The organism is Novosphingobium taihuense, assembly GCF_007830315.1.
Lineage (GTDB): Bacteria > Pseudomonadota > Alphaproteobacteria > Sphingomonadales > Sphingomonadaceae > Novosphingobium > Novosphingobium taihuense.
The window spans coordinates 1-55,859 of record NZ_VLKJ01000006.1 but is presented as its reverse complement, the minus strand read 5'-3'; the positions used below and the strand labels follow the sequence as shown (position 1 = coordinate 55,859).

Genomic DNA, 55,859 nt, shown 5'->3' with positions numbered 1-55,859 from the left:
CGGCCTGCTCGGCCGGGACTTTCCGCTGCCCATGGCGCGCGGCAGCGTGACCATCCGGGTGGACGATGCCGGAAACTGTTTCAACCTCAACTCGCTGGTCGAATCCGACGAGCAAGGCACGCTCCGCCTGCGTCTCGTCGGCCTGAACCAGATGCGCAGCCTGATGAAGGGTCTTGCGATCCCGGAGGCGGAGGCTGCGATCATCAGCGATTCGGTCGCCGACTGGATCGATACCGACAACACGCCTGCGCCCAACGGTGCCGAAGACGACAGCTATCAGGGACGGCCTGCGCCTTATCGCACTGCAGGCCGCCTGATCGGCGACGTCAGCGAGATTCGCGCCGTCCGGGGCATGACGCCGCAGTTCTATGAACGGCTGCGGCCCTGGCTTTGCGCATTGCCGGGCGCGGACCTCTCACCAATAAACGTCAACACGCTGCGGCCCGATCAGGCGCTTCTGCTGACGATGATCGCACCCACCGCGATTCCGGCGGACCGGGCGAGAGGCCTGCTGGCTGCTCGTCCCGCACTCGGCTGGGCCAGCGCGGACGATGCCTTGCGCGGCATTGGCGGGGAAGGGGCAGCGGGCCTGCCGCTCAACCAACTGCAGGTGCGCAGCCGATGGTTTGCGCTCACCCAGTCGGTCACCGTCGATTCGATCACGCTGGACGAGCAGGCGCTGATCGATGTCGGCAACGATCCACCACGTGTGGCCTTCCGCACCTGGGGTGACCGCTATAGCCGGTGATTTGCGGACAAGTCGTGTCGAGGCAAAATTTCCGCTTCCCTTTCCCGCGCCTTTCTGCAAAGGGGCCTGCCCGCGCAGGATGTTCTTGCGCAGCAATGTGGCGACCGTAGCTCAGCTGGTTAGAGCGCCGGTTTGTGGTACCGGAGGTCGGGGGTTCGAACCCCCTCGGTCGCCCCATTCTCTCCTGACAATTCAGACAATTCGCTGTCCCCGGTCTCGCTCCGGGGCATAGCCTTTTGGTGTCGGTCGCAGCCATTGCGCTTGCCCCTTCGCGCGCCAAGTGGCAGAGCACTGCTGGACCGGCGGCGGGGGTCGCCGGGAGAAGGATAAGATTGCCCCGCGCCCATGCACGGTTTTGCCAATCCCGCCCGTTTTCTGCGCCTTGCCCGCTGGATGATGCCGCTGTTGCTGGTCTCCGGCCTGCTGCTTTCGATGGGCGCCGTGCTTTACGGCGTGCTCGTCGTCCCTCCTGATCGGCTGATGGGCGAAACGGTGCGCATCCTGTTCATCCACGTGCCCGCTGCGTGGCTCGGCATGGCCGGCTGGTCGACGATAGCTATCGCCAGCCTTGTCGAACTGGTCTGGCGTCATCCGCTGGCGGCCATCGCAGGGCGTGCTGCTGCGGTGCCCGGAGCAACCTTCACCGCAATCTGCCTTGCCACCGGCTCGATCTGGGCCCGGCCCACATGGGGCACGTGGTGGGTCTGGGACGGACGGCTGACCAGCTTCCTTATCCTCTTGTTCCTGTATTTGGGCTATATCGCGCTTTCGGGCGCTGCGCAGCGCGATATGGCAGGTGGCGGAGGCGGCAGCCGGATCACGGCGATCTTTGGCCTTGTTGGCGCAATCAACATCCCGATCATCAACCGTTCGGTGGTGTGGTGGAACAGTCTGCACCAGCCTCCCTCGATCACCATGGGCAGGTCATCGATCGACGGCACGTTCCTGTGGCCGCTGCTGATTGCGGCGATCGGCTTCAGCCTTGTCTTCGGCGGTGTTGTTCTCGCGCGCATGCGCACTCTTCTGGCCGACATTCAGGCCGAGGCGCGCCTGCGTCGCAAAGCAATGGCATAAGGCAGACATGCGCGAAGGTCTTGAACAGTGGGATTATGTGGCGGCCGCCCTGGCAATCGGCGTGATCGGCACGCTGCTGCTGGTCGGCTGGTCGCTTGCGGCCATGGTGCGTGCCGAACGTCGCCGGGATAAGGTGAGGGGCAAGTGAGCAGCAGTACTTCCGGCGGCATCAAGCCCAAGCACCAGCGTCTCGTGTTGCTGGTCATCGCGCTGGTCGCGCTGGTCGGGGCAGGGTTGCTCGCGGCCTATGCCCTGTCCAATCAGGCGAGCTACTTCTACGTGCCGAGCGATCTGGTGAAGGACCGACCGGAAGAGGGCCGCGCCATCCGGCTAGGCGGCATGGTCGAAAAAGGCTCGCTCAAGACCCGCGCTGATGGGGTTACGATCGATTTCGTGGTGGGCGATGGCAAGGCTCGCGTGCCCGTCCGCTATACCGGCATCACGCCGGACCTCTTCGTCGAAGGATCGGGCGTGGTTGCCGAGGGGCGCATGGAGGGTGAAACTTTCGTGGCCGACAATCTCCTCGCCAAGCACGACGAGAAGTACGTTCCCCGCCAGATGGGCGATATGACCGCCGCACAGGCCAAGGAAGTGGTGGCCGAAACCAAATGATCGCTGAAATTGGCCTTGCCGTCCTGTGGATGGCCGCAGCTCTTGCGCTGTTGCAGCTCTTTGCCGGCATTTCGGCGCTTCGCCCCGGCGGGAAGGTGCTTGCAGGCGTGGTTCGTCCGCTTGCGGTGATGCAGGGAGCTCTCGTCGCGGTCTCGTTTCTCGCGCTGATCGACCTGTTTCTCGAGACGGACCTGTCAGTCAAGCTGGTGGCGGCAAACAGCCATTCGATGAAGCCGTTCATCTTCAAGCTCGCGGGCACATGGGGCAATCATGAAGGCTCGATGCTGCTATGGGTGACGATTATGGCAGTCTCGGGCGGGATCGTCGCGCTCGTGGAAAAGCGCCTGCGCGAAGATACGCTGATCGCGACCCTTGCCGGGCAGGCCTTCGTCAGCCTCGGCTTCTATGCCTTCCTGCTGCTGTCCTCGAACCCGTTCGAGCGTCTGCCCGAGCCCGCTCCTGATGGCATGGGCCTCAACCCGCTGCTGCAGGACATCGGCCTCGCCTTCCATCCGCCCACGCTCTACGTCGGCTACGTCGGTCTCTCGGTCGCCTTCAGCTTCGCCATCGGCGCCTTGGTCACGCGTGATGTCGGGCCCGCCTTCGCCCGGGCAATGCGGCCATGGGTGCTGGGGGCATGGATATTCCTCACGATCGGGATCACCGCTGGGTCCTACTGGGCCTATTACACGCTCGGCTGGGGCGGCTGGTGGTTCTGGGACCCGGTCGAGAATGCCTCGCTGATGCCCTGGCTTGCGGCAACTGCCTTGCTGCATTCGGTCTCGGTGCTGGCAAGCCGAAATGCCTTGCGCGCGTGGACGGTCATGCTGGGCGTTATTGCCTTCTCGATGTCGATGGTCGGCACGTTCCTCGTCCGCTCGGGCATCCTGACCTCGGTCCACGCGTTCGCGGTCGATCCGGAGCGCGGCTCGTTCATCCTTGCGCTGCTGGCGATCTACATCGGCGGCGCTCTGGCGCTCTTCGGCATTCGAGCCTCGACGGTGACCGAGGGCGAGCGGTTCAGCCCCGTCAGCCGCGAGGCGAGTCTCGTCTTCAACAACGTGATGCTCTGCGGCATCCTCGGCATCGTCCTGCTCGGCACGCTCTATCCGCTGCTGACCGAGGCGTTCGGCGCCAAGGTTTCGGTGGGGCCGCCGTACTTCAATCCCGTCTCTGCGATCTTCGCGATCCCGATGATGATGGTGATGACCGTCGGACCGCTGCTGCGCTGGCGCAAGGACAACCCGGGGCGCATCACCGCCACGGTCGCGGTTCCGGCCTTGCTTGCTGCGCTGGCTCTGCTCGCCGTTGTCGTCTTTGCCCCTGGCATCCGCCTGCTGCCAATGCTCGGCATTGCGGTGGGTATCGCCCTTGCCGTGGCGAGCTGGTTCCCGCTTAGGGGGCGCAACCTGCGTCGCACCCCGATCAACGTGTGGGGCATGGTGATCAGCCACTTCGGCATTGCTGTGGCACTTCTTGGTGCAGCCAGCGAAAGTGCGTTTTCGACAGAACGTCTCGCCGCAATGAATGTTGGCGATGTGCAAAGCGTAGGGCCGATCGAGCTGAAGCTGCTCAGCATCGAACCCGTCGCCGGGCCGAACTGGACGGCTCTCGAGGCTACCGTTTCCGCATCCTACAAGGGAGGAGAGCCGGTCACCCTGCACCCGCAGGCGCGGACGTTCTCCTCGCCGCCCGGTGAGCGCACCGAATCCGCGCTCCACACCCGCTGGAACGGCCAGCTCTACGCGGTGCTCGGCAACGAAGGCGAAGACGGCCGCTGGCAGATGCGCTTCTGGTGGAAACCATTCGTGCCGCTGCTGTGGCTTGGTGGACTGCTCGTCGCGTTCGGCGGCCTGCTTGCGCTGCTCGGCCGCGTGGCAAAGGATATCAAGCGACTGCGGGTGTTCGACAAGCTTGCCTACCGCAAATCGCGTCTGGAGCAGCTCAAGTGAGCGAACCGGCCCCCAAACGCCCCGGTCTTGCGATCTGGCTTCCGCTTATCCTGTTCGGCGCGTTCTTTGCGCTCGTCATCTGGGGCTTGGTCCGTCCGGCGGATCGGGAAGTGGCCAGTGCATTCATCGGCAAGCCGTTGCCGTCGTTCGCACTGGAAGCAGCAGTCGAAGATCGCCCCGGCCTAGCCACTGCCGATTTCAAGGCGGGCAAGCCCAAGCTGCTGAACGTCTTTGCCAGCTGGTGCGTGCCGTGCGCGATCGAAAGTCCGCAGCTGGCCGCTCTGGCCAAGCAGGGGGTCGAGATCGACGGGGTGGCCATCCGTGACCGGCGCGAAGATGTTGCGCGCTTTCTTGCCACCAACGGCAATCCTTTCGCGCGCATCGGCAAGGATGACCTCTCGCAGGTCCAGCTCGCCATCGGCTCGTCAGGCGTGCCGGAGACTTTCGTGATCGATGGCAAGGGCGTGATCCGCTATCAGCATATCGGCGAAATCCGGGAAGAGGATATGTCGCTCATCCTCGAAAAGCTGAAGGAGGCGGAATCGTGAGCCTTCTGATCAAGCGTATTGCATTGGCCGTCCTTGTCCTCTTTGCTGCCCCGCTCGCCGCTCAGGACCTGCTCCCGCCCGCCCCATACGCCTACAAGCAACTCGAAGACCCGGCGCAGGAAGCCAAGGCGCAGGCGCTGATGGAAACGCTGCGCTGCCTTAAGTGCCAGAGCCAGGCGATTTCCGATTCCGATGCGCCGATGGCAGGCGACATGCGCCATCAGGTCCGCACCCGCATCAAGGCGGGCGAGGACCCTGAGGCCATCCGTACATGGCTCATCGAACGCTATGGCGATTACGTGAGCTATGCACCGCAAAACAAGCCGATCATGTGGCCGCTGTTCGCCGCGCCGCTGGTGATCCTCCTGCTTGCTGGCATCCTGTTGCGGGGGCGTTTCCGCAAAGCCGCCAAGTCGGAGAAGGCCGAATGACCTGGGTTATCGTCCTTCTGATCGCGGCAGCGGTGTTTGGCCTGCTCGCTTGGGTCCTGAAGATGCCGCGGGCCGGGTGGGAGCTTTCGGGCGCAGCCTTGCTGGTCGGCATCGCCGGTTATGCGTTGCAGGGTTCGCCTAGCCAACCTGGCGCGCCCAAGGCACCAGTCGAGAACAAGCGTGCCGCTGACGAGGCGCTGGTCAAGCAGCGGCAGCAGATGGGTGACCAGTTCGCCCAGGGGCAGAGCTGGCTTATCCTCGCCGACGGGCTTGCCCGGCAGGGGCAGTATGGCGCCGCCGCCGAAGTCCTGCGCAAGGGAACCCAACAGTTTCCCAAGGACGCAGATCTCTGGGTGTCACTCGGCAATGCCCTTGTGGGTCATAGCGACGGCCTTATCACACCTGCCGCGCAGTTTGCCTTTCAGAAGGCGGCCACGATTGCGCCCGACCATCCCGGCCCCCCGTTCTTCATGGGGCTCGCACTGGCGCAATCGGGTCGCCTTGCCGATGCCCGCGCGATGTGGGCGGAACTCCTGCGCCGTTCGCCTGACGATGCGCCCTATCGCGCCGATCTGGTGGAGCGAATCCAGCGGATCGACTCGATCATTGCTCAAAGCTCCGGCGCCGCTACAGCCGGAGCTCCGGTTCCGACCCCGCCGGAAGAGCCCGCGCCGTCTGGCCAAGAAGCTGAATAATTGTGAAAAATTTGGCGCGAGGAACGCCAATCCCTGCCGTTCGTTAGGGACCGGCAGATGCGTTCTCCAGCCCATTGCAGGGCCTTTGGGGCAGTGCTAAAGCGCCGCGCCGTTTCCGCCGTTCCGGCGCAAACGTTCGAGGCTTTGAGGCCGGGGGCACCGTTGCCATGAGTGATGCCGTTAGCGATGCGGAACCTACCAGCGCACCCGCGCCTGTGCATTCGGTTGCCCATCCGGCAGGCCATGCCCATGGAGGACACTCGCACGGTCCGCTGATGAAGCTCGCGGTCGGCGCGATCGGCGTCGTCTTCGGCGATATCGGTACGAGCCCGCTCTACGCCTTGCGCGATACATTCGCCGGGCACCACAAGCTCCCGCTCGACCTGCTGCACATCTACGGCATCATCAGCCTGATGTTCTGGTCGATGATGATCATCGTGACGTTCAAGTACGTCTCGGTCATAATGCGCGCGGACAATAAGGGCGAGGGCGGCAGCCTCGCACTGTTGGCGCTTATCAACCAGCACACCGATGGCAAGCGCTGGGGCAAGGGCATCATCCTGCTCGGCGTGTTTGCGACCGCGCTGTTCTACGGCGATTCCATGATCACCCCGGCGGTTTCGGTCATGGGCGCAATCGAAGGTGTCGCGGTTTACCGCCCTGACATGCATCCGTTGATCGTACCGCTCGTCGTCGGCATCCTCATCGGCCTGTTCTTCATCCAGAGCCGCGGCACCGAGAAGGTCGCAGCCTTCTTCGGCCCGATCATGCTGGTCTATTTCGGCACGATCGCCGTACTGGGTGCGCTCAGCATCGCGCAGTATCCGCAAGTGATCTCCGCTTTGAGCCCGCATCATGCCGTGACTATGTTCCTGGCCGACCCGTATCGTGGTTTTCTGGCGATGGGGGCGGCCGTGCTGGCGGTGACGGGTGCAGAGGCGCTCTATGCCGACATGGGCCATTTCGGCCGCAGCCCCATCCGCATATCGTGGCTGGCCTTCGTCCTGCCCGCGCTTGTGCTAAATTACCTCGGTCAGGCCTCGCTACTCATCCGCAACCCGGCCGCGCTCGAGAGCCCGTTCTATTACCTGGCGCCTGAGTGGTTCCAGTGGCCGCTGCTGTTCATCGCCTCTTGCGCGGCGGTCATCGCCTCGCAGGCAGTGATTTCCGGCGCGTTTTCCGTGACGCAGCAGGCCATCCAGCTTGGCTTCATCCCGCGCATGACGATCAAGCACACCTCGACCGCGGCGGGCCAGATCTACATCCCGGTGATCAACTGGGCGCTGATGATCGCGGTGATCCTGCTGGTATTGGTGTTCCAGCGCTCGTCGAACCTTACGGCCGCCTATGGCATCGCGGTGACGGGTGCGATGCTGATCGACAACTTCCTGCTCGCGGTGGTGCTGTTCAAGCTGTGGCAGTGGAAGGGGCCAGCGGCGATAGCCATGCTCGCGCTGTTCTTCGCGATCGATGGGGCCTACCTTGGCGCAAACATGACCAAGATCCCTGATGGCGGCTGGGTGCCGCTGGTCATGGGCGTGGCGATCTTCACCCTGCTCACCACGTGGTCGCGCGGTCGCGCACTGATGCGGGAGAACATGGCCGAAGGCACCATCCCGCTTGAGGTCTTTACCAAGTCCGCCCACTCCAGTGCCGCTCGCGTGTCGGGAACGGCAATCTTCATGGCCTCGACCGCAGCAGGCGTCCCCTCGGCGCTGCTGCACAACATCAAGCACAACAAGGTCCTGCACGAACGCGTGGTGATCCTGACGGTCTCGATTGAGGACGTGCCTTACGTCGATCCCGAAGAGCGCTATTCGGTGAAGGATTTCGGCAACGGCTTCTATCGCCTGACATTGCGTTTCGGCTTCCTGGAGGAGACTGACGTGCCTGCCGCGCTTCAGGGCGTGAGCATGTGCGGCGAGCCGTTCAACATGATGAAGACCAGCTTCTTCCTCTCACGCCAAACGCTCATCCCGTCGGACAAGCCGGGCATGGCGCTGTGGCGGGAAAAGCTGTTTGCGTGGATGTTGCGCAATGCCGCCAGCGCGATGGAGTTCTTCCGCCTGCCAACCAACCGCGTTGTCGAACTGGGCAGCCAATTGAAGATCTGATTGCTCGGGTACAAATTCGGTTTATCGCGCTTTTGCCTGCAGCCTCTTGGATTTCTGGCAGAAATCCATTAGCGTTCATCAATTCGGGCCAACAGGGGCGCACGAATGTCCGATAGCGCGCTGTTGCGCGAAATTCTCGATGCACAGCTGGAAACGGTTTGCCGGTTCAGGGCGGACGGGACGATCCTGTTCGTCAACCGCGCGTATGCCCGCACGCTGGAGCGCGAACCCCAGGACCTGACCGGACGTAACCTGTGGGATTTCGTTACCGGCGAAGATCAGGAGCATGTGCGCGAGATGCTGAGGCATCTTACGCCGGACCAGCCAGAACTCACCATCGAGAACAGGTTCGAAGCGGCGAACGGTACGCGCTGGATGCTCTGGCGCAACCATGCGCTCGAGTTTGACGCCACGGGAGCCTGGTCGGTCGCGCAATCCACCGGCATCGACATTACCCAACGCAAGGAACTGGAAGAACAGCTCGAACTTCTCGTCGGCGAACTCAACCATCGGGTCAAGAACACCCTGATGGTGGTACAGGCGATGGCGCATCAGACCTTCCGCGGCGCTGAATCTCCCGAACGGAAAGTCTCGACCTTCACCAACCGGCTCTCGGCCCTGTCCGGTGCTCACGATGCGTTGAGCCGGACAAATTGGGCAGGTGCGCGGCTCATCGAAATCGTCCGACAGGGTCTGCTGATCTGCGGCCCGGACGACATGCGTGTCGACATCGCCGGGCCAGACGTGCTCATGCCCGCAGGCGCCACGGTTTCGCTGGTCATGGTGCTTCACGAGCTTGCTACCAATGCCATGAAATACGGGGCGCTATCCGGCCTTTCTGGACGCGTTTCGGTGCATTGGACCGCGCAGCAGGACGGCATGATCGAGATTGATTGGGTAGAGAGCGGCGGACCTGAGGTCATACCGCCATCGCGTAAGGGCTTTGGTTCCCGTCTTTTGACAGAAGCGGTGCCACGTCAGCTCGGCGGACGTGTTAAGCTCGACTACGATTCCAAGGGATTGCGGTGCCAGATCGCGGTTCCACAGGACAGGATGGCATGATGATTGATGGCAAGCGCATTCTGGTGGTCGAAGACGAATTCATCGTCGCGGCCATGCTTTGCGATACACTGGAAGACAACGGGGCAGTGCCGCTCGGGCCTGTCGGGCGTGTCGCTGAAGGTCTGACCGTCATCGCACAAGGTGGCATTGATGCCGCAGTGCTCGATTGGAACCTTGCGGGCGAGCCGGGAACGCCGCTGGCCGAAGCGCTGGCAGAGCGTGGCATACCGTTCGTGATCGCCACCGGCTATGGCTCGGTCGAGGCGCCGTTTGCGGATCGGCCGATCCTGGGGAAGCCATACATCTCGGCCAATCTGATCGAGAAGCTTTCCGCCTTGTTCTAAGGAGGAATTGCCGGAGCGGCAGTGCCGCCCCGGCTATCGTCGCATCAGTCCTTCTTGGCTTCTGCGACGGATTCGTTGTGCAGGCTGGCCTCGGCTTCAGCCGCTTCCTGCTTGGTTTTGGCCGCAGCCTTGTCGGCCATTTCGTCAGTCTTGGCTGCGGCGTCATCCACGGCTGCTGCCGCCTTGTCGCCGAGTTCGTCGGTGGCAGCGGCGGCCTTGTCCGCCGCGTTCGCGACGTCGTTGCCTGCCGATTCTGCGGTCGTAGCTGCAGCATCCTGCGTCTTTTCAGAACAGGCCGAAAGCGTAAGCGCCGTGGCCGCAGCCGCGGCGAAAAGCGTGAATTTGCGCATGTGGTGGAAAACTCCCCTTATCGTGTTGTGCCCGCAGAGCGGGCTCAAGCGGTAACGCATGAAAGCGCTTTGTTATCCCGCGGCAGAAAATAAGCGTCTCACGGCGGGTGGGGCGAAAGAAAAAGGGCGCAGCGACAACAGACGCCACGCCCTTTCCAGGTTCGTTTGATCGCCTGGATCAGCCGAGGTTTGCGCTCACCATGCAATAGAGCATCGGCAGCGAAAGCAGCAGGTTGGTGCGGCTGGCGGCAAGCGCGCGCGGAGCGGCAGCGGCCTTCTCTTCGGCCGAGGCTTCGACGATTCCGAGGATCTTCTTCTGGGCCGGCCAGATGATGAACCACACGTTGAACGCCATGATCAGCGCCAGCCACATGCCAAGGCCGATCATGTTGACCGAACCTTCGCCCGAGAAGGTCAGTGCGGTGTGGCCGTAACCATTGACGAACGCGATCACGAGGCCGGTCACTACGGTCAGCAGCGCAGCGTAGCGGAAGAAGAAGAACACCTTCGGAGCGATGTGCCCGGTGATCGCGCCCTTCTGTTCGGCAGGGATCTTGGGCATGGTCGGAACCTGCACGAAGTTCAGGTAATAGAGCAGGCCGATCCAGAGGATGCCGAAGAACGCGTGAAGCCAGCGGAACACCGAATTGGTATCTACCGGAGCGGATGCGCCATAGCCCAGCATCACTGCAACGGCAGCGACGAGGCCGACGACAAGTACGAGATGAAGATTGCCAAAGAACTTGGCCATGATTTTTCCCCCTATGGTGCAACCGTCGTATGGCGAGGGCACGACCATGCCCCCACGGTTGCCGCGCATATTAGGCGCTGTGATGCAAATGTCACACGAAAATAGGGGTAGGCAGAGTGTTCGCGCCGGCAGGGCGTTCAATCGTGCGGCGGGTTCTGCTCGACGTCGGTTTCAGCTCCGACCGCAAGCCCGTGCTTCATCAGCATCGGTATCTGTGCGAAGGTGAACAGGAAGGACAGCGTGGTGACGCCCCAAAGCTTGGCCTGAAGCCAGATCTCGAAATTGCCGTTGGCGGTATTGAAGAAGTAGCGCAGCACCTCGTTGAGAGCGGCCAGGAACAGGAAAAAGAACGCCCAATTGCGCGAAAGCTTGAGCCAGCCCTGCTCGTCCAGCCCGTCGAACGCGGCTTCCAGCAGATAGCGCAGCATCGCCTTGCCTCGTGCTAGGCCGGCAAACAGGACAGCGGCAAACAGCAGGTAGATCGCCGTTGGCTTGACCTGGATCCAGAAAGGATCGCCAAGCAGCACGGTCAGCGTCCCGAAGCCGAGGATCAGCACCGTCGACAGCCAGAGCATCGGCGAGATCTTGCCAAGGCGAAGCTTCGAGACGATCAGCGCCACGACAGTCGCCACCATGAATGCTGCCGTGCCCTTGGTCACCGCCACCACTTCGGCAAGCCCGGCATCGCCGCCATCGCGCTTGTAATAACGATAGGCGAGGAAGAACACGAGCAGCGGACCGTAGTCCACCAGCAGGTTTACCCAGGAGGATTTTGGTTTCGTCTCGGGCTTCTTCTGGATTTCGCTCACCGGAACACTCCCGCGATGACCTTGGCGACAAGGTCGGGGTCGAAGGGTCGCAGATCGTCGATCTTTTCGCCCACGCCAATGGCATGGATCGGCAGACCATACTGCTCTGCTGCCGCGACCAGAACGCCGCCGCGCGCGGTGCCATCCAGCTTGGTCATGATAAGCCCGGTCACGCCCGCCACTTCCTTGAAGATCTCGATCTGCTGCAAGGCATTCTGTCCGTTGGTGGCATCGAGCACCAGCACAACGTCGTGCGGCGCCTCGGGGTTGAGACGACCAAGCACGCGGCGCACTTTGGCCAGTTCGTCCATCAGCTCGCGCTTGTTCTGCAGGCGACCCGCAGTGTCGACGATCAGCGTGTCAATGCCGGTGTCCGTGGCAGTCTTCACCGCATCGAACACGATGGCCGCAGGATCGCCGCCTTCGGGCCCGGTTACGATCGGAACGCCGAGCCGCTCGGCCCAGACCTTGAGCTGGCCGATGGCGGCGGCGCGGAAGGTATCACCAGCTGCCAGCATCACACCATAGTCCTGTTCCTGGAACAGGTGGGCCAGTTTTGCGATGGTCGTGGTCTTGCCCGAACCGTTGACGCCGATCACGAGGATCACCTGCGGGCGCGGGAAGGCGACGATCTCCAGCGGCTTGGCTACAGGACGAAGGATCGCGGCGATCTCTTCGGCGACAGCTTCCTTAAGGCCCTGCTCGTCAACGCCGTTCTCGAACCGTGCGCCTTTCAGCCGCTCGCGGATGCGCCCTGCGGCGCGCGGGCCGAGATCCGAAAGGATCAGCGCATCCTCGATGTCGTCAAGCTGCGCATCGGTCAGGCGCGAGGCACCGACGATGCCGCCGAGGTTCTCGGCTAGCCGCTCGGACGTCTTGCGGAAGCCCCCGAGGATTCGATCGGACCAGCTTTCGCCACTCATTCCAGTATTCCTTCAACGATCTTGGTCGGCGTCACCGTGACGAGGCTGCCCACCGGGGTGCCTTGCGGAACGCGATAGCTTGCAAAGTGTCCCGCATGGCCGGTTCCGTCGCGCTCGGCAAGGACCTGTGCCGGATGCCCGAGCAACGACGCGAACCAGCGGGCGCGTTCTTCGGCCACGGCGGCACGGACTTCGGCGGCCCGCTCCCGCACGATGACGGGATCGACCTGCGGCATTCGCGCCGCTGGCGTGCCGGGGCGGGGGGAATAGGGAAACACGTGGCCATGGACGATGCCGCACTCGCGCACGATCGAGACATTGTCTGCGTGCATCTCCGGCGTTTCGGTGGGGAACCCGGCGATGAGGTCGGCACCGATGGCGATCTCCGGCCGGAGCGCCTTCATCGCCTGCACCAGCACGATGGCCTGATCGCGCGAATGCCGCCGCTTCATCCGCTTGAGGACCATGTCACTGCCCGATTGCAGCGAAAGATGAACGTGCGGCATGATCCGGGGCTCGTTGGTGATAAGATCGAACAGCAGCGGATCGATCTCCACCCCGTCGAGCGAGGACAGGCGCAGGCGGGGCAGGGCGGGGAAGGCTTCGAGGATCGCGCCGACCAGATCGCCAAGGCGCGGCTCGCCCGGCAGGTCCGCTCCCCACGAGGTGACGTCAACGCCTGTAAGCACGACTTCGCCCACGCCCTCATGGCGCGCGATGGCATCGATCACCTCTGCTATCGGAAGTGACACGCTTTGCCCGCGACCCTGCGGGATGATGCAGAACGTGCAGGCATGATCACACCCATTCTGCACCGGTATGAAAGCGCGGGTGTGTCTGCTCGGTTCAGAACGTGAAGGCAGGACTCCGCTTCCGTGGGTTAGCCAAGCCGCAGGCTTAAGCTTGTCGGCATTGAGCACGACCGCGTCGACCTCAGCCATCGCGGCAAAGGCATCCTGCTCGATTGTCGCGGCGCATCCCGTGACAACCAGACGCGCCTCGGGATTCTCTCGCCGCAGCCGCCGTACCGCACGGCGCGATTGGCGCACGGCTTCTGCCGTCACGGCGCAGGAATTGACCACCACCGTTGGCGGGCCATCTGCGAGAAACCCGCGTATCGCCTCGCTCTCCGCAATGTTGAGGCGGCAACCCAGAGAGACGATTCCGCCGCTCATGCCGGGAAGTCGGCGTCCTCGAACGATCCTTCAAAGCTCAGCGCAGCAGGGCCGGTCATCTCGATGGTGCCGCCTTCTGGCCAGGCAATCGTCAGCGGTCCGCCGGGCAGATCGACCCGCACCTTGCGGCCGGTCAGCTTGCGGCGCATGGCCGCGACTGCCGTGGCACAGGCGCCGGTGCCGCACGCCCGCGTCAGGCCCGCACCGCGCTCCCAGACCCGCAGTTTGAGGTGATCCGGGCCGACCAAGCTGGCGACATTGACGTTCACGCGTTCGGGAAAAACCGGGTCATTCTCGATAATTGGTCCCAATCGCTCCAGCTCCACGGCATCGGCATCGGGCACGAAAAACACCGCGTGAGGGTTCCCCACATTCACGCCGACGGGATTCTCCAACTCTTCCCAGCCAACCGGCAACTCCAGGGTATCCATGGCATAACTCAGGGGGATCTCTTGCCAGTCGAAGCGGGGCGAACCCATGTCGACCGACACCCCGTCTGCGCCTGCCTCGGAGCGGATAAGCCCACCCAGCGTCTCGATGCTCTGCGTTCCGCCAAGGAGAAGTCCGACAGCCCTGCTGGCATTGCCACAGGCCTCGACTTCGCTGCCGTCATTGTTGAAGATCCGCATCCGCACATCGGCCACGTCCGAAGGTTCGAGCACGATCAACTGGTCGCAGCCGATCCCGGTGCGGCGGTCAGCCAGCGCCGCGGCGCGCCGCGTGGTCATGGGAACCGGCGCCTCGCGGGCGTCGATCACGACGAAATCGTTGCCGAGGCCGTGCATCTTGCGGAAGGGAATGCGCATGGCGCGCGACTTAGGGATTCGCGCGCATCATGGCAATGCATTGAGCCAATTCAGGCGCAGAGCGGATCAGGCCGTGGCCGAGCGGGGTGTCTCGTCCGCTGCTTCGACTTCCGGCGCCGATGGGAGCATTTCACGATCGGCCAGCAGAGCGCGCACCGCGTCAGCATCGGCAGGCTGGCCATAGAGGAAGCCCTGTCCCTTGAACGAGCCGAACTTGCGCAACTCGTCGAGAACCTCTGGCGTCTCGATTCCCTCGGCCGTTATCGGCAGGTCCATGCCTCTGCCGAGAGAGGAGATGGCCTCGATGATCGTCGCGCTGTCCTTGTTCTTGCCGAGGTTCGACACGAAGAAGCGGTCGATCTTGATCTGGTCGAAAGGCAGGGTGCGCAGCTGTGCAAGGCTCGAGTAGCCGGTGCCGAAATCGTCGAGACTGATGCGAATGCCCTGGTTCTTGAGGCTTGTGATCAGCGTGCGGACGACGCCGATGTTCTCGTGCAGGCAGGTCTCGGTAATCTCGATGTCGAGCCGGTGCGGTGGGAAATTGGCTTCGACCAGCAGCTTGAGCAGCTTCTGCGCGAACCAGGGATCGCGGAGCTGCAGCGGCGAGATGTTGACTGACAGCGTCAGTCGCGGGTCCCATTCGCGTGCATCGCGCAGGGCCTGACGGATCAGATTCTCCGAAAGTTCCGAAATCAGGCCGATCTCTTCGGCAATCGGGATGAACAGTTCGGGGCTGAGCAGGCCATGCTTCGGGCTCTTCCAGCGGGCCAGCATTTCGAAGCCTGCCAGCTCGCCGGTGTCGAGATCGATCTGCTTTTCGTAGTAGGGCACGAATTCGCCCCGAGGAATTCCCTCACGGATGCCGCGTTCAAGTTCGCTGCGGAATCGCAGTTCGCTTTCCATGTTCTGTTCGAACCAGCAATAGCGGTTCCGTCCGGCTTTCTTGGCCTGGTACATGGCGAGGTCGGCGCGGTGCAGCAGCGTCTCGGCAAGGATCGCCTGATCGCCGGGCGTGGTAGTGGCAAGGCCGATCGACGCGGTGACTTCAAGCGACATGCCGTCGACATCGACCGGGCGAGCGATCGAGGCGTTAAGCCGGATCATCAGTCGATCGATCGCTTCGGCATGGTCGGGATCATAGATCGCGGCAAAGGCGAACTCGTCTCCGCCGAGCCGCGCCATGATCGAGCGTTCTGGCAGGATCGCGCGGATACGCTCAGCGGTGTGGAGCAGTACGGCGTCTCCTGCCTGATGGCCATGAACGTCGTTCGAGCGCTTGAAGTTGTCGAGGTCCATCATCATCGCCACGACTTCGTGCCCGGTAGTCCGGGCGGTCTGGATCATGTCCTGCAAGGCGGGGCCGATGCTGCGGCGGTTCAGGCAGCCGGTCAGTGGATCCGTGTGGGCGAGCTTGTGGGCAGTCTCCTCGGCCTCGCGACGCTGGTCGACCTCGCGCGTCAGATCGACGTAGCGACGCCAGCCAAACAACAGCAACGCGATGTTGAGGATCAGAGCGGTGCCGAGCATCGGTTCCTGCGGGCGGCTGCCCGTGGCAAGTGCTTGCAGAAAATCGTGAAGCACGGACGAACCGTTGGCAACGAACAGCAGGACAGAGGCAATGATGATGCCAAGTCCGACAAAATCTTGCGTATTGCGCTGGCCGGACGGATCCGCACCTTCGCTCATAAGCGGCCCCGGACCAGTCGGTCCTGCGTTTAGCGGCGCTGTCGCCATACCCCTGCTTCGCCTTCCTCCGCGCCGCGAGCCGGTCCCTCCCGGACAAGCCCTTGGCCCTACGCAGCTAGAGGTAAGGGAACGTCCTGAAGTTTTGGTTAAGGTCGTGCTTAATCCCTTGCCGTGCTGACAGCTTGGCGGCGCCGTCCCGCATTGTATCGGGCTAAGCCGCTTGCCTTCAGGCGCAGGCGAGGCTAAGGGCCGCACCTGCAAGCGCCTTTGCGTCTTGCGGATTCGACAACGGCCCCTGTTCAGGATGCCACACGCTGGTCGGCGAGGTTTCGCCCACCGGCGTTTTTCGCGTTACGCGAAAATGGCTTTCGATCAAGGGAATGGTGATGGGAACGACGCGTGTTCGATAGTCTGTCAGACCGGCTTGGAGGCGTCTTTGACCGCCTGCGCGGCCGCGGCGCGCTGCGTGAAGAAGACGTCCTTGCGGCCATGCGCGAAGTGCGCATCGCGCTGCTCGAGGCAGACGTTGCGTTGCCTGTCGTCCGCCGTTTCATCGATTCGGTTTCCGAGCAGGCTGTCGGCCAGTCGGTCCTGAAGTCGGTCACGCCCGGCCAACAGGTCGTCAAGATTGTCAACGATGCGCTGGTCGAGATGCTTGGCGGCGGCACCGCCGAGCTTGACCTGAATGCCGCGCCCCCGGTCGTGATCATGATGGTCGGCCTGCAGGGTTCGGGCAAGACCACCAGCACTGCCAAGATCGCCAGGCTGCTGAAAGAGAAGCAGGGCAAGAAGGTCCTGATGGCCTCGCTGGACGTCAATCGTCCGGCAGCGCAGGAGCAGCTCAAGGTTCTGGGTGAACAGGCCGGCGTTGCCACGCTGCCTATCATCGCAGGCCAGATGCCGGTCGACATTGCGACGCGCGCGGTGAATGCCGCCAAGCTGCAGGCTGTCGACGTGCTCCTGCTCGACACAGCAGGCCGTCTCCACGTCGACCAGTCGCTGATGGACGAGATGAAGGCCGTGGCTGCCGTCTCGGTCCCGCGCGAAACGCTGCTTGTCGTTGACTCGCTGACGGGTCAGGACGCGGTCAACGTTGCGCAGTCGTTCTCGGGCGAGGTCGATCTGACCGGCGTCGTGCTGACCCGCATGGATGGCGATGCACGCGGCGGTGCGGCGCTGTCGATGCGCGCGGTCACCGGTAAGCCGATCAAGTTTGCGGGCACCGGGGAAAAGCTCGACGCGATCGAACCGTTCCACCCGGAACGCGTGGCGGGCCGTATCCTCGGCATGGGCGACATCGTCTCCATCGTCGAGAAGGCGGCGGCGACGATTGACGCCGAAGATGCCGAAAAACTGGCGCAGCGCATGTCGAAGGGGCAGTTCGACATGAACGACCTTCGCACCCAACTGCGTCAGATGCAGAACATGGGCGGTCTTGGCGTTCTGGCGGGCATGATGCCCGGCATGAAGAAGGCCAAGGCGGCGATGGCGCAGTCCGGCATGGACGACAAGGTGCTCCTGCGCATGGACGCGATCATCGGTTCGATGACGCCCAAGGAGCGCGAGAAGCCCGAACTGCTCAACGCCAAGCGCAAGATCCGCGTGGCCAAGGGCTCTGGCACGCAAGTGCAGGACGTCAACAAGCTTCTGAAGATGCATCAGGAAATGGCCAAGGCCATGAAGCAGATCAAGAAGATGGGCGGCCTCAAGGGGCTGGGCGCGCTGTTCGGCAAGGGTGGCCTTGGTGCCGCCATGCCGGGGCTCGACCAGCAAATGGGGCCCGGTGGTCTTGGCGGAATGGGCGGGGGCGGATTGCCCGGCCTCGGTTCCGGGGGGCTCCCCGGCAACCTTGGTGACCTGCTCAAGAAGCGCTGAATTTCCTGAAGTTTACCGATTAATACAATTTCGCTGAAAGGTTGATCAAATGTCTGTTTCTCTTCGTCTTTCGCGTGGTGGCTCGAAGAAGCGCCCGTACTACAAGGTCGTCGTCTCCAACAGCCGCGCCCCGCGCGACGGCAAGTACCTGGAGCAGGTCGGCACCTACAACCCGCTGCTGGCCAAGGACGATGAAAACCGCGTCCGTCTGGTCGAAGACCGCGTGCGCTACTGGCTCGGCGTTGGCGCTCAGCCGACCGACCGCGTTGCCCGCATGCTCGACAAGGCCGGCATCAAGGAGCGCAAGGCTACCCTGAACCCGAAGGCTGGCGTCCCCGGCAAGAAGGCGCAGGAGCGCGCCGAAGAAAAGGCCGAGAAGGCTCGTGAAGCCGCTGAAGCTGCTGCTGCTGCATCGGCTGCTCCGGCTGAAGAAGCTCCGGCTGTCGAAGCAGCTGCTGAAGAGCAGACGGAAGCCTGATCTTGCGCGACCGGCCCGTCACGCTCGCCGCCATCATCGGCGCGCATGGAGTGGCGGGCGAGGTCCGCTTGAAGCTGTTCGGTGAAGGCGCGGGCGCGTTGAAGCGCTACCGCGCCTTCAACGATTCTGCGCTGACCGTCACGGCGATGCGCGATGACGGCAAGGGCGGCGCAATTGCCCGCTTCGTCGAAGTGGCGGACCGCACGGCAGCAGAAAAGCTGCGCGGCACGGCATTGACGGTGCCCCGCTCCTCGCTCCCGCCACTGGCCGAGGGCGAATACTACCACGCCGACCTGCTGGGCCTGCCTGCAGTATCGACCGAGGGCGAGGCGCTTGGCGAATGCGTCGGCGTCGAGAACTTCGGCGCGGGCGACGTGATCGAGATCCGCAAGGCCGACGGCAAGACCTTCATGGTGCCGATGAAGCCGCAAGCGGTTCCGGAATGGACCGACGAGCGGATTGTTATTGAGGCTGCTTGGGTCGAGTAGTATATACATCGCGTATATACGGAGGCCGTGATGGCGGAAGACGACAAGGTCCGCGAAGAACGCAAGAAATTCAACATGCGGGTGTTTGGTTCTGCCCCTTGGCTGAAAACCATCGAGAAGCAGCGTCATCGCACCAAAGTGTTCAGGTCAGGCAATTCGCTGGCCGTCCGCATCCCGGCTGGTACCAAGCTTTCCGCCGGAATGGAGATGGACCTTTTGGTCGAGGATGGGCAGTTCCTGTCCTACGAGCCGATCGAGCAGCCCAAGCGGATGTTCAACATTGCCAAGGTTGCGGGCTCTGCGACGAGCCTCAAGCCGATCCGGCGCGAGGATCGGGTCTTCGAAGACCGCCCGCTGCGCAGTCGTGACCCTTCAAAGGACGAGCGGTGAAGTACCTGCTCGACAGCAACATCATCATCGCGCTGGTCATGAATCAGGATCCGGGCGTCTATGCTCGTGCTTCGCAATGCGAGGCGGGAGAGATGGTGACGTCGGCGATCTGTTACGCCGAGGTCGCCTTTGGATCGGCGAACGAAAAGCCACCTGCGACCGAGCAGCTTAGGGCGTTCGTGGAGGAAGTGCCGGTGCTGGACTTCGATTTCAAGGCGGCGCAGGCTTATGCAGAACTCCCGTTCAAGCGCGCGAGCTATGACCGGCTGATCGCGGCGCATGCACTGTCGCACGGGTTGATCGTGGTGACGGACAACGAAGCGGACTTCCGGGATGTGCCGGGGTTGGTGGTTGAGAACTGGACGGTTTGATGGAACTGTTTCTTGTCGTCCTGCTACTTCTGCCACCAGTGTTTGCGACGTGCGTTCTCGCGTTACCGGTTGCGGGAGCATGTCGGCTACTTGTTGGCGCTGGCTGGCTACGTCGGCCTTGGCAATTCATGCTCGTTTGCCCGGTGCTGATGGCTTCCTATCCAGCTTGGTCAATACGGGCAGATCAGATTCGAACCGCGGCATGCATCGCTGCAAATGGAACTCAACAGTTAGAGTGTACCGGCGAGCTTGGCGGGTTGTTCATGGATGCTCTCCGTTGGGGAGCGCTTTTCTGCAGTCTGATTGCCGGTCCGTTTTTGGGGCGCTATCTCGCTCGCCGTTGGCTAAAGCCACGAAATGAGGCTCAATGACCTTCGCCGCCACAGTTCTCACGCTCTATCCAGAAATGTTCCCCGGCCCGCTGGGCGTCAGCCTTGCCGGGCGCGCGTTGCGGGAGGGGACGTGGGCGATGGATGCGGTGCAGATTCGGGACTTTGCTATCGACAGGCACAAGACCGTCGACGACACGCCGGCAGGCGGCGGGGCGGGGATGGTGTTGCGGGTGGATGTGCTTTCCAAAGCTATCGACCATGCGCGGGAAGCGCATCCCGGCTGCCCGGTGATCGCCATGACGCCACGCGGCAAGCCGCTGACGCAGGAGCGCGTTCGGGAGCTTGCCGAGGGGCCGGGGGTGATCGTCATGTGCGGCCGGTTCGAGGGTTTTGACGAGCGGATTTTCGCGGGGAGAGAGGTCGAGGAAGTCTCGGTCGGCGACATCGTGCTTTCGGGCGGGGAATGTGCCGCGCTGATGCTGCTCGACGCTTGCATTCGGCTGCTTCCCGGCGTAATGGGCGCGGCTTCTAGCGGGCATGAGGAGTCGTTCGAGAACGGCCTCCTTGAATACCCGCACTACACCCGACCTGCTGAGTGGGAAGGGCGCACGATCCCTGAAGTGCTGCGATCGGGGGATCATGCGAAGATCGCGGCGTGGCGCAAGTCACAGTCCGAGATCGATACACGGTTACGCAGGCCGGACCTTTGGGAGCGCCACATCGGCGTTCGGGTCCAGTCTGCCTCTGGCGCGCAGCGTGAAGTGCAGGACGATTGAAAATGAACCTGATTCAGCAGCTTGAAGCTGAAGCCATCGCCGAATTCAAGGCGAAGAAGGAAATTCCGGACTTCCGCGCAGGCGACACCGTCCGCGTCGGCGTGCGCGTCGTCGAAGGCGAGCGTACCCGCGTCCAGGCCTACGAAGGCGTGTGCATCGCGCGTTCGAACCGTGGCCTCGGCTCGAACTTCACCGTTCGCAAGATCTCGTTCGGCGAAGGCGTGGAGCGCGTGTTCCCGCTCTACTCGCCCAACATCGATTCGATTACCGTGGTGCGCCGTGGTGTCGTGCGTCGTGCGAAGCTCTACTATCTTCGTGGCCGCACCGGCAAATCGGCGCGTATTGCTGAGCGTAAGGTCACCAAGGCCTGAGCAACGCCGCGACACGGCTAACGTGTTAGAAAGGCGTCCTGGCTCAGAGCCAGGGCGCCTTTTCTGCTTTCATACGCAACCATTTCGGGCCACCTAGGCGCATCGCAAACATGCCCCGCAACAATCCGGGCCAGAGGATACCGAAAACCCATGCGTCATTTTCGCCTGCTCGCCGCCTGCGCGCTTTCGACCTTCATCGCCGCGCCCGCGCTTGCCCAACAGGGATCACCGATGACCACTGCCGCGCCTGCTGATGCCCAAGCTCAAGCGACGAGTCTGACGTTCGAGCGCGTGTTCGCCAGCCCGAGCCTGAATGGTCCGGCGCCTCGCGCGGTTAAGCTTTCGCCCGATGGCCGCTACCTGACGCTGTTGCGCAACCGCGCCGACGACCGCGAGCGCTATGATCTCTGGGGCTTTGATCGCCAGACCGGCGAGTGGAAGATGCTGGTGGATTCGCTCAAGCTCTCCTCCGGTCGCCAGTTGAGCGAAGCCGAGAAGATGCAGCGCGAGCGCCAGCGCATCGGCGATCTCAAGGGCATCGTGTCGTACGAGTGGAGTGCGGACAGCAAGTCGGTGCTGGTGCCGGTGGACGGCGACCTGCTGCTCGCGGGTCTCGACGGCTCGGTGCGCAAGGTTGAGGGCACCAAGGGCGGCGAACTGACGCCGAAGCTCGGGCCCAAGGGCGAGCATATCGCTTTCGTGCGTGACCGCCGCTTGTGGGCAGGGCCCGTGACGGGTGCGGCGGCGCAGGCAATCACGCCGGAGGAGGCAAATGCCGACGTCCATTGGGGTGAGGCGGAGTTCGTTGCCCAAGAGGAAATGAACCGCTTCAACGGTTTCTGGTGGTCGCCGGATGAAAGCCGCATTGCGGTGGAGCGCTTTGACGAAAGCATGGTCGGCGTGGTCACCCGCGCGGCCATCGGTGCGGAAGGCACCAAGACCTTCGACCAGCGCTATCCGGCAGCGGGCACACCCAATGCCGAAGTCTCGCTCTATGTGATGGCGCCGGACGGATCGAGCCGGGTGCAGGTCGACCTTGGCGCGAACAAGGACATCTACCTCGCCCGTGTCGACTGGGCGCCCGATGGCAAGACGCTCTACGTCCAGCGCATGAACCGCGAGCAGACCATGCTCGACATGCTCAAGGTCGATCCCATGACCGGCAAGTCGAGCGTGCTGTTCAGCGAGAAGGCGGCGGACAAGCACTGGATCGACCTCTCGGACAGCTATCGCTTCCTTTCGGACGGCAGCCTTGTCTGGTGGTCCCAGCGTGATGGCTTCGGGCACCTCTACCGTTTCAACAAGGGCAAGTGGAGCCAGTTGACCAAGGGCGACTGGGTGGTGACCGGCCTTGTCGGCGTCGACGAGAAAGGCGGCAAGCTCTACCTCACCGGCACCAAGGACGACGTTCTGGCACAGCAGGTCTATGCGATGGATCTGAGGGCGCCGGGCAAGCTGACGCGACTGACAGAACTCGGCTGGGTCAACGGCGCGAGCATGGACAAGAGCGGGCAAACGCTGATGATCACGCGCTCGTCCGATGCGCAGCCGTCGCAGTCATATATCGCGGACACCACCGGCAAGCGGCTGGCGTGGATCGAGGAAAACAAGGTCGCTGGCTCGCACCCTTATGCACCCTACCTTGCCAGCCATCGCCCGGCGCAGTTCGGCACGATCCCGGCTGCGGACGGGACGCCGCTGCACTACATGATGATCACCCCGCCACTGGAGCCGGGCAAGAAGTATCCCGTGTTCACTTATCACTATGGCGGGCCGACTGCGCAGGTGGTGAGCAAGGGCTTCCAGGGCGCTCTGGCGCAGGCGATCGTCGACAAGGGCTACATCTACTTCGCGATCGACAATCGCGGCTCGGACACTCGTGGCGTGAAGTTCGCCTCAGCGCTCCATCACGCAATGGGCTCGGTAGAGGTCGAGGACCAGTTGGCAGGCGCCTTGTGGCTCAAGAAGCAGTCGTTCGTCGATGCCGACAAGATCAGCACGTTCGGCTGGTCCTATGGCGGCTACATGTCGATCAAGATGCTCGAGGCCAATCCGGGCGCCTATGCGGCGGGCATTGCCGTGGCACCGGTGACCAAGTGGCAGATGTACGACACGACTTATACCGAGCGTTATCTTGGCGATCCGAACAAGTTGCCGCAGGTCTATGAAAAGTCGAACGCCTTGGCCGAGACAGGCAAGATCAGCGACCCTCTGCTGATCATCCACGGCATGGCCGACGATAATGTGGTGTTCGAGAACGCCAGCGCGATCATCGCCAAGATGCAGGCCGAAGCGGTGCCGTTCGAGATGATGCTTTATCCCGGCTACACCCACCGCATCAGCGGGCCGAAGGTTAGCCAGCATTTGTACGAGACGATTTTCCGCTTTCTTGACCGTAATGGCGCAGGGAGTGGCAAGTAGCCTCACTTCATGGGCCTAAAGCCCAAAACACTTGGCTGGTCGGAACCAGCCGCTAGGGAACGGTCCGTCCGCAGTTGAGGGGCGGGCCGCAGGAAGGGAATGGAAATGGGTTACCGGGTTGTAGTGGTCGGCGCGACGGGGAATGTGGGCCGGGAGATGCTCAACATTCTGGCCGAGCGCGAGTTTCCCTGCGACGAGATCGCGGCAGTCGCCTCGCCGCGCTCGCAGGGCACCGAAATCGATTTCGGCGAGAGCGGCCGGAAGCTCAAGGTCCACAACATCGAGAACTTCGACTTCACCGGTTGGGACATGGCATTGTTTGCAGCAGGTTCCGGCCCGACGGCGATCCATGCGCCCCGTGCGGCTGCTGCGGGCTGCGTGGTGATCGACAACTCGTCGCTCTACCGCATGGACCCGGACGTGCCGCTGATCGTGCCTGAAGTGAACCCTGACGCGATCGACGGCTATACCAAGAAGAACATCATCGCGAACCCCAACTGCTCGACCGCGCAATTGGTCGTGGCGCTCAAGCCGCTTCACGATGCCGCGAAGATCAAGCGCGTCGTCGTCGCCACCTACCAGTCGGTTTCCGGCGCGGGCAAGGAAGGCATGGACGAGCTGTTCGAGCAGAGCCGCGCGATCTTCGTCGGTGATCCGAAGGAGCCGAAGAAGTTCACCAAGCAGATCGCATTCAACGTGATCCCGCACATCGACGTGTTCCTCGACGACGGTTCCACCAAGGAAGAGTGGAAGATGGTCGCCGAGACCAAGAAGATCCTCGACCCCAAGATCAAGCTGACCGCGACCTGCGTGCGCGTACCGGTGTTCGTCGGGCACTCCGAGGCCGTCAACATCGAGTTCGAGGACGAAATCAGCGCCGAGCAGGCCCAGGATATCCTGCGCGAAGCGCCCGGCGTGATGCTGATCGACAAGCGCGAAGACGGCGGATACGTGACCCCGGTCGAATGCGTGGGCGATTATGCCACCTTCGTTTCGCGCGTGCGTGAAGATCCGACCGTCGACAGCGGCCTTTCGCTGTGGTGCGTGTCTGACAACCTGCGCAAGGGTGCGGCCCTCAATGCGGTACAGATCGCCGAACTGCTCGGCCGTCGCCACCTCAAGAAAGGCTGAGCCATTTCATGACGACAGTCACCACCGAGTTCTTCCCTGGATTTGGCGACGCGCAACTGGCGCTGCACCGGCTGGGGCAGGGAAGGCCGGTGGTGCTGCTGCATGGGCTTTTTTCCTCCGCCGAGGTCAACTGGATCAAGTTCGGCACGGCAGCGCAACTGGCCGAGGCAGGGTTCGAATGCCTGATGCCGGACCTACGGGTGCATGGTCAGAGCGCCGCGCCGCACGATCCAGGCGCGTATCCGCAAGACGTGCTGGTGCGCGATCTGGAATCGCTGGTTGCGCATCTTGGACTCACGGATTTCGACCTCGTTGGATTCTCGCTCGGCTCGCGCACGTCGGCGCGTGCGGTGATTGCCGGGATGCGACCGCGCAGGCTTGTGCTCTCGGGCATGGGCCTTGAGGGCCTTGCCGGCTGGGCGCGGCGGCAGGACTTCTTCCTCGACGTGATCGACCGCTTCGGCACGATCAAGCGCGACGATCCTGCCTATTTCTCGCAACAGTTCCTCAAGACCATGGGTGTCGATCGCGTGGCGGCGCGCCTGCTGCTGGGGACGATGGCCGATACCGATCCCGCAGAGCTTGCCGCGATCACCATGCCGACGCAGGTGCTGTGCGGCGATCAGGACAACGACAACGGTTCGGCCGAACGGCTGGCCGAGGTTTTGTCCGATGCCGTGCTGACGTTCATTCCCGGCACGCACATGAGCTGCGTGACGCGTCCTGAAATGGGGCGCGAGCTTGTCGCTTTCCTGCGGGGCTGAAAAAGGCGACGAGACCCCCTTGCCGACCTCAGGCATTGGTGGCAGCTTCGCTCAATAACGAACGGGCCGACAAGAGCTCTCTCGGGATTGAGGATGCAATGATTTCAAGGAAGCTGCTTGCCGCGATGTTGGCAGGCGTTCTGGTCCCCGCTGCTGCCAATGCTGCGACGACCGTATCGGCTATAAAGCCGGATAGCGTTGCCGAAGCGCTCAAGAACCTCGGCTATACCGCAGAACTTGCCAAGGATGCCAACGGCGATCCCTTGATCAACACCGAGATCGGCGGGTGGCAGGCGGCGCTACTGTTCTACGAATGCAACGAGAAGACTCACGACGGCTGTCAGTCGCTGCAGTTCGTTGCCAATTTCACGCCGGAGAAGAAGTTTACTGCAGAAGATGCCGTGCGCTTCAACCGCAACACCCGCTTCGCCTCGGTTTCGCTGGGCAAGGAAGAGAGCGTGATGATGACGTGGGACGTGGTGACTGGGAAAGGCATCGATTTCGAGGTTTTCTCCAATGCGGTCGACATGTTCCGCAGCGCCATGGACACGCTCGGCACCGAAGTTTTCAAGTAACGGAGCCCGCCCCGGCCACCCCGGGCGCAGGGAACGCAACCTGGGCAATCCGCGAGCAGGGCTAGCTGCTTCGGGTTGCCTTTTCTTTTGAGGTTAGCGGAACGGCGGTTTGTTGCCGCCGCCGCATCAGCATCATCGGAACGGCGGTTCGTTGAACGCGCGCAGCTTGCGGCTGTGGAGTCGGGCGCCTTCGCGGCGGAGCAGGTCACAAGCGGTCGTGCCGATGGCAAGGTGCGCGGCGATGGCTTCCTCGTAGAAGCGGTTGGCCTGTCCCGGCAGCTTTATCTCGCCGTGCAGGGGCTTGTCCGATACGCACAACAGCGTCCCGTAGGGCACGCGGAAGCGATAGCCTTGGGCGGCGATCGTCGCGCTTTCCATGTCGATGCCGACTGCACGGCTGAGCGAGAGGCGGCGGGCAGAGTGGCTGTAGCGCAGTTCCCAGTTGCGGTCGTCGGTGGTGACGATGGTGCCGGTGCGCATGCGCTTCTTGAGATCTGTACCGCCTTCGCCCGAGACGAGTTCGGCTGCCTTCTGAAGCGCGACCTGCACTTCGGCGATCGCGGGAATGGGGATCTCAGGTGGCAGAACCGGATCGAGCACGTGGTCATCGCGCAGGTATGCGTGGGCGAGCACGTAGTCGCCGATCTTCTGGGTGGGACGAAGGCCGCCGCAATGGCCGATCATCAACCAGGCCTCGGGGCGGAGCACCGCGAGGTGGTCGCAGATCGTCTTGGCATTGGACGGGCCGACGCCGATGTTGACCAGCGTGATGCCCGACTTGTCCGGCGCGACGAGGTGATAGGCCGGCATCTGGTGCCGCCGCCAAGCCGTGTCCGAAAGGCGAGCACGGGCATTCTCGGTCCGTGCATCGAGGCTGAGGCCTCCGGCACCCGTCAGAGCGACGTAGCTCTCGCCATCGATCTGCATACCCGCCCAGTCGACGAACTCGTCAACATAGCGATGGTAGTTGGTGAAGAGGATATAGCGCTGGAAATCCTCGATCCGCGTGCCGGTATAGTGGGCAAGGCGGGCGAGGCTGAAGTCGGTGCGCAACCCGTCGAACAGCGAGAGCGGCAGCGGACCGTCGCCGACGTTGTATTCGCCATCGGCAATCTCGTCGCCGATATGGGCAAGATCGGTCGCGGGGAAGTGCTTGGCCAGTTCCGGCGGACTGACGCGGCCGATCTGCGCGCCGTAGGCTCCGTCGAGCACATAGGGGAAGGGTATCTCCTGCCGTGACCGGCCGACTTCGATGCGCACGTTGTAGGACGAGCGGATCAGTTCGATCTGCTCCGCCAGGTAATCGGCGAAAAGGGTGGGGCGGGTGACCGTGCAGGCATAGTCGCCACGCTGCGTCAGCCGTCCGAAGGCGCGGCCGGTCGATTCGCTGTCCGGATCGTTTTCCAGCCTGATGCGCAGTTCGGGATAGCAGTAGCTGCCATCGTGGCGCTTGTTGATCGAAGGGATGGTACCGGTGTTGGCATAGACCGCGATGTCTTCGCGTAGCTGGGCAACGGCGGTGTCATAAAGACGGGAAAGTTCGGCGAGGATCGTTTCGGTTGTAGCCATCGGAACAGATGTAGCGCGGCGGAGTGTCACTGCAAAGACGCCGCTGGTCGAACACTGCAACAAAGGAACTGGAACTTGAATGGTCGACATGTTCGCTTGATAACGCTGTCATGGCAGGTGGAGTGTTAGAGATGCGTCCTGGTTTGGTGTCGCTTGCGATTGTTTCGCTGTTGGGAGCAGGGGAGGCTGCGGCGCAGAATACGTCTGCATCGCCTTCCCCGATCATCGACGTTCACATGCATGCGATGGCCGATGCGCCGTGGGCTGTCCCCGTCTGCCCTAATCAGGCACGCTTCGAAGCCTCTGATCCCAAGAATGGTCCGGAAGCTCCGTTCGGTTGGTCAAAGGAAGAGTGTTCGCCAAAGCTCTATCCCGCGCCGAAGGGGGAGTACATGAAGGCGGTGCTGGCGGAAATGGAGCGTCTGAACGTGCGCGGTGTCGTGTTCGGCGATGTCGAGGCGGTGAAGAAGTGGCACGCAGCCGCGCCCGATCGCGTGATTCCGGGAACTGCGTTCGGCCGGATCGAAGGGACTGATGCTGCAAAACAGCTGAGGATGCTTGAAGTGGCCTTCACGAAAGACGGCTTCAAGGTGATGGGTGAGATCGGCTTGCAGTATGAGGGCGTTTCGCCGTCTGACATGCGCGTCGACCAGTACTTTGCGCTTGCCGAAAAGCTCGACATTCCAGTGGCGATTCACATGGGGACTGGCGGATCCGGTCGGGCGAATGTGGCCATGCCGACATACCGTGGATCAATGGGCAACCCGCTGCTGCTTGAGGAATTGCTGGCCAGACATCCGAAGTTGCGGGTGCAGGTGATGCACGCAGGCTATCCGATGATCGACAACATGCTCACGCTTCTGCAGGCCAACAGCCATGTTTACGTGGATGTTGCCGGCCTGATCTGGAGCTATCCGCGCAAGGAAGTGAACCGCTACATCGCAAGGCTGGTCGATGCCGGTTTTGGTGACCGCGTGATGTATGGAACCGACCAGCTCGCCTGGCCGGGGCTGATGGCCTATTCCATCGCGCTGATCCAGAACGCGGATTACCTCAGCCCGGAGCAGAAGCGAGATATCCTGTACAACAACGCAGCGCGCTTCCTTCGGCTGGATCCAGCGAAGTAGCGCGCAAAAAAGGGGGCGGCCCGGAAGGCTGCCCCCAATCCTTCATCCGAGAATGCGGGGAAGCCTCAGGCTTCCGCTTCCTCGCTGCCTTCCAGCAGCTCGGCCGGGATTTCACCCGGTTCCGCGTTCGGATCGTAGGCTTCGGTGAAGCCGCCGACTTCGTTGTCGAACATCGCGTCGATGACGTTGACGCCCTGCGACTGCAGCGCGGCTTCGTCTGCCGAACGGGCGACGTTGACCTTGACGTTCACGGTGACTTCCGGGTGCAATGCCACCTTGACGGTGTACACGCCCAGCGTCTTGATCGGGCGTTCCAGAACGACCATCGACTTGGTCACCTTGGCGCCCTGTTCGGCCAGCGCGTCCGAGATATCGCGAACCGAGACCGAGCCGTAAAGCTGGCCAGCGTTCGACGAAGCGCGGATGAGCACGACTTCCTTGCCTTCGACGTTGGCCGATTCGGCCTTTGCGTCTTCACGGCGGGCGGCGTTATCGGCTTCGATGCGGGCACGGTTGGCTTCGAAGACCTTGCGGTTGGCTTCGTTGGCGCGCAGGGCCTTCTTGTTGGGAAGAAGGAAGTTGCGGGCGTAGCCGTCCTTCACGGTGACTTCGTCACCGATCGAACCGAGCTTCTCGATGCGCTCGAGCAGGATGATCTGCATGGTTAGCGCTCCTTACTTGACGATGTAGGGCAGGAGGCCGATGTGCCGGGCGCGCTTGATCGCCTGGCTCAGCTCACGCTGCTTCTTCGCCGAAACGGCGGTGATGCGCGACGGCACGATCTTGCCACGCTCGGACATGAAGCCCTGAAGCAGGCGCACATCCTTGTAGTCGATCTTCGGCGCGTTCTTGCCCGAGAACGGGCAGCTCTTGCGGCGACGGAAAAACGGACGAGCCATGTCTTATTCCCCTTCGCGTTCGCGGCGGCGGCTGCGCTCGCGGTCGTTCTTGCGCATCATCACGGACGGACCGCCTTCATGCTCGTCAACGCGGACGGTCATGTAGCGGATCACGTCTTCGTTGATCTGCGTCTGGCGCTCGAGCTCGGCGATGGTGGCGCCGGGAGCTTCGATGTTCAGCAGGACGAAGTGTGCCTTGCGGTTCTTCTGGATCTTGTAGGCCAGCGAACGGAGGCCCCAGGTCTCGGTCTTGGTGACCTTGCCGTTGTTGCTCTCGACGATTTCGGTGGCGGCGGCGGCAAGCGCGTCAACCTGAGCCTGGCTCAGATCCTGGCGAGCCAAAAAGACATGCTCGTAAAGCGGCATGCTTTGTGCTTCCTTATCTCTCTAACCGATCGCTGGCTGATCCGCGGGATTGCGGGGCCCCTCCGGCTTTCTTGAATTTCACTGGCCAGATGCCGGTGAAGGGGCGGCGCTTAGCGATTCTGGAGCGTAATGCAAGTGCGATCTTGTATTCCGGCCCCTTGCCAAGCCTGTGTGCAGTGCGTTTAATCGCCCTCTTAAGGGAGATTTCAATGCTGGTGAAGATCGAACGCCACGGCGCGGTTGCCGTGGTCACGCTCAACCGTCCTGAAGCGATGAACGCCTTGTCGGGCGCTTTGCGCACCGAGCTTGCGCAGGTCATGCGTGATGTCGATGCCGACGATGATGTGCGCACGGTGGTGCTGACCGGTGCAGGGGAAAGGGCTTTCACGGCTGGCCTTGATCTCAAGGAATTGGGCGCCGATACCTCCAAACTCGGAGACGCCAATGCTACCGAGGCGACCCGCAATCCGGTCAAGGCAGTTGAGGAATGCCGAAAGCCGGTAATCGGCGCGATCAACGGCGTGGCCATAACCGGCGGCTTTGAACTGGCACTCGCTTGCGATGTCCTGATCGCGTCGGAGAACGCGCGCTTTGCCGATACCCACGCGCGGGTCGGGATAATGCCGGGCTGGGGCCTTTCGCAGAAGCTTTCCCGGATAATCGGCGTCTCGCGAGCCAAGGAACTGTCACTTACCGGCAATTTCATCGATGCCGCGCAAGCGCTCGCGTGGGGTCTGGTCAACCGGGTCGTGGCACCTGCGGACCTGCTCCCGACTGCCATCGCGCTTGCGCAGGACATGGCGAGCATCGAGCCGCGCATGGCCAGCGCCTACAAACAGTTGATCGACGATGGCTATGCGCTTCCCTTTGGCGAGGCGCTGGCTCTGGAAGGGCAGGTTTCGAAGGCCATGAACGGCAAGGTCGACGCTTCCGAGGTGGAAGCGCGCCGTCTGGCTGTGATCGCGCGGGGACGGTCGCAGGGATAGACGTTCAGGCGGTCATGACTGCGCTTTTTCCTGGTGCTTTGGCGTTTCTGCCCGGCGTTCCACAGAACAGGGTCGACGTCAGGTTGGTAGATCGCACTGCCAGATAGCTAGCTACGGCAAGCAACAACACCGTCGATGCACCAAGAAGCCATTGCGCCTCCGCGGGAAGTGGCAAGCTGCGAACGTGGGGCAACAGAACCATCGCCCAGACGAGATGAAACAGGTAGATTGCCAGCGCGCCGTCGACGAAGAAGGTCACTACCCGGTTTGGCCCGCGTATGCTCCACGCCAGCACCCGAAACAGCGCGAGCGACATCAGATATGCCAGCGGCAGCTCCAGCGCGCGGAGTGTGAGCGTTCCGGCAAGATCAGGGTAGATCTCCCTGCCCAAGGCAGGGCGGATCAGCGGATCGAGCGGTATGTAAGGTACCAGCAGCAGGACTATGCCCACGCCGATCCAGCGGCTTTGTAGTGCGAACAACCGCTCGCCGATGTGGCCATGCCAAGCCATTATGCCGAGCGCGAAGCTCGCGGCGTGGAACACGAACTGCTGCCACAGCAGCGTCTCGCTCGGCGCGTTCGGAATTGGCGGGACCTGCTCGGTGGCGTAGCGCACCAGTCCCCAAAGGCCAAGCAGGCCAAGGACAATAAGACCTCCCGGTCCTGACAGCAGCATTGCCCGCTGCATCCGCTCGCCCGGTTGCAGCCAGCGCACCGGCACGGCGGCGTAAGTCAGGCAGAACCCGAGCAGCACGACGAGGAACCACAGATGGTCGAGCGCCAATGGCAGGCCGAGGAAAGTTGGTGATGGCTTGCCCAGCAGGCTGTCCTGCAATTGGTATTGCAAGGCGCCCAGCGTCAGCAGGCTGGCGAGGAACGGCAGGCCGAGGCGGCGCGTCCGCTCGGCAATCCACGCACCGGTGCCCTTGCGCTGACGGATCATGCCCGCGAAATACCCGGCCAGCATGAAGAAGGCGAACATGCGGAAGACGTGCGTGATCGAGGCCCATCCGCCGATCAGCAGCGATTGCTGGAATTCGGTTGCCGCAGGATCGCTCTCGAAGATTGCCTTGGTCGCCACGTGGAACGGCAGCCCCAGCAACAGCAACAGCGCGCGGGCCGCGTCGAGGTGGTGCAGGCGTTTGGCGGACGGTGTCATCGCCCGCGCTCTAGCGACATTGCTCGACTGGTGCGAGATAGTGATTTCACCGTTTCGAGCGCAACGTGGAGGGCGACGTTAGGCCGAAAGTAACCAGCTTCGTTTAAGCGGTCACGCTGGACCTGGTGCAGCTTGCAGGACGAATGCCGGAATACGATGGCGGTAAGAGGAATCTTCAGGGGTTTGGTGCGGCAAGGTGGCGTCGGCAACAGCCACGTAACCGGAACTGCAGCGGCGCTGCCTGAAGAGACCGAATGCGATCCTGCCCTGCGCCTTGCCGTCATGGAGGAGTTCGAACACTCCGGCCTCGGCTGGCTTTGGGCGACCGACGCCGAAGGGCGATTGAGCTACATCTCTGCCAATGCCACTTCCGGCGCTTCGTCTCTCGTCGGACGGTCGTTCACAACGATCGTCGAAACTGACAGCGATGCGGCGCAGGAGCAGTCGGCCCGCACGCTGGGTTTCCAGCTATCGGCCCACAGCCGGATCGCGGACCTGATCGTCCGCCTTGCGGTCGACAAGGAGGATGGTCGCTGGTGGTCCCTTTCGGGGCAGCCCCGCCAGCGCGAGGATGGCAGCTTCGCGGGCTACACCGGCTTCGCGCGAGACGTCACACGCGAGTACACGCGCAAGCGCGACGACGAGCGTGCCGCCGAGTATGATTCGCTGACCCGCCTCTACAACCGCCACCGTATGACGCGCAGGCTCGACGCCATCCTGGCCGCCTTCCGCCCGGCGGGCCGTTGTTGTGGCTTGCTGATGCTTGATCTCGACAAGTTCAAGCATGTCAATGACACGATGGGCCATCCTGCTGGCGACGAACTCCTGCGACAGGTCTCCGAACGTCTGCGCAAGGTGACCGGCGATCGGGGTGAAATCGGGCGCCTCGGTGGGGATGAGTTCCAGATAATCCTTCCCGATCTTGATGATCGCGGACGGCTGGGAGAGATTGCCGCCAAGATCATCCAGATGCTCTCGCAGCCCTATGCCATCGGCGGCAAGCGCGCAGTGATCGGGGCGTCGGTCGGCATCGCCGTATCTCCGCACGATGGCGAGGATCGGGAGGCCATCGTCGCCTCGGCCGACCTTGCGCTCTACGCCGCAAAGAACGGGGGGCGCGGTCAGTTCCGTTTCTTTTCGGCAGACCTGAAGGACGAGGCGCAGGAGCGCACCGTGCTCAATCAGGACTTGCGCGAAGCGCTGACCCGCGACGAACTCGAACTGCACTACCAGCCCGTGGTTCGTATTGCCGACAACTACGTCGTCGGCTTTGAGGCGCTGCTGCGCTGGAATCATCCTGAGCGGGGAGCGATTCCCCCCTCGCTGTTCATTCCGATTGCCGAGGAAAGCAACCTGATCGTGCCGCTGGGCGAATGGGCCCTGCGCAAGGCGTGCGAGGATGCGGCGAAGTGGCCAGACAACGTGCGGCTGGCAGTCAATGTCTCGGCAGTGCAGTTCGCGGTGCCGGGCTTTGTCGGCTCGGTTGCCTCGGCACTCGCGGTCAGCGGGCTTGACCCGGAACGACTGGAACTTGAGCTGACCGAAACCGTGTTTATGCGCGAGAGCGAGGCGGTGGATGAGACATTTGCTGCGCTCAAGGGCCTTGGCGTTCGCCTTGCGCTCGACGATTTCGGAACAGGCTATTCGTCGCTCAGCTATTTGCGCTCGGCCCCGTTCGACAAGCTCAAGATCGATCGCAGCTTTGTCGAGACCTGTGCTGCGAAGGACCAGAACAGCGCCAAGATCATCTCCGCCATTTTCGGGCTCGCCGACGCGCTCGGCATGGAGACCACGGTCGAGGGCGTCGAGGCCTTCGACCAGTTGGACGTGGTCAAGAAACGCGGCGCGAAGCTCGTGCAGGGGCATCTCTTCGCCCGCGCCATGCCTTTGGCCGAAGTCGAAGCAAAGCTTGTAAGCGGCGATCTCAAGCTTGAGCCCAGCGGGCCAAAGCGCCATCGGCCCGAACGACGCTCGGTGTTCCGCAGGGTCATCGTGATTCACGAAGACCATCGCTACGAAGCCGTGATGCGCGATCTTTCACGGACAGGCGCGCGGATCGACGGACTTCTGGGAGTTCCAGTCGGCACCAGCCTGGTGGTCGATCTGGGCGGTGGGCAGATCGTCGTGTCGATGGTCGTGCGGTCCGAAGAGGCGGTCATCGGCGTCGAATTCGAACAGTCGCTGACCAGTGACGGGGCGGGCGGCCTATGCACCCGGCACCGCGTGCCGCCCTCAACGCTGGCTGCGGCCGCAGCGGCGGCAGAGCCAAAGGGCAAGCCCCGTTTCATTCAGGTTGCCGTGCCAGGATCGCGCGACCGGACGTAAAAAGCCTCTTCGGGACCCTTGCGCTCCGTCGGCCGTTACCGCACATCTCCCCGGCATCTGCCAATTCTCAAGGACGCTTGCCCCTCATGCCTTCCGGCCTAGTCGCCCTGCTTGACGACGTTTCCGTCATCGCCCGTGCCGCCGCTGCTTCGTTGGACGATGTCAGTGCTGCCGCAGCCAAGGCGGGGAGCAAGGCTGCGGGCGTCGTCATCGACGATGCAGCGGTAACCCCGTCCTACGTCACCGAGTTCACGCCCGACCGCGAACTGCCGGTGATTGCCCGCATCGCCAAGGGCAGCCTGTTCAACAAGCTGGTGATTTTGCTGCCCGCCGCACTCCTGCTTAGTGCATTCCTGCCCGGCGCGATAACCCCGCTGCTCATGGCGGGCGGCCTTTTCCTGTGCTTCGAGGGCGCCGAGAAGGTGATCGAGAAGCTGGGCGGTGAAAAGCACGGGCAGACACTGGAAGATCAGCCCACCGATGCCGCGGCGTTCGAGAACGAGCGCGTATCAGGAGCCGTGCGGACTGATCTCATCCTCTCGGCCGAGATCATGGCGATCGCGCTGGCGGAAGTCGCCAATCAAGGGATCGTCCAGCAGGCGCTGATCCTTGCGGTCGTGGGTATCGCGATTACCGTGGCCGTCTATGGCGCGGTGGGCTTGATCGTGAAGATGGACGACATTGGCCTGCATCTGGCCAAGAAGCCTTCCGCACTGGCTCGCAGCACCGGCGCTTTTCTTCTGCGTGCGATGCCTGTGCTGCTTGCGCTGCTGGCAACGGTCGGCACTGCTGCGATGCTCTGGGTCGGTGGCGGGATCATCCTGCACGGGCTTGAAGTTCTTGGCGTGCCAGGTCCTGCAGGCATTGCCCACGCTGCCCAGCACGCGGTCGAACATGCCACGGGGGCACTCGGCGGCGTGCTCGGCTGGCTGACTTACGCCGTGCTGTCAGCGCTCGTCGGACTGGTTCTGGGGGGCATAGTTGCCTTCGTCGTCCACATGATCGGCAAGGCACGCGGCAAGCACTGATCCCGCCGCGTCAGGCGGCGTGGCGGATCGGAGCGAGCTTTGGAACATGGCCGTCGCGATAGTGCCGGATCGCAAATTCGCTGACGAGCGTCTCGAACACCTCGTCATGCAGGCGATGCTCGAACTCGAGGCCTGAAACACGGTCGCGGCTCCATACCACGAAGGCGAGCTTGGGCTGAAGGCCCGGCAGCATCAGGTAGATCGGCTCATCCACGCGCAGCTTCTCCAGCCCTTCGATCCGCGCGCCGTAGGGATTGAGATCCTTAAGCATAACGGTTGACCGTATCGCGCCGCGCTTGCACCGCACGGGAAGCTCGATTCCGACGCGCGGTGCGCGGCGTTTGGCATCGTATTCGTCCGCATGATTATCGAGCGACATGGCAGGTCCTCCTGATGCATTAACCACACGCGTAAGAACGACCGAACTGCACCAGCATTCAGGGGCAACGAGGTTTTTCTAGAAGCGTGCGCCCTTCGCAAGCTGTCAGGCGTTCTTTGCAAGTGCCTTGTTGAAGGCGGTTGCGCTGGATCAAGTCCGCTGATGCGGCCAATGGTAATGAGTAGGTCGACTTCAGGCATCCCGGAGGAGACCTACCAATGACTTGTGCCACGCTCGCGGAACTTGCACCGCATCGAACCTATGAAACCCGCGACGGCACGCGGCTCGACGTGCGTTCGGCCTTCGCCGAGGATGAAGCAGCACTCGAAGCCTTCTTCGAGCGGGTCAGCGACGATGATCGGCGGTTCCGCTTTCTCTCCGCCGCTAGGCATGTCGGGCATGATCAACTAGTTCCACTAACCCATTGCGATCATTGGCGTACCGAAAGCTTCCTTGTGTTCGAGCATGAGACCGGAGCCTTGGTCGCCTCGGCCATGCTTGCTTGCGATGCCAGAATGGAAACGGGAGAGATCGCCGTTTCGATCGACGGCGCTTATCGCGGACGTGGCATCGGTTGGGCGATACTCGATCTGCTCGGTGAGGAAGCGCGCAAGCGTGGACTCAAGAAGGTGATCTCCATCGAGGACCGCGGCAATCACGCCGCTATCGAGCTGGAGCGAGAGCGAGGCTTCGTGCCCCACGGCATCGAGGGCGATCCGCATCTCGTTCTTCTGGAAAAGCGCTTCGACTGAGCGGCATCGGGACGGTCGGACTGACGCGACGGGCGGGGCGTAAACCCTTTTCCGTCGCGCAAGTCAGGACAATCGGTCCAGAATGTCGCGGGCAAACCTAGCGAGAGTGTCGTCCCGCGCACCCATCACCACGATGCGGTCTCCGGGACGGACGATTTCCACGATCCTGTCGGCGCAGTCGGCACGCGATGGTACATGCTCGGCAATCCCGCCGTGCTCGCGGATCATCGTCACGATCTGTTCGGACCCAACCGAGCGGTCCACCGTGCCGCCGAAATATACCGGATCGCACAGGATCGTGATGTCGCCGGGCGAGAGGCGTGTCGCCAGAACTTCGGCCAGTTCATGCCCCATCTGTCGCAGGGGGCCGTAACCGTGCGGCTGAAAGAACGCAATCACGCGCCCCGGATGGACCTTTAGCGTGGCGAGCGTTGCGGCAACTTTCTCAGGGTTATGCCCGAAATCGTCGATCACCGTCACGCCCGAGGCAGACGTGCCGACAATGTCGAACCGGCGGGCGAGGCCTGCAAACCCGGCCAGTTGCGCCACGGCCTCATCGACCGGGATTCCGGCAGCAGAGGTAGCAGCGATCGCCGCCAGCGCATTGGAAAGGTTGTGTCGTCCCGGCACCTGGAGGGTGAGCGCATGGCTCGAACCATCGCGCCGGTCGAGCATCCGTGCAGAAATGCTTGTTGGCCCTTCGCTTATGCTGCCTTCCTCAACCGAGATCTGCGCATCTGCGCCAAAGCCGAAGGTTACCGCATGGCTTGCTTGCCCGATCAGGTCCATGCTCTCGGCATCGTCGGCATTGATCACCGCGACCTTGGCCCGAGCGATGAAATTACCAAACAAGGCCCGCAGTTCCTCGAGACTCTTGTGATCGAGACTGACGTTGTTGAGCACGGCGACTTCGGGATCATAGAGCGCGATCGACCCGTCGCTTTCGTCCACCTCCGAAACGAATGCCGGGCCGTGGCCTACGCGGGCCGAGGCAAAGGGGGCATCGGGGGCGACGAAGTTCTTCATCACCGCGCCGTTCATGATCGTCGGATCGCGGCCCGCACCCGTCAGTATCCAGCCGATCATTCCTGTGACCGTGGACTTGCCGCTCGTCCCGCCCACGGCAATCCCCTGGGGCGCGGCGTTGAACAGGGCGGAGAGCAGTTGCGCACGGCTCATCCGGCTGCAGCCCAGTGCCTTGGCGCGGACCACTTCGGGCACGGTGTCCTCCACCGCGGCAGAAGCGACAAGGATCTGTTCCGCCGAGGTGATCCCCGATCCGTCCTGCGGGAACAACGCAAACCCCAGGCTTTCGAGCCAGCCGAACTTCTCCGGTGTCCGCCCCTGATCGCGGCTGCGGTCGGACCCGGCGACCTTCGCGCCCATGCCGCGCAGGATCAGCGCCAGCGGAAGCATCCCAGATCCGCCGATGCCGCAGAAAAACCATTCACGCGTGGCAAGTTCGTTCGGGTCAAGGGACGGTGGGGGTGCGGCGTCGGTCATGCCTATCCGGTATGCGCCCGCGCCGCCGGTGACAACCACCCGATTGCCGCTTTTACCGCATGGACGAAACCGGCTAGGGATGGGCCGTGACCCGACGCATCGCCATTTGCGCTCCTTCGACGCCGTTCACCCGCGATGACGCAGCTCGCGTGTCGGCCCTTGCTCAAGCGGAGTTTCCCGCGCTCGAACTTGTCTTTCACGACCAGTGCTTTGCCAGCGAAGGCCACTTTGCCGGACCAGACGCCCTGCGTCTTTCAGCGTTCGTCGAATGCGCCAACGATCCCGCCTTCGATGCCGTGTGGTTCGTGCGCGGGGGATATGGTGCCAACCGCATCACGATGGATGCGCTCCCGCTGCTGGAGGCCGCTGCCTACGACAAGCAGTACCTCGGCTATTCCGATGGCGGCACGCTGCTTTCCGCCCTTTATCGGGCGCGTATCGGTCGCTCAGTGCATGCGCCCATGCCGGTAGACCTTCGCCGCGAAGACGGCGAGGCCGCTGTGCGCCGCACGCTCGGTTGGCTCTCAGGATCGCGTGAAGGCCTCGAACCTTCGCTTTCGGACGGCAGGCCGGCGGTTGCTTTCAACCTGATGACGCTGGCCATGCTCTGCGGGACACCGCTGCTGCCCGATCTGTCAGGTCACGTCGTGATGGTCGAGGAAGTGGCGGAGTATCACTATGCAGTGGACCGCCTGCTATTCCATGTGACGAACTGCCTTGGCTCCACCGGCATGGCGGGCCTTCGTCTCGGTCGCGTCAGCCAGGTGCCCGAGAATGACCGGCCTTTTGGCTGCGAGGTCGAGGAGATGACCCGCTATTGGTGCGCCCGGACCGGCATTCCGTTCCTGGGGCCAGCCGACATCGGCCACGACATTGGCAACAAGATCGTCCCGTTCGGGCTTGCCTGAAACGGGCGGCGGCAATAGGGCGCGCGACCAATGTATCAGGGCGCGAAACAGGAGAGTTCGATGCGAGCATTCGTTTTCCCGGGGCAGGGCAGCCAGAAGGTCGGCATGGGACTGGAGCTTGCCGAGGCTAGCGCAGTCGCGCGCGAAGTGTTCGAGGAAGTCGACGATGCGCTCGGGCAGAAGCTCTTCCAGATCATGAAGGAAGGCCCCGAAGACGCTCTCACACTTACCGAAAATGCCCAGCCCGCGATCATGGCCAACGCCATCGCGGTGTTGCGCGTGCTCGAACGCGAAGGCGGCATCACGCTTGCCGAAAAGGCCGATTTCGTCGCCGGGCACAGCCTCGGCGAATACACCGCGCTCTGCGCCGCCGGAGCCTTCAGCCTTGCGGACACGGCTCGCCTGCTCAAGCTGCGCGGCCAGTCGATGCAGGCCGCCGTGCCGGTCGGCCAAGGCGCGATGTGCGCGCTGCTCGGTGCCGACATCGAAAAGGCTACCGCCCTGGCCGAAGCTGCCGCAGAAGGCGAAGTCTGCACCGTTGCCAACGACAACGATCCCACTCAGGTAGTGCTCTCGGGCCACAAGGCCGCGATCGAGCGCGCGGTTGCCATGGTCAAGGACCACGGCATCAAGCGCGGCGTGCTGCTGCCGGTCTCGGCCCCGTTCCACTGCCCGCTGATGCAGCCTGCGGCAGATGCGATGGCCGAGGCCTTCGAAAAGACGCCGCCTGCCGCCTTGCGTGTAGCCCTCTTCGCCAACGTCACCGCATCAGTCGTGACGGACCCTGCCGAAGTGAAGCGCCTCCTTGTCGAACAGGTCACGGGACGCGTCCGCTGGCGTGAAAGCGCGATCGCTATGAAGGACGCAGGCGTGGAGCAGTTCGTCGAACTGGGAGGCAAGGTCCTCGGCCCCATGATCAACCGCTCGGTCGCCGATGTCTCCGTCACCAGCGTGATCGGCATGGCCGACATCGAAGCCATTCTCAAGGAGCTCTGAGCCCATGGAAAACCGCCTTTTCGACCTCAGTGGCATGACCGCACTCGTGACCGGCGCGGCCGGTGGTATCGGTTCTTCGATTTGCCATGCGCTGGCGAAGCAGGGTGCCCGCATTGCTCTGTCCGGCACCAACCCGGCCAAGCTTCGCGCTTTCCGCGAGGAACTGAACGACACTTACGGTCACGATCACGTCGAGATCACGTGTGACCTGTCGAATACCGAGCAGGTCGAGCATCTCGTGCCCGCTGCGATGGATACGCTCGGCAAGCTCGACATCCTTGTGAACAATGCCGGCATCACGCGCGATAACCTTGCCATGCGGATGAAGGACGAGGAGTGGGACGCGGTTATCCGGGTCAACCTCGAAGCCGCGTTCCGCCTGATGCGCGCTGCCACCAAGCCGATGATGAAGGCCCGCTTCGGCCGCATCGTGACCATCACCAGCGTCGTCGGCGCAACCGGCAACCCCGGTCAGGTCAACTACGCTGCGGCCAAGGCGGGTCTGGTCGGCATGTCGAAGTCGCTGGGGCAGGAACTCGCCAGCCGCGGCGTCACGGTCAACTGCGTCGCCCCCGGCTTCATCCGTACCGCGATGACCGACGTGCTGCCCGATGGCCAGAAGGACGCGCTCAACGCCCGCATCCCGATGGGCCGGATGGGTGAGGGATCAGACATCGGCGCCGCCGTGGCTTACCTCGCCTCGAAGGAGGCCGGGTACGTCACGGGCCAGACCCTCCACGTCAACGGCGGCATGGCGATGATGTCCTGAGGGGCCTCCTGAGACCTGCCAAAGGCTGATTCTGGCGGTTTTATCCCCAACTTAGGGGACAAGGGCGGGGCCGGTGCTTGCCGAGCCCCGCCTCTGCTTTAAGACAGATGGTCCGAACCATACGCCGGGGAGCGTGATTCCCCGGTTCAGCCATATTCACGGGGGCAGGCCGTCGGCCCACTCCCCGGGGGGATCGAGACGAGAATGAAGGCGACGATCGAACGCGCGACGCTCCTGCGCTGCCTGTCCCACGTCCAGTCGGTGGTCGAACGCCGAAACACGATTCCGATCCTGTCGAACGTGCTGATCGAGGCTGCGCCCGATGGTACCGTTCGCCTGATGGCGACGGACCTTGATCTGCAGATCGTGGAATCGATGGCCGCCGTATCGGTGGAATCGGCAGGCGCGATCACCGTCTCGGCGCACCTCCTGTTCGACATCGCACGCAAGCTGCAGGACGGATCGCAGGTCAGCCTGGAAACCTCAGAAAACCGCATGATCGTCAAGGCGGGCCGCAGCCGTTTCCAGCTGCCAACTCTTCCTCGCGACGATTTCCCGGTGATCGTTGAAGGTGACCTTCCGACCAGCTTCGAAATCCCGGCGCGCACGCTGGCCGAATTGATCGACCGCACGCGCTTTGCGATCTCGACCGAAGAGACGCGCTACTACCTCAACGGCATATTCCTCCACGTCTCGGACGATGCCCAGCCGGTACTCAAGGCTGCCGCCACCGATGGTCACCGTCTGGCTCGCTTCACAATTGCGCGCCCGGATGGCGCAGAGGGCATGCCTGACGTGATCGTCCCTCGCAAATGCGTCGGCGAGTTGCGCAAGTTGCTTGAAGAAGTGCTGGATTCGGCCGTGCTGATCGATCTGTCGGCCAGCAAGGTACGCTTCACCCTGGGCGGCGAAAACGGCGTAGTGCTGACCAGCAAGCTGATTGACGGTACTTTCCCGGATTACAGCCGCGTGATCCCTACCGGAAACGACAAGTTGCTGAAGCTTGACCCGCGCTCTTTCTTCGAAGGCGTCGATCGCGTGGCGACTATTGCCACCGAGAAGACCCGTGCGGTCAAGATGGCGCTCGAGACCGACCGCGTCACGCTTTCGGTGACGAGCCCTGACAACGGCACCGCTGCTGAAGAACTGCCCGCAAACTACGCATCGGCGGGATTCGAGATCGGCTTCAACGCCAATTATCTCAAGGATATCCTCAGCCAGATCGACGGCGATACGGTCGAACTGCATCTTGCCGATGCCGGCGCGCCCACGCTGATTCGTCGCGATGAGAAGTCGCCCGCGCTCTACGTACTAATGCCGATGCGCGTCTAATTGTGTGTTACACCTGCCCGAAAGGGCAAGGTGTTGTAATCGCAGTTCAACATAGTCTATGTATGTTGCTGACCAATTGCCGAAGGTTAATTGCCGATAACCTTCCGAACAGTATTGTCCCACTGTTTCCCCTTTCGAACATGTTCACGCCCACGTGCGATTGTATCGTGACGAGGAGCAATGTTCATGGCGCACGACATCACCGATCAGGACATTTCGAAGAAGCTGAATTTCTTCAATATCGGCAGTGAGGACATAGCCCGCTTTGGTTCGCTGGGTCGCGCGATGGCGAGGCATGCGCCCGCTGCGCTTGATCAACTCTACGAACAGATTGCAAACACCCCCGAAACGGCGAAGTTCTTCGGCTCGCGCCAAACGATGCGTCACGCGCGTGACAAGCAGATCGAGCATTGGGCCGGCATGTTCGGTGGAACTGTTGATCGCAGCTATTTTGAGAGCGCTGAGCGCGTAGGCAATGTTCACGCCCGCATCGGCCTGGAACCGGGATGGTACATCGGCGCCTACGCCAGCGTGCTGGAACGCATCATCGACAAGATGTTCTCGGGGTCGGGCAGTATTCTGCGCCGCCGCAAGGTCGGGGCAGAAGTCGCTTCGATGGTGAAGATGGCATTGCTCGACATGGAGGTTGCCATCTCGGCATATTTCCGCGTCGAAGAGGCCGCCCGTGTTGCCGTGATCGACGAGGTCAGCTCGGCATTGCAAGGTATGGCAGAAGGCGATTTCGCGACGCATGCCCCCGAACTGCCCAAGGCATTCGCGGAATTGCAGCGCCACCTTGATGAAATGCGGCGTCAAGTCTCGGGCGCGCTTGGAGATGTGGCCGGAACCTCCAGCGCCGTGGACGTCGGTGCGCGCGAAATCCGCCAGGCCTCAGACGATCTTGCTCGCCGGACCGAGCAGCAGGCAGCAAGCCTCGAAGAGGCATCCGCCGCCATGACAACGCTGGCCGCTACGGTGAAGACAACCGCTGACGATGCCTCCCACATGCATGACTCCGTGCAACAGGCGCACGGTGAAGCGCTCAAGGGCGGGGCAGTCGTCAGTGAGGCCGTTCAGGCAATGAACGACATTCACCATTCTGCGCAGGAGATTGGCAAGATCATCTCGGTGATCGACGGGATTGCCTTCCAGACCAATCTTCTCGCTCTCAACGCCGGGGTCGAGGCTGCTCGCGCCGGTGATGCCGGACGTGGCTTTGCCGTCGTCGCTACAGAAGTGCGCGCGCTCGCTCAGCGCACGGCGGACGCGGCGCGCGACATCAAGCATCTGATCACGGCGAGTTCTACCCAGGTCGAACGTGGCGTCAGTCTTGTCGGCCAGACCGGCGAGACATTCGACCTGATCGTCGAGCAGGTCGGTCATGTCGCGAGGCTCGCAAGTAGCATCGCCGCCATGGCGCAGGAACAGGCAGGTAGCATCGGTCAGGTTCGCGAGACGGTGCGCGAGATGGATACCATGACGCAGCAGAACGCCGCCATGGTCGAAGAGGCGACCGCGGCTGCTCGCAGCCTTGCGGGCGAGGCTACGCGCCTGTCTTCACTGGTCGACCGCTTCCGGCTCGAAGGCGGCGCCGAGGCCAGGTCACCCGGCCTGCGCCACGCCGCCTGATCTAGCCCTTCATTCGGCGGCTTCGAGCAGTTCCGCGCGCTGCGGTCCCCGGATCAGCCCGCCCGGCGTGGCGCCTGTCCACTCGCCCTTGCGGAAAGTCACCTTGCCGCCCTTGATCGTGTAGTCATAGCCTTCCGCTTTCTGGAGCAGGCGCTTGCCGCCTGCCGGAAGATCGAAGGCCAGCCACGGCTTGAGCAGTTTCAGGTTCTCGAAGTCGATCACGTTGATGTCGGCAAGATAACCCGGCGCCAGGATGCCGCGATCATCGAGGCCGTAAAGCCGCGCCGTGTCGTGGCACTGCCGCTTCACTGCGTGCTCCAGGCTGATCCGGCCACCCCGCTTGCGCTCGCGCACCCAGTGTTCGAGCATGAAGGTCGGGCTGGCCGCGTCACAGATAGTGCCGCAGTGCGCGCCACCATCGGAAAGCGAGTTCACCGTATCGTCCGAAGCCTGCAGCGCCTCGAGGAAATCGAGATTGCCATCGGCATAGTTGAGGATCGGCAGGTAGATGAACCCCGTGCCATCGTTTTCCATCAGTTTGTCATAGGCATAGGCGTCGGGCGAGACACCCGCCGCCTTAGCGTGGGCAAGAATGCTGGCCTCGGCTTGTGGTTCGTAGTCGAACCCTTCGTCCATCACGAACTGGTTGTGCCACCCTTGCGAGATCATCATCAGCAGTCCGATGATGTCACTCTCTGGATAGACGTTGGCTTCCGACAGGACCTTTTCACGGAAGGCCGGGTCCTTGAGGTTTGCGAGCTGTTCGTCCCATGGGAGGTCGGCAATCGCCGCGTAGCTCGGGCGGAAACGGAAAGGATGGATGGTCCCCTGCCAGGCCATGATCACGCCGTTACCTCGCAGCGCGATCTGCGCGACGATGTTCGCCCCTTGCGCGTTCTGGCGGCGCATCTCCGCGATCTGTTCTTCCAGCGGCAATTCCTTGGCGATCGACTGGAGCGCGGCGTAAGTCACGGGCAGGCCGGTTTCGCGGCTCAATGCCCCCATCCAGCCAAACTCGTCCCATTCGCGCTTCATGTCCGATGCCATCTCGAACACGCCATGCCCAACACGCCCCATGGCACGGCCGATCTCGATCAGTTCCTCGGCGGTTGCCGTGGTGCCCGGCACGACTTCCCCGTCGACGGACTTGTGTATCACGGTGCGGCTCGTCGAGAAACCAAGCGCTCCGGCGCGCACGCCTTCCTCGACGATTTCGGCCATCTTGCGAATGTCCTCGTCGGTCGGAACCGCGCCCGGCTTTTCCCGATCGCCAAGAACATAGGCGCGCACGGCCCCATGTGGGACGTGCGTGCCGATATCGACCGCGCGCGGCATCTTCTCAAGCGCATCGAGATATTCGGGGAAGGTTTCCCAGTCCCAGGTCATCCCTTCGGCAAGCGCCGTGCCAGGAATATCCTCGACGCCTTCCATCAGGCCGATCAGCCAGTCGTGACGATCAGGCGCGGCAGGCGCAAAGCCGACACCACAGTTGCCCATGACCACGGTTGTCACGCCATGCCACGAAGATGGCGCCATTTCCGCGTCCCAGGTCGCCTGCCCGTCATAGTGGGTGTGAACGTCGACCCAGCCCGGCGCAACCACGCGCCCGCTCGCGTCGATCTCCTCGGCGGCATCGCCACGGATTGAGCCGACAGCAGCGATCAGTCCGTTCTTCACGGCTACGTCGCCGGTGAAGCGCGGCGCGCCGGTGCCATCGACGATCGTGCCGTTGCGGATGATGAGGTCATAGACAGCCATCGGCCTGCTCCTTCTCCCACGCAGGCCGACTCACCTAGTCAACCTGTCGCATTAATCGTTCGATTAAGTCAGAGCTTTGGCCCGGGGTCAATCGGCGGTCGCATAACCGTCAGTCGTGACCGCTGGCCCGGATCATTTCCTCGACGTCGACAAACTTTTCGCGCGGCGAATCGTCACGCGCGCGCTGCTCCTCGGCTTGCTCGATCTTCTTCCAGTCGTCGAAGCTGACGACATCGAGCTTTCGCGCTGCGGCCAACTCGTCGAAGCCTGCCCGCCCGGCCTTGCGGCCCGCATGGGGTAAGTCTTCGGCAATCATTTCCACCACGCCGAATCCGTCCGGCCGGTTGGTACCGATGGTCCCCGAAGGCCCGCGCCGCGCCCAGCCGACGCAATAGAGCCCCGGCAGAATGCGCCCCGCGTCATTGGCAAAGCGTCCGGCACGATCATCGAACGGCACGCCCTCGATAGGCGAGGTCTGGTATCCGATGCATGACACCACCAGATCCGCCGGAATTTCGTAGAACTCGCCCGTCCCCACCGCGCGCCCTGCCTCGATCCGCGTGCGCTCCACGGCAATCGCCCGCACCTTGCCTTCGCCGAGCAATCCGCGCGGCGCACCGAAGAAATCGAACTCCACTTCAAGCGGCAGGTCGGCACGGTGGCTTTCAGGTATGGCCGCGAAGGAGCGCAAGTGCGTTACCGACTTGCGGATGCCCGGCTCAAGCAGCGCGTCTTCCGCTTCCTCGGGCAGGTCGCGCGGATCGACCGACGGGGCGGTTCGGGAAAGGTGTCCAAGCTCGCCCAGTTCCTTGGGCGTCATCATGATCTGGTGCGGTCCGCGCCGGCCGAGGATCACGATCCGCCGGATCTTCGACGCCATCAGCCCTTCCAGCGCGTGGGCAACGATGTCGCTGCCGGCAAATTCGTCGCGCGTCTTGGCCAGGATCCGGGTGACGTCGAGGGCGACATTGCCCATGCCGATGACCACGGCGGTATGCCCGGAAAGATCGGGATCAAGCGCGGCAAACTCGGGGTGACCATTGTACCAGCCTACGAAGGCCGCACTGCCGAACACGTTCTTCAGGTGATCGCCAGGCACGCCGATGTCACGATCACGCGGCGCACCTGTTGCCAACACCACCGCATCGTAAAGCTCCCGCAGTTCCGCAATCGAAACATCGCTTCCGACTTTCACATTGCCTACGAAGCGCACGTTGTCCGCCAGCGCGGTCTGCTCGTAGCGGCGGGTCACCCCCTTGATCGATTGGTGATCGGGGGCAACGCCGAACCGGATAAGTCCGTAAGGTACCGGCAACATGTCAAAGATGTCGATCAGGACATCGTCGCCCCACTGCTTCTGGGCGGCCTCTGCGGTGTAGTACCCGGCCGGTCCCGAACCGACGATCGCGATATGCCGCATGGCCTCTCCTCAGCCTGATCGAGTCTTTGCGCGATGCTATCGTCTGACCGGCAAAAGGAAAGCGGCGAGAGGCAGGTGTCTTTCAGGTGTGGTGGATATCCTCGTCGAGAAAGCCGCGCAGCTTCTCGATGAACCGGTCGCGCTGAGAGAGCATGAACAGATGCCCGCCGCCCTGAAACATCTCGATCCGGCTGTGCGGAATGGCGTTGTGCAGGAAATGCGCGTTGGAAGGGGGGACCAGTTGGTCCTCCTCGTCGGCCATGACCATGACCGGCATGTTGAGGAGTGGCAGGAACGGAACGCTCGACCAGCCCGCAAAGGCCATCATCTGGTAGGAAAAACCGAGCGGCGAGGGCGCCTTGGCGGCATTGAGCGATACCTTGCCGCTGCCGCCACCATTGTAGATCGAAGCGAGATTGCGCTTGAGCGTTCTCTCGACCGTGTATTCACGCGGGTCGGCAAGGTGGGCCAGAATCGAGGGGTTGCCGGGCACCATCGTAGCGCCACCTGAAGCCGTGGCAGCCAAAACGATGCGGCCAGTGCGGGCGCGGTGCTGGAACGCGAACTGCTGGGCCAGCGCGCCACCCCAGCTGATGCCGAGAATGTCCACCTCGTCGATGCCCAGCCGGTCAAGCAGCGCTGCGGTGGTCAGCGCCATGCTCGGAATGGTGTAGGGCAGGATCGGATCGGGTGAGCTGCCGATGCCGGGCATGTCGAAGCAGATCACTTCGCGCTCGGGCAGCGCACGGGCAAGGGGTTCGAGCATCTCGAGATTCATGCCGATGCCGTTCAGCATCAGCAATGGCCGGTGTGCGCTTCGCTTGCTCTCATGCCACTGCGCAAGGTGCAGTCTGCGTCCGGCGACGCCGATCATTGCCATATCAACTGTATCCGACACTGGACCCCCACGTTCCGCCAGGGGCCTAGCACCTTCGCAGTCGCAGCAAAAGGACCTGAATGGAGAGAGCTTAACGCTTTCTCAAAGCCCGCCGTTGCACAAGGCGGGCATGTCTGCAGAAGTACCCCCCGAAACAATACTTGAAGGAGCCAAACGCGATTTTGCCCGCACCCGGCGGCGCGAGCGCGTATCCGCTCCGGCGAGCCGCGAAGCGGGGGCAAGCTTCCTGTTCGGCAGCGATCCGACGAATCGGCTGGTTGCGCCGGAATGGCCGCAGATGGCCATCCCGATGCTGCTGATCCCGATCGCGATTGCCGCCTACAATCTCGTCATTCCGCATACCCTTGCCGCACTTCTCGCCGTTCTGGGGGCGATTGCCGCCCATCTCTCTCGTCTGGCTGTCCGCGCGGAAGAGACCCGGCAGATGGAAACCGGTCAGCGCATGATCGCGATGGGCCTTGCCGTCGCGCTGCCGATGTTCCTGTTCGGCTCTGCCATGGGCGTTTGGGGCAGTTCGGGGCAGGTTAGCTGGTTCGACTGCTTGGTGGCAGTCGCCACGGTCTCGCTTCTTGCAACCGTCGTTCAGTCCGGTCGGCTTGTTGGCGTTCTTGCTTCGCAGGTTTCGATCTGGTCCGGAATAACTTGCGTCGCCAGCACCTTCGGCGGTTACTTCTCGCTTGCGATAGGCGTTGTCATTGCCATCGTCGCCTATCTGCGCCAGCGCGAGATCGACCTGCTCCTGCGCGAAAAGGTCGAGAGCGACCAACGCGCGCAAACCCGCGCGCAGGAGATTCTGGCTGATTACGAGGAGACCGGGCAGGGCTGGTTCTGGGAAACCGACCGGCGCGGCCAGTTGACCTATCTGTCCACGCCGGTTGCCGAAATCCTCGGCCGCAAGGTGTCGGACCTGATCGGACGCCCGTTCTCCGAACTGTTCAACCTGACCGAGCAATCGGGCGAGGGCGAGCGTACGCTGGCATTCCACCTTTCGGCCCGTTCCAGCTTCAGCGAACTGGCGGTCCGCGCGGCAACCTCGGACGAGGAACGCTGGTGGTCGATCACCGGCAGGCCGACTTACGATACCTTCAACAATTTCACCGGCTTCCGTGGCTCGGGCACCGATCTCACCGAAAAGCGCCGCTCGCAGGAGCACGCCTCTCGCCTCGCGCATTTCGATTCGCTGACCGGCCTGTCGAACCGCTTCCGCATGTCGCAGACGCTGGAGAAAATCCTCCTTGCCCCGCAGGTCCATCACCGGGCCTGCTCGGTCTTCCTGCTCGATCTCGACCGTTTCAAGCAGGTCAATGATACGCTTGGCCATCCGGCAGGCGATGCCCTGCTCAAGCAGGTCGCCCAGCGGCTTGAGCGCGTTGTCGGCAAGATGGGCCGTGTCGGACGTCTCGGTGGCGACGAATTCCAGGTGATCCTGCCCGGCAAGATCGAGCGTGAACAGCTCGGTCATCTGGCCCAGCGCATCATCGAGAGCCTCTCACAGCCCTATTCGATCGAGGGTAGCCGCGTGATGATCGGCGCCTCGGTCGGAATTGCAATCGTGCCCGACGATGGCGTGACCAGCGAAGCCTTGATCCGCAACGCCGACCTAGCGCTCTATGCCGCAAAGGATGGCGGGCGCGGTCGCTACCACTTTTACGCCGCCGACCTCCACAGCGATGCCGAAGAGCGTCGCCAGATGGAGGAAGACCTGCGGGATGCGGTCTCGAACGGCGGTCTCGAACTCTATTACCAGCCAGTCGTCCAGACATCGACCGAGAAGATCACCGGCTTCGAGGCGCTGCTGCGTTGGAACCACCCCGAGCATGGCTGGATCAGCCCGACCCGATTCATCCCGATTGCTGAGGACACCGGCCTCATCGCTCCCATCGGCGAATGGGCCCTGCGTACCGCCTGCCAGGACCTCTCGCGCTGGCCCGAGAACGTGCGCGTCGCGGTTAATGTCTCGCCTCTGCAGTTCGCAAATCCCTCGCTGCCTATCGTCGTCACCAATGCGCTGGCAAGTTCGCAGGTTGCCGCCGAGCGCCTTGAATTGGAAATCACCGAAAGCGTGTTCCTCAACGACGACGAGGGCACCGACCAGATGTTCAAGTCGCTCAAGGCCATCGGCGTCCGCCTCGCGCTCGACGATTTCGGAACCGGCTATTCCTCGCTTGGCTACTTGCGCTCGGCGCCGTTCGACAAGATCAAGATCGACCAGTCCTTTGTGCGTGGCGCAACCCAGCCCGGCAGCCGCAACGGCGCGATCATCGCTTCGATCGTGAGCCTTGCCGAGGCACTTGGCATGGAAACCACGGCAGAGGGCGTCGAAACGCTCGACGAACTCGATCTCGTCCGCATGCTCGGCTGCAGTCATGTGCAGGGTTACATCTACGAGCGCCCGCTATCGGCCATGAATGCGGCCGCGCGCCTGTCTACCGGACTCATGGCGATCGCCCAGGGCCCACGCTCTTCCCGAGCCGCGCGGCAGTCGATGCTCCGCAAGGTCGTGCTTGATCACGGCGGCCACCGATACAACGCCATGGTCCGCAACATCAGCCAGACCGGCGCGCTGATCGAAGGCTTGTGGAACGTGCCACCGGGCACGATCTTCCGCGTTCTGCTGGCCGACAATCACGCCGTCACCGGCACCTGCCGCTGGTCGAGCGACGATCGCATGGGCGTCGAGTTCTCGATGCCGCTGCGCCTCGATGAAGGTGGCCGCATCGCAGCTGTCGCCGGAAAACCACCGGTGACTTCAGATCCCGAAGCTGTCGTCCAGCGCAAGGTCGGCTGAGACTGATTACCCCAGTGCGGCCTGTTTCTCTTCTGCCAGGCGGTCGAGTTCGGCGCGGCTCTTCTTCTCCGCAGCCGTCTTGAGCTGGCCACAGGCCGCATCGATGTCGCGCCCGCGCGGCGTGCGCACCGGAGCGCTGATCCCTGCGTCGAACACGATCTTGGCAAAGCTCTTGATCCGCTCGGGGCTGGAGCATTCGTAAGGCGCGCCGTCCCACGGGTTGAACGGGATGAGGTTGACCTTGGCCGGCAGCTTGTACTGCTTGATCAGCCGCACCAGCTCGCGCGCATCCTCGTCGCTGTCGTTCTTGTCCTTGAGCATCACGTATTCGAACGTGATGCGCCGCGCATTCGATGCGCCGGGATAGTCGGCACAGGCCTGAAGCAGTTCGTCGATGCCGTACTTGCGGTTGATCGGCACGATCTCGTCGCGCACGTCCTTGGTCACCGCATGGAGCGAGACGGCAAGGTTCACGCCGATCTCTTCGCCCGCACGCGCCATCATCGGTACCACGCCACTGGTCGAAAGCGTGATACGGCGCTTCGACAGGGCAAGACCGTCGCCGTCCATCACCAGCTTGAGAGCATCGCGCACGTTGTCGAAGTTGTAGAGCGGTTCGCCCATGCCCATCATCACGATGTTGGTGAGCAGGCGGCCATCCGGGGTGTAGGCGCTGGCAGCATCCTCATCTTCGTCATCGAAGTCGAGCCCGGCCATCGTGCCGCCGGCTTTCGGCCACTCGCCCAGCGCATCGCGTGCCAGCATGACCTGGCCGACGATCTCGCCCGGTGTCAGGTTGCGGACCAGTCGCATCGTGCCCGTATGGCAGAACCGGCAGTTGAGCGTGCAGCCGACCTGGCTTGAAACGCACAGCGTTCCACGGTCCGCATCCGGAATGAACACCATCTCGAAGTCATGGTTGTCGGCCGTGCGCAGCAGCCATTTGCGCGTGCCATCGGTCGAAACCTGAGCCTCGACGATCTCGGGCCGTCCGATCACGAAGCGCTCCGCCAGCCATGGGCGCATTGTCTTGGCGATGTCGGTCATTCCCTCGAATTCCGTCACGCCGCGATGGTAGAGCCAGTGGAACACCTGCTTGGCGCGCAGCTTGGCAGCCTTCTGATCCAGCCCAGCCGCTTCGAATAGGCCTGCAATCTGCTTCTTGGGCAGACCGATCAGGTCGACCCGGCCATCCTCGCGCGGCGTCACCTCGCGCGGAACAGGCACGGGATCGAAATGCCCTGCGATGGGCATGTTGGCGGGCAGGGAGGGGCTGGGATCGATCTGGCTCTGCATCGCGCGCATATAGTGATTCGTCACCTCAAGAGCAAACCGGCTGCAATGAGGCCCGCGCGAACGCTTCTAGGACGGCATGGTTCCCGCTTTCCACCTTGCCTATCACTCCGAGCATCGCAATTTATGTGGCTCAAATGTCACGGTTTTCTGTTGTGTGAGGTTCAGGAAACCGGATGCAGTTCCACTCATTCAACCGGTCACTGTCGGGTCGCAAAGATAACAGAACCGGCAGGAAGTTTTCGAATGGAGTGAGACATGAAGAAGATCTGCGCAATTCTCGCCGCTGGCACCGCCATCGCCGCCGTTCCTGCGTACGCGCAGGACGCCACACCCGCCGAGGCGTTCAGCGGCTTCCACGCTGAGGCACTTGTCGGTTACGACCACAACCGCTCGGGCAGCACCGAGGACGTTGACGGCGACCGTGACCTCAAGCAGTCGATCGACGGTGTCGAGTACGGCGGCGCAATCGGTTATGATATCCCGCTCGGCACCAACCTGGTTGTCGGCGCCGAATCTGAGATTACCGACAGCAGCGCCAAGTGGGACAACAACAACAGCGAGCCCAATGTGTTCAACCTGGGTCGCGTCGAAGCTGGTCGCCAGTACTACTTCGGTGGCCGTCTTGGCTACGCGATGAGCCCGAGCACCATGGTTTACGTCAAGGGCGGCTACAGCAACGCCCGCTACAACCTTCAGGGCACCAACGGCACCACCAACTTGCGCCAGCGTCTCGACACGGACGGCTATCGCGTCGGCGCGGGTGTCGAGCAGAAGGTCGGCAGCAACGCCTTCGTGAAGCTCGAATACAAGTATGCCAACTACAGCAAGGGCGAATTCGACTTCAACGGCAACACGCCGGACTCGAGCCGCTTCAACATCGACACCGACCGTCACTCGGTGACGGCAGGCGTCGGCGTGCGCTTCTAATCGTCACCCCAGAAGCAAAAAGGGAAGGGCGGGCCGCAAGGCTCGCCCTTTCTTTGTTACCGCCCACACCCCAGCGCCGCCGCATCCATCGCCGATGCCGCGCCTTCCAGCATATAGCGATCCCGGAACGACCGCCCGTCTGCGCCCTTGGCGATCACCACCATGCTGCGCGCACTGCGCATTTGCGCGACGATCCCGGCGTTGGCGGTCTGGTCCACCGGCCAGGCATCGGCCTGCCCTGTCTGCAGCGCGAAGTTCGCTTCCGGGAACGAGACGATCACCTTCGACCCCGCCGCCAATCGCCGCGCAAGCCGCACGTGAACTGCCCCACGTATTCCCCGCGAAGGCCAATAGCCCACGGTGAAATAAGGCTGGAAGGCCTGTTCGCGCGCCGGCATCTTCTCGGCCATGGCAATCGCATAGCAACGCGGCACGCCCGGATCACGGAACGCGCCCCATTTGCCGAACACGCCCAGGCTGTCGCGCGCCATCGCCGTTCCCGAAAGCGCAAGGATCGCCAGAAGCAGCAGCTTCCTCACGGTTCATCCCTCTTCGCGCCATCAAGCAACCGGGCCGCCCGTTCCGCCTCCTGAGCGTCACGCAGCTTCTCGCCCTTGGTCCGTCCGAACTTCGCCCGGTTGGCCTGCGCCTCCACCGCACGTGCATCGCGCGCCTTGGATTTGCGAACGGTCCGAAGGTTCACGACATCGCCCATCAGGCGTGTTCGATCCCGCGTTCAGATCCGAACAGCACGGTTTCTGCGCCATTCTCGACCAGCGCGATGGAGCCTTGCATCAACGAAGGTGCAATCGGCGCGCCATGGACCGGATGAACCGGATAGCCCGCCATGATCCCGCGTAGAACCCGGCTCGAAATGCCGTGCATCACCACGATATGATCGCTGCTGGTTTCTTCCAGCCCTTCGATCCAGCGGTTCAACCGCGCTGCGATCATCGGATAGTCCTCGCCATCAGGCGCCGGGCGCAGCAAATGGTCTTCCACAACGATCGGGCCGACTTCATCCTCCACGTCGCTGTAGGACCGGCCGCACCACGAACCCATGTCGATCTCTTTCAGATCCATCGTGCGGCGCCCGGTAAACCAGTCGAGGCCCAGTTCCTCGGCGATCAGCGCCGCCGTCTGCAGCGCGCGCCCGGTGTCGGAGATATGCAGCGTCACGTGTGGCCGCTCACCCAGTTCGCGGCGCAAGGCCATGCCCATCGCCACGGCCTGTTCGAAACCCTGCCGCGTCAAAGGCGTGTGCATCGTGTTCGATTGCAGGCGCGCGGCGGCGTTATAGACCGTCTCGCCGTGACGCATGATGAAGAAGCGACCGGGTTTCATGGGCAGGGCTTTAGCCTGCTGCGTCGGGATAGGAAATGCTCATGATTTCCCACTCCTTCTCCCCCGAAGGCAGCCGGACGATGCGCAAGTCACCGACCCGCGCCCCGCGCAGGGCCTTGGCGATGGGCGCGCTCCAGCCAATCAGGTTGTTCGACGCATCCTGCTCGTCATCGCCGACCAGCGTCAGCATGCGGCGGTTGTCGTCCTCATCGGCAATCTCCACCGTCGCGCCGAACAGCACGCGCGTCCGATCCTCCTGCGCTCGAGGATCGACCACCCGCGCCGCCTTCATCCGCCGCGCCAGAAACGCCAGCTCCCGATCGATCTCCCGCATCCGCTTGCGCCCATAGAGATAATCGCCGTTCTCCGACCGATCCCCGTTCCCCGCCGCCCAGCTGACGATCTCGACAATGGCCGGACGCTCGGTGCCGAGCAAATGATCGTAACGCGCGCGCAGGGCGGCAAATCCGGCGGGGGTGATGGGGTGACCGTCAGGTTTCATGGTGCGCTTGTGAGCGATGCTGTCCACCGAAACAACAAATCCTCCCCTTTTTTCCGCAGGACAAATGGGGAGCGGGAGTGCGCGCACGGCGGTTGGTGGAGGGGCAGAAGACCGTTTGTCAATTCGATCAAGTTCGGGGCAACCCGTCGCACTCAACTGTCGATGATAAGGTGCATTGGATTGCTTGTGAACCGCTAGCATATCGAAGTTAGTTTACCTGTTGGACTGTTCGATGGAAAACCGCTAAAAAGCTTGATCAAGAGAAAATTTGAGATTTGTTTCATGATATTTTTGAAAATAATAGCGCTATCTACCGCTGTAATGATGTCGAGGTCGAGCGACATGGAGCGTTCATTGGGGCCGGCAGTCCGGGTCACCCAAATGAGCGAAGCTCAGCCCGTGTTGAATTCAGCGAAAACTAAGCCAATGCCTCTTGACCCTGAGGTTGTCGAAGCATTCAAAGTTTACTTAGATTCGGAAGACTTGAATCAACTTTCCATTTTTGTTGATTCGAGAACTAGTGTTATTGGGGGTTTCTTAGATAGGAGGACAAGAAAATTTGAGAAACAGTATAATGATTTTGGAGTTGGGGGATTAATATCAATTCGATCTAAATTCTCTGGAAACATAGATCTCCCCAGATCAAAAAACTGCAAAATTTCCGGAAAAGAAAAAATGACTATTATGTGTGTATCCAATCCAAAGGATAAGACAAAGAAGTCTGGTGTTCTCGTTTTTGGTGAGAGGCGCAGAATATATTTAGTGCAGTTCATTGATGGAGGCTTTTAACCGTACCGAGAAAGCTCGCGCTCAGAGCCTGATTCGAAATTATCCTTCGTAAATTCATGACCTTGCGATGCGGCGGGTGAAGAGCTGGATCGAGGCGATAAACAGCCATGCGGTTGCCGAGGCGATGGTTTGCTCGAAGTCCTTGGCGAGACGGCGGTTCCGATTCAGCCATGCCAGCGTCCGTTCGACGACCCAACGGCGTGGAAGGACCACGAAACCCCTTGCGGTATCGGACCGTTTGACGATCTCGAGGGTCCATCTGCCGATCCGGCTCAGCGCCTGCCGGAGTTTGTCGCCAGCATAGCCGCCATCGGCAAACACATGGCGCAGCCACGGGAAGCGCTTGATGATTTCGGTC

Annotated in this window: 58 protein-coding genes and 1 tRNA gene (1 of these 59 running past the window's edge); 36 read left to right on the top strand and 23 right to left on the bottom strand. The window is 62.6% G+C overall.

Annotated features, from left to right (window positions below):
• The 12 genes from gspK to IQ25_RS12820 all read left to right on the top strand — a co-directional run.
• Nucleotides 1-748: the 3' portion of a type II secretion system minor pseudopilin GspK gene (gspK, locus tag IQ25_RS12870; RefSeq protein ID WP_144906455.1), read on the top strand. Its footprint begins 239 nt before the window's first position; only the last 748 of its 987 coding nucleotides appear in the window; the start codon falls outside the window, past its left edge; it ends in the stop codon at nt 746-748.
• Nucleotides 749-848: 100 nt separating this feature from the next.
• Nucleotides 849-925, top strand: a tRNA-His gene (locus tag IQ25_RS12865).
• A gap of 168 nt (nt 926-1,093) precedes the next feature.
• Nucleotides 1,094-1,822 carry a heme ABC transporter permease CcmC gene (gene ccmC, locus IQ25_RS12860; protein ID WP_144906452.1) on the top strand — a complete coding sequence of 243 codons (729 nt, stop codon included), beginning with the start codon at nt 1,094-1,096 and terminating at the stop codon, nt 1,820-1,822.
• Between the two features lie 7 nt (nt 1,823-1,829).
• Nucleotides 1,830-1,970 carry a hypothetical protein gene (locus IQ25_RS21170; RefSeq protein WP_181447245.1) on the top strand — a complete coding sequence of 47 codons (141 nt, stop codon included), beginning with the start codon at nt 1,830-1,832 and terminating at the stop codon, nt 1,968-1,970.
• Nucleotides 1,967-2,434, top strand: coding sequence for a cytochrome c maturation protein CcmE (gene ccmE / locus IQ25_RS12855; RefSeq protein WP_144906450.1), 468 nt, complete (start codon nt 1,967-1,969; stop codon nt 2,432-2,434). Before IQ25_RS21170 ends, ccmE begins: the two co-directional genes overlap by 4 nt.
• Nucleotides 2,431-4,386 carry a heme lyase CcmF/NrfE family subunit gene (locus tag IQ25_RS12850; protein ID WP_144906448.1) on the top strand — a complete coding sequence of 652 codons (1,956 nt, stop codon included), beginning with the start codon at nt 2,431-2,433 and terminating at the stop codon, nt 4,384-4,386. The genes ccmE and IQ25_RS12850 overlap by 4 nt, the downstream gene beginning before the upstream one ends.
• On the top strand, nt 4,383-4,934 hold the full coding sequence (locus IQ25_RS12845) for a DsbE family thiol:disulfide interchange protein (protein ID WP_144906447.1): 552 nt from the start codon (nt 4,383-4,385) through the stop codon (nt 4,932-4,934). The genes IQ25_RS12850 and IQ25_RS12845 overlap by 4 nt, the downstream gene beginning before the upstream one ends.
• Nucleotides 4,931-5,365: a cytochrome c-type biogenesis protein gene (locus IQ25_RS12840; RefSeq protein ID WP_407070596.1), complete on the top strand. Its 435-nt coding sequence runs from the start codon at nt 4,931-4,933 to the stop codon at nt 5,363-5,365. Before IQ25_RS12845 ends, IQ25_RS12840 begins: the two co-directional genes overlap by 4 nt.
• Nucleotides 5,362-6,060 (top strand): tetratricopeptide repeat protein, encoded by a 699-nt coding sequence (locus IQ25_RS12835; RefSeq protein WP_144906443.1) that lies wholly within the window; start codon nt 5,362-5,364, stop codon nt 6,058-6,060. Before IQ25_RS12840 ends, IQ25_RS12835 begins: the two co-directional genes overlap by 4 nt.
• 167 nt (nt 6,061-6,227) lie before the next feature.
• On the top strand, nt 6,228-8,174 hold the full coding sequence (locus tag IQ25_RS12830; protein WP_181447244.1) for a potassium transporter Kup: 1,947 nt from the start codon (nt 6,228-6,230) through the stop codon (nt 8,172-8,174).
• A gap of 105 nt (nt 8,175-8,279) precedes the next feature.
• Nucleotides 8,280-9,236 (top strand): sensor histidine kinase, encoded by a 957-nt coding sequence (locus IQ25_RS12825; protein ID WP_144906441.1) that lies wholly within the window; start codon nt 8,280-8,282, stop codon nt 9,234-9,236.
• Entirely contained in the window at nt 9,236-9,580 is a 345-nt protein-coding gene (locus tag IQ25_RS12820) for a response regulator (RefSeq protein WP_220094547.1), read from the top strand. Before IQ25_RS12825 ends, IQ25_RS12820 begins: the two co-directional genes overlap by 1 nt.
• Nucleotides 9,581-9,624: 44 nt before the next feature.
• On the opposite strand, the gene IQ25_RS12815 is transcribed toward IQ25_RS12820, so the two are convergent.
• The 7 genes from IQ25_RS12815 to IQ25_RS12785 all read right to left on the bottom strand — a co-directional run bounded on the left by IQ25_RS12815 (nt 9,625) and on the right by IQ25_RS12785 (nt 16,080).
• Nucleotides 9,625-9,930 (bottom strand): hypothetical protein, encoded by a 306-nt coding sequence (locus tag IQ25_RS12815; protein ID WP_144906437.1) that lies wholly within the window; start codon nt 9,928-9,930, stop codon nt 9,625-9,627.
• A 178-nt stretch (nt 9,931-10,108) separates the two neighbouring features.
• Entirely contained in the window at nt 10,109-10,681 is a 573-nt protein-coding gene (locus IQ25_RS12810) for a urate hydroxylase PuuD (protein ID WP_144906435.1), read from the bottom strand.
• Nucleotides 10,682-10,818: 137 nt separating this feature from the next.
• Nucleotides 10,819-11,481 (bottom strand): inner membrane-spanning protein YciB, encoded by a 663-nt coding sequence (locus tag IQ25_RS12805; RefSeq protein ID WP_407070597.1) that lies wholly within the window; start codon nt 11,479-11,481, stop codon nt 10,819-10,821.
• Between the two features lie 5 nt (nt 11,482-11,486).
• Entirely contained in the window at nt 11,487-12,413 is a 927-nt protein-coding gene (gene ftsY / locus IQ25_RS12800; protein ID WP_144906430.1) for a signal recognition particle-docking protein FtsY, read from the bottom strand.
• The gene (locus IQ25_RS12795; protein WP_144906428.1) at nt 12,410-13,588 is read right to left on the bottom strand and encodes a MiaB/RimO family radical SAM methylthiotransferase; all 1,179 of its coding nucleotides are present in this window, start codon (nt 13,586-13,588) and stop codon (nt 12,410-12,412) included. The genes ftsY and IQ25_RS12795 overlap by 4 nt, the downstream gene beginning before the upstream one ends.
• Nucleotides 13,585-14,394 carry a diaminopimelate epimerase gene (gene dapF / locus IQ25_RS12790; protein ID WP_144906426.1) on the bottom strand — a complete coding sequence of 270 codons (810 nt, stop codon included), beginning with the start codon at nt 14,392-14,394 and terminating at the stop codon, nt 13,585-13,587. The genes IQ25_RS12795 and dapF overlap by 4 nt, the downstream gene beginning before the upstream one ends.
• Nucleotides 14,395-14,460: 66 nt before the next feature.
• Nucleotides 14,461-16,080, bottom strand: a complete 1,620-nt coding sequence (locus IQ25_RS12785) for a putative bifunctional diguanylate cyclase/phosphodiesterase (protein ID WP_246415776.1) — start codon at nt 16,078-16,080, stop codon at nt 14,461-14,463.
• Nucleotides 16,081-16,479: 399 nt separating this feature from the next.
• Between IQ25_RS12785 and ffh the strand changes: the two genes are divergently transcribed.
• The 11 genes from ffh to IQ25_RS12730 all read left to right on the top strand — a co-directional run bounded on the left by ffh (nt 16,480) and on the right by IQ25_RS12730 (nt 26,052).
• Nucleotides 16,480-17,955, top strand: coding sequence for a signal recognition particle protein (ffh, locus tag IQ25_RS12780; protein ID WP_144906422.1), 1,476 nt, complete (start codon nt 16,480-16,482; stop codon nt 17,953-17,955).
• Between the two features lie 49 nt (nt 17,956-18,004).
• Complete coding sequence (gene rpsP / locus IQ25_RS12775) at nt 18,005-18,433, top strand: 30S ribosomal protein S16 (protein WP_144906420.1); 429 nt, start codon at nt 18,005-18,007, stop codon at nt 18,431-18,433.
• Nucleotides 18,434-18,435: 2 nt separating this feature from the next.
• Nucleotides 18,436-18,921, top strand: coding sequence for a ribosome maturation factor RimM (gene rimM / locus IQ25_RS12770; protein ID WP_181447243.1), 486 nt, complete (start codon nt 18,436-18,438; stop codon nt 18,919-18,921).
• Nucleotides 18,922-18,951: 30 nt separating this feature from the next.
• Nucleotides 18,952-19,311, top strand: coding sequence for an AbrB/MazE/SpoVT family DNA-binding domain-containing protein (locus IQ25_RS12765; RefSeq protein ID WP_246415775.1), 360 nt, complete (start codon nt 18,952-18,954; stop codon nt 19,309-19,311).
• The gene (locus tag IQ25_RS12760) at nt 19,308-19,682 is read left to right on the top strand and encodes a type II toxin-antitoxin system VapC family toxin (RefSeq protein WP_144906416.1); all 375 of its coding nucleotides are present in this window, start codon (nt 19,308-19,310) and stop codon (nt 19,680-19,682) included. The genes IQ25_RS12765 and IQ25_RS12760 overlap by 4 nt, the downstream gene beginning before the upstream one ends.
• A 367-nt stretch (nt 19,683-20,049) precedes the next feature.
• Nucleotides 20,050-20,790 (top strand): tRNA (guanosine(37)-N1)-methyltransferase TrmD, encoded by a 741-nt coding sequence (gene trmD / locus IQ25_RS12755; RefSeq protein WP_144906414.1) that lies wholly within the window; start codon nt 20,050-20,052, stop codon nt 20,788-20,790.
• 2 nt (nt 20,791-20,792) lie between these two features.
• Nucleotides 20,793-21,161: a 50S ribosomal protein L19 gene (rplS, locus tag IQ25_RS12750; protein ID WP_011445066.1), complete on the top strand. Its 369-nt coding sequence runs from the start codon at nt 20,793-20,795 to the stop codon at nt 21,159-21,161.
• A gap of 150 nt (nt 21,162-21,311) precedes the next feature.
• Nucleotides 21,312-23,582, top strand: coding sequence for a S9 family peptidase (locus tag IQ25_RS12745; protein ID WP_144906412.1), 2,271 nt, complete (start codon nt 21,312-21,314; stop codon nt 23,580-23,582).
• 105 nt (nt 23,583-23,687) lie between these two features.
• On the top strand, nt 23,688-24,713 hold the full coding sequence (locus IQ25_RS12740) for an aspartate-semialdehyde dehydrogenase (protein ID WP_144906411.1): 1,026 nt from the start codon (nt 23,688-23,690) through the stop codon (nt 24,711-24,713).
• A gap of 8 nt (nt 24,714-24,721) precedes the next feature.
• Entirely contained in the window at nt 24,722-25,477 is a 756-nt protein-coding gene (locus tag IQ25_RS12735) for an alpha/beta fold hydrolase (protein WP_144906408.1), read from the top strand.
• A gap of 98 nt (nt 25,478-25,575) precedes the next feature.
• Complete coding sequence (locus tag IQ25_RS12730; protein ID WP_144906407.1) at nt 25,576-26,052, top strand: YbjN domain-containing protein; 477 nt, start codon at nt 25,576-25,578, stop codon at nt 26,050-26,052.
• Nucleotides 26,053-26,184: 132 nt separating this feature from the next.
• Here IQ25_RS12730 and IQ25_RS12725 read toward each other — a convergent pair whose 3' ends face one another.
• Entirely contained in the window at nt 26,185-27,621 is a 1,437-nt protein-coding gene (locus IQ25_RS12725) for an AMP nucleosidase (protein ID WP_144906404.1), read from the bottom strand.
• A gap of 131 nt (nt 27,622-27,752) precedes the next feature.
• On the opposite strand from IQ25_RS12725, the gene IQ25_RS12720 reads away from it, so the two are divergent.
• Nucleotides 27,753-28,748, top strand: a complete 996-nt coding sequence (locus IQ25_RS12720; RefSeq protein ID WP_144906402.1) for an amidohydrolase family protein — start codon at nt 27,753-27,755, stop codon at nt 28,746-28,748.
• Nucleotides 28,749-28,813: 65 nt separating this feature from the next.
• On the opposite strand, the gene rplI is transcribed toward IQ25_RS12720, so the two are convergent.
• From rplI to rpsF, 3 genes are read right to left on the bottom strand one after another with little or no spacing between them, the layout of a single operon-like run.
• Nucleotides 28,814-29,410, bottom strand: coding sequence for a 50S ribosomal protein L9 (rplI, locus tag IQ25_RS12715; RefSeq protein WP_144906400.1), 597 nt, complete (start codon nt 29,408-29,410; stop codon nt 28,814-28,816).
• A gap of 12 nt (nt 29,411-29,422) precedes the next feature.
• Nucleotides 29,423-29,647 (bottom strand): 30S ribosomal protein S18, encoded by a 225-nt coding sequence (gene rpsR, locus IQ25_RS12710; protein ID WP_011445073.1) that lies wholly within the window; start codon nt 29,645-29,647, stop codon nt 29,423-29,425.
• Between the two features lie 3 nt (nt 29,648-29,650).
• On the bottom strand, nt 29,651-30,013 hold the full coding sequence (rpsF, locus tag IQ25_RS12705) for a 30S ribosomal protein S6 (protein ID WP_144906398.1): 363 nt from the start codon (nt 30,011-30,013) through the stop codon (nt 29,651-29,653).
• Between the two features lie 209 nt (nt 30,014-30,222).
• On the opposite strand from rpsF, the gene IQ25_RS12700 reads away from it, so the two are divergent.
• Nucleotides 30,223-30,999, top strand: a complete 777-nt coding sequence (locus tag IQ25_RS12700) for an enoyl-CoA hydratase (RefSeq protein ID WP_144906396.1) — start codon at nt 30,223-30,225, stop codon at nt 30,997-30,999.
• Nucleotides 31,000-31,003: 4 nt separating this feature from the next.
• Here IQ25_RS12700 and IQ25_RS12695 read toward each other — a convergent pair whose 3' ends face one another.
• Nucleotides 31,004-32,158 (bottom strand): acyltransferase family protein, encoded by a 1,155-nt coding sequence (locus tag IQ25_RS12695; protein ID WP_144906394.1) that lies wholly within the window; start codon nt 32,156-32,158, stop codon nt 31,004-31,006.
• Nucleotides 32,159-32,344: 186 nt separating this feature from the next.
• On the opposite strand from IQ25_RS12695, the gene IQ25_RS12690 reads away from it, so the two are divergent.
• Nucleotides 32,345-34,483, top strand: coding sequence for an EAL domain-containing protein (locus tag IQ25_RS12690; RefSeq protein WP_258537027.1), 2,139 nt, complete (start codon nt 32,345-32,347; stop codon nt 34,481-34,483).
• 86 nt (nt 34,484-34,569) lie between these two features.
• Nucleotides 34,570-35,511, top strand: a complete 942-nt coding sequence (locus IQ25_RS12685) for a DUF808 domain-containing protein (RefSeq protein ID WP_144906390.1) — start codon at nt 34,570-34,572, stop codon at nt 35,509-35,511.
• Between the two features lie 10 nt (nt 35,512-35,521).
• Here IQ25_RS12685 and IQ25_RS12680 read toward each other — a convergent pair whose 3' ends face one another.
• Nucleotides 35,522-35,890 carry a hypothetical protein gene (locus IQ25_RS12680; protein ID WP_144906388.1) on the bottom strand — a complete coding sequence of 123 codons (369 nt, stop codon included), beginning with the start codon at nt 35,888-35,890 and terminating at the stop codon, nt 35,522-35,524.
• Between the two features lie 218 nt (nt 35,891-36,108).
• On the opposite strand from IQ25_RS12680, the gene IQ25_RS12675 reads away from it, so the two are divergent.
• Nucleotides 36,109-36,642, top strand: coding sequence for a GNAT family N-acetyltransferase (locus IQ25_RS12675; RefSeq protein ID WP_144906386.1), 534 nt, complete (start codon nt 36,109-36,111; stop codon nt 36,640-36,642).
• Between the two features lie 63 nt (nt 36,643-36,705).
• Here IQ25_RS12675 and IQ25_RS12670 read toward each other — a convergent pair whose 3' ends face one another.
• Nucleotides 36,706-38,145, bottom strand: coding sequence for a UDP-N-acetylmuramate--L-alanine ligase (locus IQ25_RS12670; protein ID WP_144906384.1), 1,440 nt, complete (start codon nt 38,143-38,145; stop codon nt 36,706-36,708).
• Nucleotides 38,146-38,231: 86 nt separating this feature from the next.
• Between IQ25_RS12670 and IQ25_RS12665 the strand changes: the two genes are divergently transcribed.
• The 5 genes from IQ25_RS12665 to IQ25_RS12645 all read left to right on the top strand — a co-directional run bounded on the left by IQ25_RS12665 (nt 38,232) and on the right by IQ25_RS12645 (nt 43,779).
• Entirely contained in the window at nt 38,232-39,053 is an 822-nt protein-coding gene (locus tag IQ25_RS12665; RefSeq protein WP_144906383.1) for an LD-carboxypeptidase, read from the top strand.
• Nucleotides 39,054-39,113: 60 nt separating this feature from the next.
• Nucleotides 39,114-40,049, top strand: coding sequence for an ACP S-malonyltransferase (fabD, locus tag IQ25_RS12660; RefSeq protein ID WP_144906380.1), 936 nt, complete (start codon nt 39,114-39,116; stop codon nt 40,047-40,049).
• Nucleotides 40,050-40,053: 4 nt separating this feature from the next.
• A complete protein-coding gene (gene fabG / locus IQ25_RS12655) occupies nt 40,054-40,818 on the top strand; it encodes a 3-oxoacyl-[acyl-carrier-protein] reductase (RefSeq protein ID WP_039334779.1) in 765 nt (254 codons plus the stop codon).
• Nucleotides 40,819-41,022: 204 nt separating this feature from the next.
• Complete coding sequence (dnaN, locus tag IQ25_RS12650; RefSeq protein ID WP_144906378.1) at nt 41,023-42,150, top strand: DNA polymerase III subunit beta; 1,128 nt, start codon at nt 41,023-41,025, stop codon at nt 42,148-42,150.
• A 186-nt stretch (nt 42,151-42,336) separates the two neighbouring features.
• Nucleotides 42,337-43,779, top strand: coding sequence for a globin-coupled sensor protein (locus IQ25_RS12645; RefSeq protein ID WP_246415774.1), 1,443 nt, complete (start codon nt 42,337-42,339; stop codon nt 43,777-43,779).
• A gap of 9 nt (nt 43,780-43,788) precedes the next feature.
• Here IQ25_RS12645 and IQ25_RS12640 read toward each other — a convergent pair whose 3' ends face one another.
• The 3 genes from IQ25_RS12640 to IQ25_RS12630 form a co-directional block, all read right to left on the bottom strand.
• On the bottom strand, nt 43,789-45,537 hold the full coding sequence (locus IQ25_RS12640) for an N-acyl-D-amino-acid deacylase family protein (RefSeq protein WP_144906374.1): 1,749 nt from the start codon (nt 45,535-45,537) through the stop codon (nt 43,789-43,791).
• 109 nt (nt 45,538-45,646) lie between these two features.
• Entirely contained in the window at nt 45,647-46,957 is a 1,311-nt protein-coding gene (locus IQ25_RS12635) for an FAD-dependent oxidoreductase (protein WP_144906372.1), read from the bottom strand.
• An 82-nt stretch (nt 46,958-47,039) separates the two neighbouring features.
• The gene (locus IQ25_RS12630; protein WP_246415773.1) at nt 47,040-47,837 is read right to left on the bottom strand and encodes an alpha/beta fold hydrolase; all 798 of its coding nucleotides are present in this window, start codon (nt 47,835-47,837) and stop codon (nt 47,040-47,042) included.
• 127 nt (nt 47,838-47,964) lie between these two features.
• Here IQ25_RS12630 and IQ25_RS12625 point away from each other — a divergent pair, with 127 nt between their 5' ends.
• Complete coding sequence (locus IQ25_RS12625) at nt 47,965-50,643, top strand: EAL domain-containing protein (protein ID WP_144906370.1); 2,679 nt, start codon at nt 47,965-47,967, stop codon at nt 50,641-50,643.
• A gap of 6 nt (nt 50,644-50,649) precedes the next feature.
• Here the strand turns inward: IQ25_RS12625 and rlmN are convergent, their stop codons facing one another.
• On the bottom strand, nt 50,650-51,948 hold the full coding sequence (rlmN, locus tag IQ25_RS12620; protein ID WP_144906368.1) for a 23S rRNA (adenine(2503)-C(2))-methyltransferase RlmN: 1,299 nt from the start codon (nt 51,946-51,948) through the stop codon (nt 50,650-50,652).
• A 246-nt stretch (nt 51,949-52,194) separates the two neighbouring features.
• On the opposite strand from rlmN, the gene IQ25_RS12615 reads away from it, so the two are divergent.
• On the top strand, nt 52,195-52,866 hold the full coding sequence (locus IQ25_RS12615; protein ID WP_144906366.1) for an outer membrane protein: 672 nt from the start codon (nt 52,195-52,197) through the stop codon (nt 52,864-52,866).
• 56 nt (nt 52,867-52,922) lie between these two features.
• On the opposite strand, the gene IQ25_RS12610 is transcribed toward IQ25_RS12615, so the two are convergent.
• The 4 genes from IQ25_RS12610 to greB are packed head-to-tail and all read right to left on the bottom strand — an operon-like array spanning nt 52,923 to nt 54,712.
• Nucleotides 52,923-53,405 carry a hypothetical protein gene (locus IQ25_RS12610; protein ID WP_144906364.1) on the bottom strand — a complete coding sequence of 161 codons (483 nt, stop codon included), beginning with the start codon at nt 53,403-53,405 and terminating at the stop codon, nt 52,923-52,925.
• Nucleotides 53,402-53,581, bottom strand: a complete 180-nt coding sequence (locus IQ25_RS12605; RefSeq protein WP_144906362.1) for a DUF4169 family protein — start codon at nt 53,579-53,581, stop codon at nt 53,402-53,404. Before IQ25_RS12605 ends, IQ25_RS12610 begins: the two co-directional genes overlap by 4 nt.
• A complete protein-coding gene (locus IQ25_RS12600; RefSeq protein WP_144906360.1) occupies nt 53,581-54,210 on the bottom strand; it encodes a phosphoglycerate mutase family protein in 630 nt (209 codons plus the stop codon). The genes IQ25_RS12605 and IQ25_RS12600 overlap by 1 nt, the downstream gene beginning before the upstream one ends.
• A gap of 10 nt (nt 54,211-54,220) precedes the next feature.
• Complete coding sequence (greB, locus tag IQ25_RS12595) at nt 54,221-54,712, bottom strand: transcription elongation factor GreB (RefSeq protein WP_144906850.1); 492 nt, start codon at nt 54,710-54,712, stop codon at nt 54,221-54,223.
• A 381-nt stretch (nt 54,713-55,093) separates the two neighbouring features.
• On the opposite strand from greB, the gene IQ25_RS12590 reads away from it, so the two are divergent.
• Nucleotides 55,094-55,501, top strand: coding sequence for a hypothetical protein (locus IQ25_RS12590; protein WP_144906358.1), 408 nt, complete (start codon nt 55,094-55,096; stop codon nt 55,499-55,501).
• Nucleotides 55,502-55,555: 54 nt separating this feature from the next.
• Here the strand turns inward: IQ25_RS12590 and IQ25_RS12585 are convergent.
• A partial coding sequence (locus IQ25_RS12585; RefSeq protein WP_144906356.1) for a transposase occupies nt 55,556-55,859 on the bottom strand: 304 nt, incomplete at its 5' end.

Bases quoted from the DNA above. Each gene is read 5' to 3' on its own strand.
- IQ25_RS21170 (WP_181447245.1), top strand. From the start codon at position 1,830: ATGCGCGAAGGTCTTGAACAGTGGGATTATGTGGCGGCCGCCCTGGCA.
- ccmC (WP_144906452.1), top strand. From the start codon at position 1,094: ATGCACGGTTTTGCCAATCCCGCCCGTTTTCTGCGCCTTGCCCGCTGG.
- IQ25_RS12740 (WP_144906411.1), top strand. From the start codon at position 23,688: ATGGGTTACCGGGTTGTAGTGGTCGGCGCGACGGGGAATGTGGGCCGG.
- IQ25_RS12835 (WP_144906443.1), top strand. From the start codon at position 5,362: ATGACCTGGGTTATCGTCCTTCTGATCGCGGCAGCGGTGTTTGGCCTG.
- rpsP (WP_144906420.1), top strand. From the start codon at position 18,005: ATGTCTGTTTCTCTTCGTCTTTCGCGTGGTGGCTCGAAGAAGCGCCCG.
- IQ25_RS12830 (WP_181447244.1), top strand. From the start codon at position 6,228: ATGAGTGATGCCGTTAGCGATGCGGAACCTACCAGCGCACCCGCGCCT.
- IQ25_RS12695 (WP_144906394.1), bottom strand. From the start codon at position 32,158: ATGACACCGTCCGCCAAACGCCTGCACCACCTCGACGCGGCCCGCGCG.
- IQ25_RS12630 (WP_246415773.1), bottom strand. From the start codon at position 47,837: ATGGCAATGATCGGCGTCGCCGGACGCAGACTGCACCTTGCGCAGTGG.
- rpsR (WP_011445073.1), bottom strand. From the start codon at position 29,647: ATGGCTCGTCCGTTTTTCCGTCGCCGCAAGAGCTGCCCGTTCTCGGGC.
- IQ25_RS12700 (WP_144906396.1), top strand. From the start codon at position 30,223: ATGCTGGTGAAGATCGAACGCCACGGCGCGGTTGCCGTGGTCACGCTC.
- IQ25_RS12730 (WP_144906407.1), top strand. From the start codon at position 25,576: ATGATTTCAAGGAAGCTGCTTGCCGCGATGTTGGCAGGCGTTCTGGTC.
- IQ25_RS12640 (WP_144906374.1), bottom strand. From the start codon at position 45,537: ATGGCTGTCTATGACCTCATCATCCGCAACGGCACGATCGTCGATGGC.
- greB (WP_144906850.1), bottom strand. From the start codon at position 54,712: ATGAAACCTGACGGTCACCCCATCACCCCCGCCGGATTTGCCGCCCTG.
- IQ25_RS12675 (WP_144906386.1), top strand. From the start codon at position 36,109: ATGACTTGTGCCACGCTCGCGGAACTTGCACCGCATCGAACCTATGAA.
- IQ25_RS12720 (WP_144906402.1), top strand. From the start codon at position 27,753: ATGCGTCCTGGTTTGGTGTCGCTTGCGATTGTTTCGCTGTTGGGAGCA.
- IQ25_RS12795 (WP_144906428.1), bottom strand. From the start codon at position 13,588: ATGAGCGGCGGAATCGTCTCTCTGGGTTGCCGCCTCAACATTGCGGAG.
- IQ25_RS12725 (WP_144906404.1), bottom strand. From the start codon at position 27,621: ATGGCTACAACCGAAACGATCCTCGCCGAACTTTCCCGTCTTTATGAC.
- IQ25_RS12645 (WP_246415774.1), top strand. From the start codon at position 42,337: ATGGCGCACGACATCACCGATCAGGACATTTCGAAGAAGCTGAATTTC.
- IQ25_RS12680 (WP_144906388.1), bottom strand. From the start codon at position 35,890: ATGTCGCTCGATAATCATGCGGACGAATACGATGCCAAACGCCGCGCA.
- fabD (WP_144906380.1), top strand. From the start codon at position 39,114: ATGCGAGCATTCGTTTTCCCGGGGCAGGGCAGCCAGAAGGTCGGCATG.
- IQ25_RS12820 (WP_220094547.1), top strand. From the start codon at position 9,236: ATGATTGATGGCAAGCGCATTCTGGTGGTCGAAGACGAATTCATCGTC.
- ftsY (WP_144906430.1), bottom strand. From the start codon at position 12,413: ATGAGTGGCGAAAGCTGGTCCGATCGAATCCTCGGGGGCTTCCGCAAG.
- rlmN (WP_144906368.1), bottom strand. From the start codon at position 51,948: ATGCGCGCGATGCAGAGCCAGATCGATCCCAGCCCCTCCCTGCCCGCC.
- IQ25_RS12815 (WP_144906437.1), bottom strand. From the start codon at position 9,930: ATGCGCAAATTCACGCTTTTCGCCGCGGCTGCGGCCACGGCGCTTACG.
- rplS (WP_011445066.1), top strand. From the start codon at position 20,793: ATGAACCTGATTCAGCAGCTTGAAGCTGAAGCCATCGCCGAATTCAAG.
- IQ25_RS12735 (WP_144906408.1), top strand. From the start codon at position 24,722: ATGACGACAGTCACCACCGAGTTCTTCCCTGGATTTGGCGACGCGCAA.
- IQ25_RS12825 (WP_144906441.1), top strand. From the start codon at position 8,280: ATGTCCGATAGCGCGCTGTTGCGCGAAATTCTCGATGCACAGCTGGAA.
- rpsF (WP_144906398.1), bottom strand. From the start codon at position 30,013: ATGCCGCTTTACGAGCATGTCTTTTTGGCTCGCCAGGATCTGAGCCAG.
- IQ25_RS12605 (WP_144906362.1), bottom strand. From the start codon at position 53,581: ATGGGCGATGTCGTGAACCTTCGGACCGTTCGCAAATCCAAGGCGCGC.
- IQ25_RS12635 (WP_144906372.1), bottom strand. From the start codon at position 46,957: ATGCGGCATATCGCGATCGTCGGTTCGGGACCGGCCGGGTACTACACC.
- fabG (WP_039334779.1), top strand. From the start codon at position 40,054: ATGGAAAACCGCCTTTTCGACCTCAGTGGCATGACCGCACTCGTGACC.
- IQ25_RS12590 (WP_144906358.1), top strand. From the start codon at position 55,094: ATGAGCGAAGCTCAGCCCGTGTTGAATTCAGCGAAAACTAAGCCAATG.
- trmD (WP_144906414.1), top strand. From the start codon at position 20,050: ATGACCTTCGCCGCCACAGTTCTCACGCTCTATCCAGAAATGTTCCCC.
- dnaN (WP_144906378.1), top strand. From the start codon at position 41,023: ATGAAGGCGACGATCGAACGCGCGACGCTCCTGCGCTGCCTGTCCCAC.
- dapF (WP_144906426.1), bottom strand. From the start codon at position 14,394: ATGCGCATTCCCTTCCGCAAGATGCACGGCCTCGGCAACGATTTCGTC.
- IQ25_RS12785 (WP_246415776.1), bottom strand. From the start codon at position 16,080: ATGAGCGAAGGTGCGGATCCGTCCGGCCAGCGCAATACGCAAGATTTT.
- IQ25_RS12670 (WP_144906384.1), bottom strand. From the start codon at position 38,145: ATGACCGACGCCGCACCCCCACCGTCCCTTGACCCGAACGAACTTGCC.
- IQ25_RS12625 (WP_144906370.1), top strand. From the start codon at position 47,965: ATGTCTGCAGAAGTACCCCCCGAAACAATACTTGAAGGAGCCAAACGC.
- rplI (WP_144906400.1), bottom strand. From the start codon at position 29,410: ATGCAGATCATCCTGCTCGAGCGCATCGAGAAGCTCGGTTCGATCGGT.
- IQ25_RS12685 (WP_144906390.1), top strand. From the start codon at position 34,570: ATGCCTTCCGGCCTAGTCGCCCTGCTTGACGACGTTTCCGTCATCGCC.
- IQ25_RS12745 (WP_144906412.1), top strand. From the start codon at position 21,312: ATGCGTCATTTTCGCCTGCTCGCCGCCTGCGCGCTTTCGACCTTCATC.
- IQ25_RS12850 (WP_144906448.1), top strand. From the start codon at position 2,431: ATGATCGCTGAAATTGGCCTTGCCGTCCTGTGGATGGCCGCAGCTCTT.
- IQ25_RS12615 (WP_144906366.1), top strand. From the start codon at position 52,195: ATGAAGAAGATCTGCGCAATTCTCGCCGCTGGCACCGCCATCGCCGCC.
- IQ25_RS12600 (WP_144906360.1), bottom strand. From the start codon at position 54,210: ATGAAACCCGGTCGCTTCTTCATCATGCGTCACGGCGAGACGGTCTAT.
- IQ25_RS12765 (WP_246415775.1), top strand. From the start codon at position 18,952: ATGGCGGAAGACGACAAGGTCCGCGAAGAACGCAAGAAATTCAACATG.
- IQ25_RS12810 (WP_144906435.1), bottom strand. From the start codon at position 10,681: ATGGCCAAGTTCTTTGGCAATCTTCATCTCGTACTTGTCGTCGGCCTC.